The sequence below is a fragment of the Microtetraspora niveoalba genome (assembly GCF_001570405.1).
Taxonomy (GTDB): domain Bacteria; phylum Actinomycetota; class Actinomycetes; order Streptosporangiales; family Streptosporangiaceae; genus Microtetraspora; species Microtetraspora niveoalba.
In genome coordinates this window covers 111826-168490 of sequence record NZ_BBYM01000018.1, presented here as the reverse complement: position 1 = coordinate 168490, position 56665 = coordinate 111826, and the positions used below count along the sequence as shown (strand labels likewise).

The following is a 56665-nucleotide window of genomic DNA, read 5'->3' as shown; positions in this document are numbered from 1 at the left end:
GGGCGCGGTCGCCCTCGTTGCGGATCAGCCCCCCGCTCAACGGGCGGTGCCGGTACGGATAACGCTCCTCGGCCGGGTCGAACGGCGCGAGATAGGTCCGTACGCCGCCGCCGAAGACGCCGAGGCCGTCGCCCATGGCCCGATTGAACCCGTCCTGGGCGCGCATGTCGGCGAGCAGCCCCACGACGGCGACCCCGGCGGTCGCCTCGGCCAGGTAGCGGGCCCGCGCGCGGGCGGCCGCGGGGTCCCTCGCCTCGACCGAGACCACGACGACGGGCACCCGCCGGGCGCGCTCGGTCAGGGTGTGCGCGAACCGCCGGACCTCGTTCTCGTCGACGACGACCGGGCTGTCCTCCAGATGCACCGCGCCGTCGGTGATCCTCGCGGTCCGCAGGTAGACCGGGACGAATCCTGGGGCGTTCGCGGTGACCGGAGCGCCGGCGCCGTGCTGGTCGACGGTCACCACGACCCAGCCCGTCATGCCCGGCACCGACTCGGTGTACGTGACCCTCGTCCGCAGCAGGCCGCCGTCGCACGGCTCGTCGAGCGTGTACCGCCCGCAGTCGCCGCGCCGTTCCACGTTCAGGCGGACGCCGTCCGCCTCGTGCTCCGTCGCGGTCCACGAGGCGTCGAGAGCGGGAAGCCCCTTGCCCGCCAGCCACTCCGAAAGGGAACGGCGCAGCCGGATCGAGATCGGACGACTCGCGTCGCGTAAAAGGGCCTGGTAGAGCCGGGTCACGTTCGATGGCATAGCGAAGATCACGCTCACATATCGTCTGATGTGCGCCATGCGGTACGGCGGGGGATTCTTCCGGACCGTACGGGACGCGGGGGGAGTGGCGGGGGCCTCCGGCGGAGCCCGGGCGGGCGGCGTTCCGCGAGGGAGGAGACGTGCGTGCCATGAGGAACCGCAGCATAACCGGAGATGCTGAAACATATTCGGGCGAAGGCGTGCCGCACCCCTCCACCGGCGCTGCCGGTCGAGGCGTTTCCCCGGGCACGGCCGGTGCCGGCGGTTTGCGCGGGTAACGCCCGGGTAATGGACGGGCCCCATAAGAGCAGGTGACAGGAGTTCCCTGCCAGACGAAAGGGGCCGCCGGTGAGCTCTCCCCGCAACCAGCCCGCCACGATGCCGTCGGACGTCGACTCCAGGCTCTCGCTCTTCGACCGCTTCGCCACCGGAGCCTCCAGGTTCGTCTCCCGGGGCTGGTTCTTCGCCATGTGCGTGCTGCTGGTGCTGGTGTGGATGCCCTCGTACTTCGCCATCGGCGACCAGGACACCTGGCAGCTCATCATCAACACCGTCACCACGATCGTCACGTTCCTGCTGGTGGCGTTGCTGCAGAACACCCAGACCCGCGCGGACGACGCGATCCAGCACAAGCTGAACGCCGTCGCCGACGCTCTCGGCGACCTGATGACGCACGTCGCGCGGGACCGGGCGGGAGCCTCACTGGACGACGACGTACGCGAACTGCGCGCGGCGGTGGGGCTGGAGGACAAGGAGAGCGCCTGACCGCCGGGCGTCGCTTCCGTGAGCGCCTGACCGCCGGCGCGGCTCCCGTGAGCGTCTTGATCTCCGGGAGTGGCGCCGGCGAGCACCTCCATGCACACCCTTCGAAAACTTTCGGCGACTTTTCGCCTGTCGGACCAGATCACCACCGCTTAATCGGTTAATCGGCCGCTGAAAGTTTTGAAACAAGCTTGATACGTTTCGCGGGCTCGTCCAGCCTGAGGGCCAGGTGAGATCTCCGCCAGCCGCGGCCCGGCGCGGGCGACCGGCGCCGGGAGCCGCGGGAACGCGCGTTCGTCCCCATGTCCCCGATCGGTGTTCCAGTGGAGGAACAGGCATGATCGAAAGCGACATCCCCCTCGCCGGCAGGCGCCGCAGACGCCGCTCAGGCGTCCGGAGCTCGCTCCTCGCCGGCGTCGCCGTCGTCCTCGGCGCGGGCTTCCTCGTGGTCCTGTCACCCGCGGCGGACGCCGCGAGCACCCTCGGCGCGGCGGCCGCCGAGAAGGGCCGCTACTTCGGCGCCGCCGTCGCCGCGAACCACCTCGGCGAGTCCGCGTACGCCACGGTCCTGGACCGCGAGTTCAACGCAGTCACGCCCGAGAACGAGATGAAGTGGGACACCGTCGAGTCCTCGCGCGGCTCGTTCAACTTCGGCCCGGCCGACCGGATCGTCGACCACGCCCGGAGCAGGGGCATGAAGGTGCGCGGCCACACCCTCGTCTGGCACTCCCAGCTCCCCGGCTGGGTGAGCGGCCTCTCCTCCGCCGCCGACGTGCGCGGCGCGATGAACACCCACATCAACAGCGTGATGGCCCACTACGAGGGCAAGATCTACGCCTGGGACGTGGTGAACGAGGCGTACGAGGACGGCGGCAGCGGCGCCCGGCGCAACTCCGTCTTCCAGCAGAGGATCGGCAGCGGCTACATCGAGGAGGCGTTCCGGACCGCGCGGGCGGCCGACCCGAACGCCAAGCTCTGCTACAACGACTACAACACCGACGACATGAACGCCGCGAAGACGCAGGCGGTGTACAACATGGTCCGCGACTTCAGGTCCCGCGGCGTGCCGATCGACTGCGTCGGCTTCCAGTCGCACTTCAACGCCCAGTCGCCGGTGCCGTCCAACTATCAGCAGAACCTCCAGCGGTTCGCCGACCTCGGGGTGGACGTGCAGATCACCGAGCTGGACATCGAGGGTTCCGGCACGGCGCAGGCGAACGCCTACCGCTCGGTCGTGCAGGCGTGCCTGGCCGTGTCCCGCTGCACCGGCATCACCGTGTGGGGCATCCCGGACAAGTACTCCTGGCGCAGCGGCGGGACCCCGCTGCTCTTCGACGACAACTACAACAAGAAGCCGGCGTACGACGCGGTTCTCGCGGCGCTCGGAGGGGCCGGCGGCGGTCCTTCGCCGTCCCCCGGCGGCGACTGTCGGAGCGGGTACGTCGGGCTGACCTTCGACGACGGCCCGAACCCGGGCAACACCGCCAACCTGCTCAACGCGCTCAGGTCGAACGGCCTGCGGGCGACCATGTTCAACACCGGGCAGAACGCGCAGGCCAACCCGTCCCTGGTGAAGGCCCAGCAGGACGCCGGCATGTGGATCGGCAACCACAGCTACACGCATCCGCACCTGGTCACCATGGCGCAGTCCCAGATCCTCTCGGAGCTGCAGCGGACGCAGCAGGCCGTCCAGCAGGCGACCGGAGCCGCGCCGAAGTTGTTCCGCCCGCCGTACGGGGAGACCAACGCGACGCTCAGGTCGGTCGAGCAGCAGCTCGGGCTCACCGAGATCATCTGGGACGTCGACTCGCAGGACTGGAACGGCGCGAGCACGGCGCAGATCGTGCAGGCCGCCGGCACGCTGCAGAACGGCCAGATCATCCTCATGCACGACGCCTACGCGACCACGCTCGCCGCGATCCCGCAGATCGCCGCGAACCTGAGGAGCCGCGGCCTGTGTTCCGGCATGATCTCGCCGTCCACCGGCCGGGCCGTCGCCCCGGACGGCGGAGGCACCGGCCCGAGCGCGTCCCCGAGCACCCCGCCCGGCGGCGGTGGCTGCACGGCCGTGATCTCGCAGGGCCAGCAGTGGAGCGACCGCTTCAACCTCTCCGTCACGGTCTCCGGCACGAACGCGTGGATCGTCACGGTGACGGTGCGGAGCCCGCAGAAGATCATCGCCACCTGGAACGGCAACCCGACCTGGGACTCCAGCGGCAACGTGATGACGATGCGGCCGAACGGCAACGGCAACACCTTCGGCTTCACGATCATGCACCACGGCGACTGGACCTGGCCGTCCGTCTCCTGCCGGGCCGGCTGACGCCCAGGCGGCGTACGGAAGGCCGGTCACGGGATCGGCACGGTGCGGCGCGGCGGCCCCGGCGGTCGTCGCGCCGCATCACCGATGGGAGCACGCGCCCCGTGGGGGTCAGAGCGTGACGAGCATCTTGCCGATGTTCTCGCCCCTCAGCATGCCGAGGAAGGCGTCGGGCGCGTTGCGCAGGCCCCGCACGACCGTCTGGCGCTCGCGCAGCCGCCCGTCGCGCAGCCAGCCGCCGACCTCGTTGACCAGGTCGGGCATGCGGCGCGCGCTGTCGCCGACGATGAAGCCCTTCAGCGTCAGGCGCTTCGTGACGATCTTGAACATGTTGTGCGGTCCGGGCGGCGGCTCCGGCGCGTTGTACTGCGACACCGCGCCGCAGCAGGCCACCCGCCCGTGCTCGTTGAGGACCTCGATGGCCGCCTCCAGGTGGTCGCCGCCGACGTTGTCGAAGTAGACGTCGACGCCGTCCGGGGCCGCCACCCCGAGCTGCTCCGCGACCGGCCCGTCCTTGTAGTTGAAGGCCGCGTCGAACCCCAGCTCCTCCGTCAGGTAGCGGACCTTCTCCGCCGACCCGGCGCTGCCGATGACGCGGGGTGAGCCGCGCAGCCGGGCCATCTGCCCGACCAGGGAGCCGACCGCACCGGCCGCCGCGGAGACGAAGACGGTGTCGCGCGGGGTGAAGGCCGCCACGTCGAACAGCCCGACGTACGCGGTGAGCCCGACCATGCCGAGGACGCCCAGATACGAGCCGAGCGGCGCGACGTCCGGATCGACCACGCGGGCCGAGCCCGCGTCCACCAGGGCGTACTCGCGCCAGCCCAGGGAGTGGACCACCTTCTGCCCGGGCCGGAACCGGCCGGAGCCGTCCGCGACGACCTCGCCTACGGCCCCGCCCTCCAGCGCCCTGCCCACCTCGAACGGCGGGACGTAGGACCGGCCGGCGTTCATCCGGCCGCGCATGTACGGATCGACGCTCATCACCTCGTTGCGAACGAGGAGCTGCCCGGGGCCGGGACGCTTGATCGGGACCTCGGCGATCTCGAAGTTCTCCGGGGTCGGCCACCCCCGGGGCCGGGACGCGAGGCGCACTTCGAGCCCGCGCTCGGGCGGCGACTGCTGTGGCTGGTTCACGCTGACCGTCCATTCGTGCTGCCGGCTGACGCGCACCGGACGGCGGCCTGCGGGCCGGGGCCGTTCGCCTGGACGGCGCCGGCGCCCGCCCGCCGGAGCCCGGCGTCGCGGGGGAGCCGTCGCTCCACCCTGACTCCTGTTCCTCGGGCCCGCCCCGGCAAACCCGGGAGCGCGAACACGGGCCTGCGAACACGGGCCTGCGAACACGGGCCTGCGAACACCGCCTGCGAACACGGGCCTGCGAACACCGCCTGCGAACGCCCGGCGGCACGCGTGGGCCCCGTGAACGCGCCGCCCCGATTCCTGACTTGGGGCGCGCCCCTTGCGTTGTTCCCCGGACCTATCTATGCTCCGCCATTTAGTAGGACGTCCTAGTAATTTGGCGCTCGGTAGGAGTGTGTCCATGCATGTGCCGGTTCACCCCACGCGGTTCGTGACGGCGGCGGCCCTGTTCGACGGCCATGACGCGGCGATCAACATCATGCGGAGGATCCTGCAGTCCCAGGGCGCCGAGGTGATCCACCTGGGGCACAACCGGTCGGTCGAGGAGGTCGTCACCGCCGCCGTCCAGGAGGACGTCCAGGGCGTGGCGATCAGCTCCTACCAGGGCGGGCACGTCGAGTACTTCACGTACCTGGTGGACCTGCTGCGCGAGCGCGGCGCGGGCCACGTCAAGGTGTTCGGCGGAGGCGGCGGCGTGATCGTGCGCGAGGAGATCGAGCTGCTGCACGCGCGCGGCGTGGCCGGCGTCTTCTCGCCCGAGGACGGCCAGCGGCTGGGCCTGGCGGGGATGATCAACACGCTCGTCGCGGCGTGCGACGTCGATCTCGCCGCCGGCGACCCGCCCGACGTCGCCACGGTGACGACGGGGGACCACGGCGCGCTCGCGCGCGCGATCACCGTCGTCGAGGCCGGGCGCGCCGGCTCCGGCTGGCTCGGGGAGCTGCGCGCCGCCGCGTCCGCCCGAGAGATCCCCGTGCTCGGCATCACCGGCACCGGCGGATCGGGCAAGTCCTCGCTGACCGACGAACTGCTGCGCCGGATCAGGATCGACTACGAGGACAAGCTGCGGGTCGCGGTGATCGCCGTCGATCCCACCCGCAGGCGGGGCGGGGGAGCGCTCCTCGGCGACCGCATCCGGATGAACAGCCTGGCGGGGGGCTCCGTCTACTTCCGTTCCCTGGCCACCCGGGGTGCGCAGGAGGTGCCCGAGCACCTGGGAGACGTGATCACCGCCTGCCGGGCGGCCGGGCACGACCTGGTGATCGTGGAGACCCCCGGCATCGGCCAGGGCGACGCCGCGATCGTGCCGTACTCCGACGTGTCGCTGTACGTGATGACGCCGGAGTTCGGGGCCGCGTCGCAGCTCGAGAAGATCGACATGCTCGACTTCGCCGACGTGGTGGCGATCAACAAGTACGAGCGGCGCGGCGCGGAGGACGCGCTGCGCGACGTGCGCCGCCAGATGGTGCGCAACCGCGAGGCGTTCGGCGTCCCCCCGGAGGAGATGCCGGTGTTCGGCACGATCGCCTCCCGGTTCAACGACGAGGGGGTGACCGCGCTCTACCAGCGGCTGCGCGGCCTGCTCGGCGAGAAGGGTCTGCCCGCCTCGTCCGGGCTGCTCCCCGAGGTGCGGGGCAGCGTCTCGCGGGTCACCGAGGGCATCGTCCCGCCGTCCCGCGCCCGCTATCTGGCCGAGATCGCCGACACCGTCCGCGGGTACCACGCCCGCACCGACGCGCAGGCGGAGGCCGTGCGCCGCCATCAGGCGCTCGTCACCGCGCGCGAGGCGGTGGCGGCCGACGGCGCGGACACCGCCGACCTGGACCGGCTCGCCGCCCGTGCCGCGACCGCGGTCGACGACGGGAGCCGCGAGCTCCTCGACGGGTGGGCCGCGACGCGGGAGGCGTACGAGGCCGACGAACTCGTGGTGAAGGTCCGCGACCGGGAACTGCGCACGCCGCTGTGGCGGGAGACGTTGTCGGGCAGCCGCGTCCGGCGGGTGGCGCTGCCCCGGTACCGCGACCACGGCGACCTGCTGCGGTTCCTGCGTTCGGAGAACCTGCCGGGACGCTTCCCGTTCACAGCCGGGGTGTTCCCGTTCAAGCGCGACGACGAGGACCCGACCCGGATGTTCGCGGGGGAGGGCGACGCGTTCCGCACCAACCGGCGGTTCAAGCTCCTCTCGGAGGGGCAGCCCGCGACGCGGCTGTCCACCGCGTTCGACTCGGTCACGCTGTACGGCCACGACCCCGCCGAGCGTCCTGACATCTACGGAAAAGTCGGGACGTCGGGGGTGTCGATCGCGACGCTGGACGACATGAAGGCGCTCTACGACGGCTTCGACCTGTCCGCGCCGGACACCTCCGTCTCCATGACCATCAACGGCCCGGCCCCCACCATCCTCGCCTTCTTCCTCAACGCGGCCGTCGACCAGGCGCTCGGCCGGTTCCGCGACGCGCACGGCCGCGAGCCCTCCGCCGAGGAGGCGGCCGACCTGCGGGCCCGCACGCTGGCCACCGTACGGGGAACCGTGCAGGCCGACATCCTGAAGGAGGACCAGGGGCAGAACACCTGCATCTTCTCCACCGAGTTCTCCCTGCGGATGATGGCCGACATCCAGGAGTGGTTCATCGCCAACCGGGTGCGCAACTTCTACTCGGTGTCGATCTCGGGCTACCACATCGCCGAAGCCGGGGCCAACCCCATCACCCAGCTCGCCTTCACCCTCGCCAACGGCTTCACGTACGTCGAGGCGTACCTGGCGCGCGGCATGAGCGTCGACGACTTCGCCCCGCACCTGTCGTTCTTCTTCTCCAACGGGATGGACCCCGAGTACGCCGTGCTCGGCCGGGTCGCCCGCCGCATCTGGGCGGTCGCGATGCGCGAGCGGTACGGCGCGGGCGAGCGTGCGCAGAAGCTCAAGTACCACATCCAGACCTCGGGCCGTTCCCTGCACGCCCAGGAGATGGACTTCAACGACATCCGCACCACCCTGCAGGCGCTCATCGCGATCTACGACAACTGCAACAGCCTGCACACCAACGCCTACGACGAGGCCGTCACCACCCCCTCGCCCGAGTCCGTACGGCGGGCCATGGCGATCCAGCTCATCATCAACCGCGAGTGGGGCGTGGCCGTCAACGAGAACCCCAACCAGGGGGCGTTCCTCATCGAGGAGCTGACCGACCTGGTCGAGGAGGCGGTGCTGCGCGAGTTCGAGCGCATCTCCGACCGCGGCGGCGTCCTCGGCGCGATGGAGACCGGCTACCAGCGCGGCAGGATCCAGGACGAGTCGATGCTGTACGAGACCCGCAAGCACGACGGCTCGCTGCCCATCATCGGCGTGAACACCTTCAGGAACCCGGACGGCGCGGCCGACGAGCACCGGGAGCTGGAGCTGGCCCGCGGGACCGAGGAGGAGAAGCGGGCCCAGCTCGCCCGGCTGCGCGCCTTCCACGACGCCCACGCCGAGGAGGCGCCCGCGGCGCTCGCCCGGCTGCGGGAGGCCGCCATGTCGCGGGACAACGCCTTCGACGCCCTCATGGACGCCGCCCGCGTCTGCTCCCTCGGCCAGATCACCTCCGCCCTCTTCGAGATCGGAGGCCAGTACCGCCGCAACGTGTGACCGCGCCTCACGGGGCGGCGCCGTGGACGTCGGCGCGGCCCCACCGGCCGGGTACGCCGGAGACGGCGATGTCGCCGAGCGGACGTGGGAGGCGCGGCGCGGACGTCAGCCGCTCGCCGTCCGGTTCCATGTCGAGCAGCACGCGGACCAGCATGAGCGGGGTCCCGGCCGACCATGCCTGGGGGGAGCACGCCGTCGGGTACCGCACCGGGCACCCCGTGGCGTCCCGCGGATAGCCGGCGAAGGCCTCGGGGAGGCGGTGGTCGAAATAGGGGGCGGCCTGGAGCATGGCCAGGGCGATCCGGCCCGCCTCCTCGTGGTGGCCGTACCGCGCGAGCCCGGCGGCGATCAGCGCGTTGTCGTGCGGCCACACGGTGCCCACGTGATAGCCGATCGGGTTGTACGCGCCCTGGCCGGCGGCGAGGGTCCGCACCCCCCACCCGGAGAAGAGGCGGTCGCCGAGCAGGTGGCGGGCCACCGACGACGCGCGCTCCTCGGTCACGATCCCGCTGAACAGCAGGTGCCCGATGTTGGACGTCAGGGTCGGGACGGGGCGGTTGCCGCCGTCGAGCGCGAGCGCGTACCAGCCATCGTCGGGCAGCCAGTAGTCGCGGTCGAAGCGCTCCTTCAACCGCCCGGCCTCGGCCTCCAGGCGGTCGGCGAGGCCGGGGTCATCCCAGAACGCGCGGGCCAGCCGGGCCGCCCGCAGCCTGGCGTCGTACGCGTATCCCTGCAGCTCGCAGGTCGCGCGGGGCAGGCGGGCCAGGCGTCCGTCGGGATGCACGACGGAGTCCCAGGAGTCCTTCCAGCACTGGTTGGCCAGCCCGGAGCCCGGATTGCGGGTCCGGTAGTCGATGTAGCCGTCCCCGTCGCTGTCCGCGTAGTCGGCGATCCAGCCGAGCGCGGCGCGGGCGGCGGGTTCCAGGAGCCGTACGAAGCCGGCGTCGCCGCTCCAGCGCTCGTACTCGTCCAGGACGATCAGGAACAGCGTGGTGGTGTCGGCGGCGCCGTAGTAAGGGGACTGCGGGCGCAGGCCGCGGTGGGTCAGCTCGCCGTGGCGCAGCTCGTGCGGGATCTTCCCCGGGTCGGCGTCCCGGAAGTCGTCGCTGTCGGTCGCCTGCAGGTGCGCCAGGGCGAGCAGCGTGGTGCGGGCCAGCTCGGGGCAGTACGGGAGCGCCTGCAGGCTGGTGATCAGCGCGTCCCTGCCGAAGAGCGCCATGAACCAGGGGAGCCCGGCGGCCGGGAGCGAGCCGTGCACCGGCTCGCGGGGATAGAACCGCAGCGCGGCCAGGTCCAGCAGGCTCTGCCGGTAGATGTGCCGCAGGTCGTCCCACGACGCGGTGAGCCGGGGAGCGGCGGCGAGCCACTCGTCCAGTTCGGCCGCCATGTTCGGGCTCCCGCGCCGCTGCTTGAGCGGATGCCGTACCGTCCCGGTGCTCACGGTGACGTCGATCTCGGCCCGCCAGCTCTCCTGCGGGGCGAGGGTGACGGTGAAGCTGAGCATCCCCTCGCTGAACCGGGCCGACTTCGCGGAGATCGTGGTGGCGCGCCGGAACCCCTCGTGCTCGTACCGCAGGGTCGCGCGCCCGGCGCCGACCGCGGTCGTGGGGGTGGCGGCCTTGGGCAGGCCGTCCTTGACCTCGAAGATGTCGGCGAAGTCGGCGCCGAACAGCAGGGAGATCTCCAGGTGGGCCGCTCCGCCGGCGACGTTCGTGACCACGAGCTCCTCGCGCATCCCCGCGCCGACGAAGCGATGCCGCCGGATCGAGACCGAGGAGTCGCTGTACGGGGTGCCGGTCGGCCGGTACAGGAAGAACGCCACCTCGTCGTAGGCGATCCGGTGGTGGGACAGCTCGGCGAGGCGGCGGCCGTTGAGGCGCAGCTCCCACCGCGACAGGTGACGCGTGTCGCGGAAGAACAGACCGGTGACCTGCTCCCGCGTCTGGATGACGTCGCCGAGGTCGTCGCAGACGAGGAACGTGCTTCCGTCGAGGACGCTGATCATGACGTGCTTCCCGTGATGCGCTCGGGCGGATGGGCGGTCAGCGGCCGGATCGCGGCGGGTGGGCCGGATGGCCGGCGGCGTCGCCCTCCAGGGGACGGGCGAGGCCGGGGTGGGGCTCGTGACGGCGGAGCCAGTGCCGGGTGGCGCGGGTGGCGCGTTCGATGATGTCGGCCGTCTGCGCGAAGTCGACCGGCAGCACCTCGACCGGGCACAGCGGCGGCAGCACGTGCATCCGGGTGCGGGACGCGTTGTACCTGATGGAGGCGCTGATCCGCTGCTCGCTGAGCAGGTTGTACCCGTGCAGGGCCATGGCGATCGCGGTGGAGGGCGGAGCCGGGAGATGGCAGGAGAAGCCGGGCGCGAGCAGGTACACCTCGTCGGCGCCCGCGTCCACCGCGTGGTCCAGCGTGGTCTTGTCGGCGACGCCGCCGTCCATGAGCACCCGCCCCTCGGCGGTGACGGTGGGATAGAGGCCGGGGATGGCGGTGCTGGCGAGCAGGGCCCGCAGGGCCGGTCCGCGGGTGAGGACGACCGCGTGCCCGCTGCGCACCTCTGCGGTCAGGACCGACAGCGGGACGCGTGTCTCCTCCAGGCGCTCGACGGGGAGGATGCGCTCCAGGAACCGGCCCAGCGAGTGATTGTCGAACAGGTAGTTGCGGTGGCCGAACAGCGCCTCGGTGATCGTGAGCGGGTTGAGCGGGAAGGTGTAGTTCAACGCGCCGAGCGCCCGCAGGGCGCCGCGCAGCGGGTGGAAGGGCAGGTCGAGCGCCAGCGAGCGCAGCGTCTCGGCCGCGCTGAGCGGGTAGACGTCGTGACCGCTCACCGACAACCACAGGCCCGCGAGATCCTCCACGCCCGCGGCGTCGGGCCGGGCCGCGTAGTAGGCCCCGTTCAGGGCGCCGACGGACGCGCCGACCACCATGTCCGCGACGATCCCCTCGGCGGTGAGCGCGCGCAGCATGCCGACCTGGACGGCTCCGAGGCTGCCGCCTCCCCACAGGATGAACGCGGTCGTCATGCGTCTTCCCCTCCCCCCGTGCGGGCCGGCGCGGGCGCCGTCAGCGTCCCGGGTCGATGGCGTCGCGCTTGCGGTCGAGGTGCTCGGTGCCGGGCACCCGCGGGTAGCGCAGGTCGAAGGCGGGACGCTCCGACCTGATCGGCGGGAGGCTGACGAAGTTGTGCCGCGGCGGCGGGCACGACGTGGCCCACTCCAGGCTGTTGCCGAACCCCCACGGGTCGTCCACCTCGACCCGCCTGCCGTGCCGGGCCGTATGCCAGACGTTGTAGAGGAACGGCAGCGTCGACAGGCCGAGGAGGAAGGCGCCCACGGTGGAGACGACGTTCAGGTCGGTGAAGCCGTCCACGGGGGAGTAGTCGGCGTAGCGGCGCGGGAAGCCGATCACGCCGAGCCAGTGCTGGACGAGGAACGTCATGTGGAAGCCGACGAACAGCGTCCAGAAGTGGATCTTCCCGAGGCGCTCGTCGAGCATCTTGCCGGTGATCTTCGGCCACCAGAAGTAGAAGCCGGCGAACATCGCGAAGACCACGGTGCCGAAGACCACGTAGTGGAAGTGGGCCACCACGAAGTAGGTGTCGGTGACGTGGAAGTCCAGCGGCGGGGAGGCGAGGATGACGCCGGTCAGGCCGCCCAGGAGGAAGGTCACCAGGAAGCCGACGGAGAACAGCATCGGCGTCTCGAAGGTCAGGTGGCCCCGCCACATGGTGCCGGTCCAGTTGAAGAACTTGATGCCCGTCGGGATGGCGATCAGGAAGCTGAGCATCGAGAAGAACGGCAGCAACACCTGGCCGGTGGCGAACATGTGGTGCGCCCAGACGGTCATGGACAGCCCCATGATCGCCATGGTGGCGCCGACCATGCCGACGTAGCCGAACAGCGGCTTGCGGCTGAAGACCGGGATGACCTCGGTGATGATCCCGAAGAACGGCAGCGCGATCACGTAGACCTCGGGATGGCCGAAGAACCAGAACAGGTGCTGCCACATGATGGGACCGCCGGTCTCGGGGTGGAAGACGCGGCTGCCGGCCTTGCGGTCGATCTCCAGGACGACGAGGGCGGCGGCGAGCACGGGGAACGCGAGGATCACCAGGAGCGAGGTGAACATGACGTTCCACGTGAATATCGGCATCCGGAACATGGTCATGCCGGGGGCGCGCAGTCCGACGATCGTGGCGATGAAATTGACCGAGCCGAGGATGGTGCCGAGCCCGGACGTGGTCAGCCCCATCAGCCACATGTCGGCGCCGAGCGAGGGGCTGTACTGGGCGAGGGACAGCGGGGCGTACCCGGTCCATCCGTACGCGGCGGCGCCCTGGTTGGCGCCGAAACCGGCCAGCACGATGATGCCGCCGAACAGGAACAGCCAGTAGCTGATCGCGTTGAGGCGGGGGAACGCCACGTCGTGCGCGCCGATCTGGAGCGGCATGATCGCGTTGGCGAAGCCGGCGAACAGCGGCGTGGCGAACAGCAGCAGCATGATCGTGCCGTGGATCGTGAACAGCTCGTTGTAGACCTGGTTGCTCACGAACTGCAGACCGGGGGCGGCCAGCTCCGCCCGGATGATCATCGCCATCAGCCCGCCGGCGAGGAAGAACGCGAACGAGGTGACGAAATAGAGGTTGCCGATCACCTTGTGGTCGGTGGTGGTGAGCCAGGAGACGACGCGAGCGCCCGTCCGTGTGGCCGCCGTGGGCGTGGGGCGTTTCGCGTGAGTGGTCATGGCGTCTCCTGTCCCCCCTTGAGGAGCCTTCCTGCCCTCATGTACCCCTCTGCGAATTCTGATCCCGCTTCGCGAGCGAGCCCGCGAGCAGGATGCTCCCGTAGAGCATCAGCCCGATGCCCGACGCCTCCGGGACGACCCATATCCCGGTCCGGATCTCCTCCCCGAAGATCGTGATGCCGTACAGCACGCTCGCCACCGGGTCGCTGATGGTGAGCGCCGGCTGGGCGGCGATGAGGGTCCCGCTCCGGAGCGCGGCCTGCAGCAGGACGAAGGCGCACAGTCCGGTGGCGACCATCGCGTACGGCTGCCACGAGGTGGGCAGGGCGGACGCGTCCCGCTGGAAGAGCGTGGTGGTCTGCTTCATGAACGTCGCGGTGAAGGCGAAGCCGATGCCGGAGGCGGCTCCGAGCGCCGCCGCGCGCGCCGCGGAGACGAGGAACCGTGCCGCGACGACCAGCGCGACGAGCACGGCGACCGTCGTCACGCCGGCCGCCAGCTGGGCGGCGGCCCCGGCGGCCACGCCCTTCCCGCGCGGCGCGGCGGTGGTGAGGAACAGCGCGAGCCCCACTGTCAGCAGGCCCGTGGCCAGCCACGCCCGCCGGTCGAGGCCGCTCCTCGACACCACCGAGATCAGGACCATGGTGAAGGGCAGCTCGGTGACGAGGAGCGGCTGCACCAGGGCGAGCTGCCCGTTGGACAGGGCCGCCGCCTGGAGGACGAACCCGGCGATGAGCGCGCCGACGCCGGCCAGCCAGGCCGGGCGGTGGAGCAGGTCCCAGAACAGGCGCAGGCCCCCGCGCTCCGCCTCGTCCCCGGCGGCCCGCCGCTGCAGGACGGACGCCGCCGCGTTCGCGGCCGCCGCGAGCAGAGCGCAGACGACGGCGATCACGGGCCCTCCGCGCCGGCCCGCCCGCCCTGCCCGGAGTCCGCCTTGGACAGGAACGGAGATCTGCCGAGGATGACGATCCCCACGACCAGCGCGACCAGGCCGGCGACGCCGCCGGCCAGCGACCGGGGGTCGACGTGCAACCGCTCATCGAAGATCGTGACTCCCAGCACGATGCCGATGACCGGCTCGGCCGCCGTCGTGGCGGGCAGCGAGATCCGCAGCGGCGCGGCGTCGAACGCGCTCTGGTTCAGCAGGATGCCGATCACCGCCACGAGGGGGAGCGCGTACGGGGGCCAGGTGGTGGCGAGCGCGTGCGCCCCCCGCTCGAGCGTGAGCAGCGAGCCGCGGGTCAGCGCGTCCTGGAGCCCGTACAGCGTTCCGGCGGCGGCCGCCAGCAGCATCGCCCGCGTTTTCAGGCCGGTGCGCAGGGCCACCAGGACCATCCCGGTCGCGACCACGAGCACGGCCATCACCGAGATCCACGCCATCGAGAGGGGGTGCGGCACCTCGCCTCCATGCGGTCGCGCCGACGCCAGGAAGACCGCCACCCCGCCGCTGACCAGCACCGCCCCGAGCCACTCGCCGCGCCCCAGACGCTCCTGGTAGACGAGAGCCGCGACCGCGAGCGCGAAGATGAGGTTGGTCGCCAGCAGCGGCTCGACCTGGGCCACACCGGCCCGGCGCAGCGCCAGCGCGCCGAGCACCTGCCCGCCCGCCATGGCGCCGATGCCGAAGAGCCACAGCGGCTTGCGCATGAGGTGCAGCAGCAGGCTCACGTGCAGGATCTCGCCGAGCGGCTCGGCGTACGCGGCGTGCTGCTGGGCCACGAATCCCACCCCGAGAAGGGCCGCCGACATGAGGCCGAGCAGCACCGTGAGGATCATCCGGCGGCCGCGTCGTCAGCGGCGTCTTCCCCGTGCGGGGGCGGTCGTTCGCCCCAGCAGCAGCGGGGACGCCGCGGCGGCTCCCGCGGCGAGCAGCGAGGCGGCGGTGAGCGCCGTGCGGTGCCGCGACAACCACGTCTCGACGCTCTTCGCGTGCGACCGCGCGTCGAACCGGCCGTGCGCGCCGAAGTCGTGGCCGTCCTTGCCGTCCGCGGGCTCCCACAGGTTGGCCGGGCCCTCCGGGTCGTACGGCATGTCGGTCTGCTGGGAGGAGTAGCCGGTCCTGGCCAGGTAGCGGTCGATCAGGGCGGGCGCGATCTTGTCGGCCAGCAGGGTCGCGGCGGTCGAGCCGCCCACCCAGAACTCCTTGCGCCGTGGGTGGTCGGCGGCGAAGACCACGGCCCGGGCGGCCACCTCCGGCTGGTAGATGGGCGGGACCGGCTGCGGCCGGTGCGGCAGCCGGGACAGCACCCAGTCGAACTGCGGCGTGTTCAGGCCGGGCAACTGCACCATCGTCACGCGTACGGCGCTGCGCCGGTGCATCAGTTCGCAGCGCAGCGACTCGGTGAACCCCTTGATCGCGTGCTTCGCGCCGCAGTACGCCGACTGCAGCGGGATGGCCCGGTAGGCGAGGGCCGACCCCACCTGCACGATCGTGCCGTGGTTGCGCGGCAGCATCCGGTCGAGGGCGGCCTTCGTGCCGAAGGCGTACCCCAGGTAGGTGACCTCGGTGACCCGGCGGAACTCGTCCGGGGACACCTGGTTGAACGGGGCGAAGATCCCCGCGAAGGCGGCGTTCACCCACACGTCGATGGGGCCGAACTCCTCCTCGACCCGGCGTGCGGCGTCGTCCACCTCGCGGTGGTCGGCCACGTCGACGGGGACCACCAGGGCCTTCCCGCCGGCCGCCTCGATCTCCTCGGCGGCGGCGGCGAGGCCCGCCTCCCCGCGCGCGAGCAGCGCCACCGAGTCACCGCGGGCGCCGAACTCCCGGGCGGCCGCCCGGCCCACGCCCGCGCTCGCCCCCGTGACCACGATCACCCGCGACCTTCTCCGCTTCATGTGCGTCACCCCCTGGTCACGGCCGCTACCCCTTGCGGGCCGCCCCACACCGGCGGGCCCGCGCCCGGCGCGGTCTCCCGGACGGCGGAGGCCGCCCCGGCCATCCCCAGCCATGAGTGGATATTCCGGTCCTTTGCCGGTCCGCCGATATATGCGGACTTCGTCGCCATGCGCCCGCGGGTATCGGCCTGCGTACGGGCCGCGGGCCGGCCGCTCCGGGGGCGTGAAGTCGTGTAGTCGTGAAGGAGTCGCGTGATGGCGAGGACGACATCCGATCTGATCGTGGAGCGGCTGCTGGAGTGGGGGATCGACGCCTGCTTCGGCATCTGCGGGGACGCGGTCAACGGCTTCTTCGAGGCGCTGCGCCGCCACCCCGAGATGAGGTTCGTCCACGTGCGGCACGAGGAGTACGCCGCGATGGCGGCGGTCGGATACGCCAAGTTCACCGGCCGCCCGGCCGCCTGCGTGGCCACGTCCGGCCCCGGGGCGCTCCACCTCATGAACGGCCTGTACGACGGCAAGATCGACGGAGCGCCGGCCGGACGAGGATGACGTCCGCCGCGCCGCCGCCGTCCTCGACGCCTGCGACAGGGTCGCCGTACTGGCCGGGGCCGGAGCGCGGTTCGGCGCGGGCGAGGTGCTGGAACGGGTCGCCGAGAGGCTGGGCGCGCCGATCGCGAAGGCCGGGCTGGGCAAGGACGCCGTCCCCGACGACAGCCCGTACTGCACCGGCGGGATCGGGTTCATCGGCACCCGGGCGTCCCACTGGGCGATGGAGAACTGCGACGGCTTCCTCATCGTCGGGAGCAGCACGCCGTTCTACGACTTCTGGCCCGCGCCCGGGCAGGCGCGGGCGGTGCAGATCGACGTGGCCGGGGACCGGATCGGCGATCCAGCGGGACCTCAGCACGCCGCCGCCGTCCGGCGGAGCAGGGGTTCGGCGGCGGAGCGCAGTTCGTCGCTGAACGGAGTGGGCCGCAGTGTGGCCGGGTCCAGATTGACGTTGACGCGATAGCCCTCCGCGTGCGTCACCGCGCGGTCGGCCGAGAGCACGCGGAAGCCGTAGACGCCGCTGGTGCGGCCCATGCGTTCCATCCAGAAGTGCACCAGCGGCTCGCCCGCCCCCGCGATGGGCACGTGGTAGGTCACCTTGAACTCGCGCACCGCCAGGAACACGTCCGTGAACGCCGACCGGGCCGGGTCGGGCGCCCAGCCGAGGCGCTGCCAGTACGCGCCGATCGCCCGCTCGACCAGCAGGGCGTACCGGGAGTTGTGCAACAGGCCCATGGCGTCGAGATCGTCGAAATGCACCTGGACCGGCTCGTGCACGCCGTCTTCAGTCATGATCAATCCTCCGGGAGAAGCGTCGGGTCGGGGCAGAGGGCACGCAGGCGCTGCAGCACGGCGCGGCGGGCGTGGACGAGGGAGTCCGGGCCGCCGTGCAGCCGGGAGTGGACGACCACCATCTCGCCGAGCGCGTCGATCTCGTACGCGAGCTGGGCCGCGTCCACGCTCTCGGCCAGCTCACCCTGCGCCACGGCCTGCGCCACCTGCCGCCGGATGAACTCCTGCCACTCACGCATGGCGCGCGCGACGCGATCGTGCACCGGGCCGGGACGATCGTCGAACTCGGCCTGGACGGCGAAGAAGAAGCACCCGCCGGGGAGCACGCCCTCGCCGTAGAACCCCAGCCGCGCCTCGTGCAGCGCGAACAGCCGCCGCACCCCGGCCGGGGCCGCCATGGCGGGCGCGATCACCCGCTCGGCCCACTGGCGGGCGGCCCAGTCCACGGCGTCGAGCTGCAGTTGCTCTTTGTCACGCCAATGTGCGAAAAATCCGGACTTGCTGGTGCCGGTCGCCGCCGCCAGCCGCCCCAGGGAGAGTCCGTCCAGCCCTTCGACGGAGGCCAGGCCCACCGCCTGTTCGAGGATCGCCTCGCGGCTGCGCAACCCGCGCAGTCGCCGGCCGTCGTGCGTCATGAGCACAAACTACATTAACGACCGATCGTTTGTATATCTGGCCCCGAGCGCCGCGGCCCTGTTCATCCCGGCGGTCTTCCTGCTCAACGGGCCGTGGCGGCGCGAGGCCGCGCGCGCGATCGGAGAGGACGCCCCGGTCGCGGTGGCCGAGGCCGACTGACGCTCCGTCCGGCCCCGGCTCACCGCCGAGCGATCGCGGCGGCGGGGGAGAGCGGGACACACTTGCCCGGGCGCCTGCGAAAGGGGGCGCCATGGGGGTCGGGATCACCGGTGCGCCCGCGGTCTCCGCGGACGGACCCCTCTGGGGCCTGGTCCGCCGGACGCCGTCCAGTGCCTAGGCGGGGCCGCTTCATTACCGTTCGTAACGGTTTGATATCGTTTCGGTGAGGCCGTCGGCAGGCGGACCCTGCGACAGTCCCCCCGGACCGGCTCTGTAAGGGGATGACATGACGATGCCCGAGTTTCCGACGCCTATCCCGCCCGTCATCGAGGCGTGGATCCGCCAGTTGCTCGGGCTGACCGGCGCCAGGCCGCTCGCCAGCGCCCTGCCGTTCCCCGACGGCCGCGTCTCGTACGCGCCGCAGCCGCCCCAGGAGCAGCCGCAGCGATCCGACCCCTGAAGGAGACGCGCCTCCGGCCGTGCTCGCCCCCGGCGGCCCCGCCGCCGCGCCCGGACCCGTCCGACTCGCTCCCTCGGGGTGCGGCTTGCCGGGCCGCGCGCGGATCGGCCGGCCCCGCGGCCACGGGTCCTCCTGGGCGCGCGCGGTCAAGGGCGGCCCGGCGCGGGGAGCACCGCGAGCCTGGTCGTAATCTGCGGGCATGAAAGACACCGGGGCACTGACGCCCGCCGAAGCCTTTGAGACGCTGCTCGCCGGCAACGAACGGTTCGTCAACGGACATCCGCAGCATCCGAACCAGAACGCCGTCCGCCGCGCCGAGACGGCGCCCCTCCAGAATCCGTTCGCCGTGCTCTTCGGCTGTTCGGACTCCCGCCTGGCCGCCGAGATCATCTTTGATCGGGGTCTCGGGGACCTGTTCGTCGTCCGTACGGCGGGCCACGTGCTGGGGCCGGAGGTGCTGGGCAGCATCGAGTACGGCGTGAGCGTGCTGGGCTGCCCGCTGGTCGTCGTCCTCGGCCACGACTCGTGCGGCGCGGTCGCCGCGACGCGCGCGGCGCTTGAGGAGGGCCCGGCCCCCGGAGGGTACGTGCGCGACATCGTCGAGCGGGTGACCCCGAGCGTGCTCGCGGCCCGTGCCGCCGGGCTCAGCAGGCCCGACGACATCGTGGACGAGCACATCCGGAACACCGTCGACCTGCTGACCGACCGGTCCCGCGTCCTCGCCGAGGGTGTCGCGGCCGGACGGGTGGCCGTGGTGGGGCTGTCGTACCGGCTGGCCGAGGGCAGCGCACGGCTGGTCGCGGACCGCGGCCTCGGCGTCCCGGCCGCCGCGGCCGGCGCCGCGCAGGAGCCGGTGCGGGCCGCGGGAGGCGACTGACCGGCGGCTCCTCCCCCGCCGGCTCCGGGCCTTCGTACGGCGGAGGGAGGAGGTCAACGGAAGCCCGTGACTCGATGACGAGTTGCCATGCGCGAGGCCGGACACCGCACTCCGGAGATCACCGCCGTCAGGATGAGCCGCGAAGGCCGGCCCCTGAGCGGCGGCGTGGATGCATGTGGAGGAGCGGGGATGTCCGCAAGCCGTCGCGGCGTGGTGGTTTCCGGAGTGGCGAGCCTGGTGGCGGCCGTCGTGACCGTGCTGCCGGCGGAGGCGGGCACCTGCAACAGCTCGACCCCGTGTTCCACCACGGTCACCTTCACGGTGACCGCCCCCAACGGGCTGACGATCAGCGTGCCCGACGGGCCGGTCAGCGTCGGGAGCGGGGTCCCCGGAGGCCAGATCAGCGGCCACCTCGGTGCGGTCGAGGTGTCGGACCAGCGGGCCGCGCTCACGGCGACCTGGACCGCGTCGGTGATCGCGGCGGCGGGGTTCAAGACGGGCGGCGGCACCGCCGCGGAGACCGTTCCCACCACCGCGGTGCTGTACTGGTCGGGCGCGGCCACCTCGACCACCGGCCTCGGCACCTTCGTCCCCGGCCAGGCCGACGCCGCCGCGGCGCAGTCGCTGGACGTCTCGCGCACCGCGTTCAGCAAGACCACCGGTTCGGGCGTCAACACGGCCATCTGGAACCCGACCGTCGTCGTGAACGTGCCCGCCGCCGCGGTCGCGGGCGTGTACACGGGGACGATCAACCACTCCGTGGCCTGACCCGCCCCCGGCCGCGCCGGGCCCCGGGCCGCCTCTCCCGGCCGGTGAGCCGACGGACCGCGGGGCATCGGCGGCGTGGTGACGCCCGCCGGGATCGGCCGAACGCACCGGGCGGCCTCGCGCTCCTACGACGCCGGCGTCCGTTCCTCGGAGCGCGGCCCGCGGCCGTCGGGCCTCCCGGAAAGTCATAGAGCCGGCGCCTGTATCCTTGTTGCATCTTTCTTGTATCTATGTTGCGAGGGCGCGGGCGATGGCGGACACCGGGCACGAGGCGGGGCGCGCCCCGCTCGCGGCGGCGGAGCGGGCCTACGAGTTCACCAAAGAGCTGATCGTCAGCGGGCGGCTCTCCGGCGGTGAGCTGATCAGCGAGGGAGAGATCGCCGAACGGGTCGGCGTCAGCCGGACGCCGGTGCGTGAGGCGTTCCTGCGGCTCCAGGCCGAGGAACTGCTCCGGCTCTTCCCGAAGCGCGGAGCCGTCGTGGTGCCCCTCGCGCCCGGCGAGGGCGAGGACGTCCTGGAGGTGCGCGAGGCGCTGGAATGCCTGGCGATGCGCCGCCTCCTCCGGCTGGACGACGTGGCGCTCGGCCGGGTGGTCGAGCGGCTGCGGGAGATCGTTCGAGGGCAGACCGGCCCGGCCCAGCGCGTGGACACTCCGGCGTTCGCGCGCGCGGACCAGGCCTTCCACCTCGCGATCGTCGCCGCGTCGGGCAACGTCCTGGCCGAACGGTTCTACGCCTCTTTGGGCGACCGCCAGCTCAGGATGGCCGCGCAGGCCCTGCACCCGCGCCCCGAACGGCTGGCCGTGCTGGTGAACGAGCACGGCGCGCTGGTGGACGCCATCGCCGACCGTGACGTCGCGCGGTTCGAGGAGACGCTGCGCGCCCACCTCGACGCCACCCACCGCGCGTTCGAGGCGGCGCGGCGGCCATAGGGGACGAAGGCACATGGACAGGGTGACCGACGACCGGACGGACACCGCGACCGGCGGCGAGGCGAGGACGGGAGCGAGGCGGACCGCCGGGGACGATCGAAGCGGGAGCGCCGGTTCTGGGCGCGCACGGTCCGTGCGGCGTTGGTGGCTCGCGGCGGCGGCGATGTTCGGCTGCGGGTGGGGCGGCAACCAGTTCACCCCGCTGCTCCTGATGTACCGGCACACCGGCGGCTACTCGGAGGTGACCGTCGACGCCTTCCTCGCGGCGTACGTCGTGGGGCTGGTCCCGGGGCTGCTGGTGGCGGGTCCGCTGTCGGACCGCCACGGGCGCAAACCCTGGATGCTGGCCGGGACGGCGTTGTCGGCGCTGGCCAGCGCCGTCCTGGCGGTGGGGGTGGCCGGTGAGGCGTTCATCTACGCCGGGCGGCTGCTGGCCGGGGTCGGCGTCGGCATCGCGATGGCGGTCGGCACGAGCTGGATGAAGGAGCTGTCGCAGGGCCCGTTCGACCCGGAGGCGGACGCGGGGACGGGGGCCAGGCGCGCCTCGTTGTCGCTGACGGCGGGCTTCGGGCTCGGCGCGGGGGTGGCGGGCGTGCTGGCGCAGTGGGGGCCGTGGCCGATGGTGACGCCGTACGCGGCGCACATAGCGGTCGCCCTGCCCGCGCTGGCCGGCCTGGCGCGGGTCCCCGAGACGCGGCCGCGCGCATGCCGGGCGGAGGGGCGGGCAGAAGGGCGGATCGGGGCCCGGGCGGGGGGCCGCCGGAGCCTGCGCTCCGATCTGAGGGTGCCCTCCGCCGGGCACCGCCGGTTCCTGTGGGTGGTGGTGCCGATGGCGCCGTGGGTGTTCGGCGCGGCCGGCATCGCGTACGCGGTGACGCCGCAGCTCGTGGCCGACCGGGTGGGGCACTGGGGGCTGGCGTACGCCACGCTGCTGACCGTGCTCACGCTCGGCGCCGGAGTCCTGGTCCAGCCGCTGGCCAAGCGGCTGGGCGGCCGCTCCACCGCCTGGCCCGTCCTCACGGCGATGGCCCTCATGACGGCCGGCATGGCGGTGAGCGCCTCGAACGCCGCCGTGCGCTCGCCGTGGCTGGGCGCCGCGGGCGGGGTGCTGCTCGGCGCGGCGTACGGCATCGCCCTCGTCTCCGGCCTGCTGGAGGTCCAGCGCATCGCCACCGCCGAGGACCTGGCCGGGCTGACCGGCGTCTACTACGCCATCACCTACACCGGTTTCCTCGTGCCGGCGGCGCTGGCGGCGCTGTCCGCCGTGACCCCCTACACGGTGATGCTCGCGGTCGTCGCCCTCCTGGCGTCGGGCTGCCTCGCGGTGATCGCCGTGGGCCTGCGGCGCCACGGCTCCGCCGCGGAACCGGTCTGCGATCCGGTCTGACACGGCGTGCCCGGCCCTTTGCGGCCCTTCACCATGGTGTGGACATTCCGTGCACGCCTAGTGACGTTTGCGGTGTATTGGTGCTGAGTCTCCCGTTCTGCGGCAAGAGGTTGTCCTAAGGGTCATGCCGCGGCCCAAGGGGGTGATGAGGGTGCGCTCATGGCGCCGATGCTCCATCAGGACCCGCCTGACCGTGGTGGCGTGCGTCGTCATGACGCTGCTGTGCGCGATCGGAGCCGTGCTCGCCCTGCTGGCCGTACGCGGGCGGGAGCTGGAGTACCAGAAGGCCGCCATGGTGGCCTGGGCGATGGGCGTCGTCGAGCAGACCGTGATCGACGGCCCGCCCGCCACCCTGCCGGACGGCCCGGGCAAGGCGGCCCAGCTCTTCGACCCCCGGGGGACGCTGGTGGCGTCGTCCAAGAACATCGCGAGCAGGACGCCGATGGCGACGTTCACCCCCGAGTCCGCGACGTACCGGATCAAGGAACTGTGCGACCTGCGCGCCTTCCCCGGGCGGTGCATGCTCGTCATCGACGTCCCCATCCATCTGGCGAACGGGACCTGGCGGCTGTACGCCGCCGCCCCGCCTCCGCCGTGGTACGGCGTCCCGCTGCTGCCGGTCCTGCTGCTCGGCGGCACGCTCCTGGTGCTGGTGGTCACCGCGTTCGGCACGTACTGGACCGTGAGCAAGACCCTCGAACCCGTGCGCGCGATCGGCGCCAAGCTCGCCTGTATCACCGCCAGCGACCTCGGACACCGGATCCCGCTGCCGAAGTACCGGGACGAGCTGCGGGACCTGGCCGAGATCGCCAACCGGACCCTGGAACGGGCCCAATGCGCGGTCGAGCAGCAGCTCCGCTTCGCCTCCGACGCCTCCCACGACCTGCGCAGCCCCCTCACCGCGATGCGCACCCGCATCGAGGAGGCGCTCATGTACCCCGAGGAGACCGACTGGCAGAGCATGTCGACCGCGCTGCTGGACAGCGTGGAGCGACTCCAGGCCCTGGTCACCGACCTGCTGCAGATCTCCCGCCTGGACGCCGGCGTGTCCGGCGGGCACACCCGCGTCGACCTGACCGAACTGGTCGCCTCCGAGCTGGACCGGCGGCCCCGCCGCGTTTCGGTGCACCGCGACCTCGCCCCCCGCGTGGTGATCAACGCAGACCCGATCGGCCTGGCCCGCCTTCTGACCAACCTCCTGGACAACGCCGAACGTCACGCCGAGAGCGGGATCACCGTCGCGGTGCGCTGCGACTCCCATACGGCGGTGCTGGAGGTGTGCGACGACGGCGAGGGCGTGCCGCCCGAACAGCGGGAGGTCGTGTTCGAGCGGTTCGTCCGCCTGGCCGCGTCCCGGCACAGGGACCCCGGCGGCACGGGACTGGGCCTGGCGATCGCGCGGCAGATCGCCGAGCGCCACGGCGGCACCCTCACCATCGAGGACAGTCGCCGCGGCGCCCGCTTCGTCCTGCGCGTCCCCCGCCACGTACCCGTGCCGGAGCACGCCCTCGCCGGCGAGGACCGCGGCCCCCGCCAGGCCGCGGAGCGCTCCGCCGACCGCGGCGGGCCGTCCCGGTCAGCAGGGTGAGGAGGGCCGGGCGTCACCGCTCCGCCGGGCCCTCCTCCGGGCGGTCCGCTCTGGCCGCGAGCGCGGCCAGCGCCCGCTCGACGATCTGCCCGAGCGGGCGCGCGAACCCCACGGTGAGTCCGGGCTCGTCCTCCGCGAGCGGTTCGAGCGCGGCGTACTGCGAGGCCACCAGGGAGGCCGGCATGAAGTGCCCCTCCCGTCCGCCGACCCGGGCGGCGGCGAGCTCCGGCGGCCCGGCCAGGTGGAGGAACCACGCCCTCGGACCTCGCTCGCGCAGGATGTCCCGGTACGACCGCTTGAGGGCCGAGCAGGCGACCACGCCCCCTGCCGGGCCGCGCGCGGCGAGCCAGTCGCCGACCGCGCGCAGCCACGGCACGCGGTCGGCGTCGTCGAGCGGCACGCCCGCGCGCATCTTGGCCAGGTTGCCCTCGTCGTGGAACGCGTCGGCGTCGGCGTGGTCGGCGCCGAGCGCCTCGGCGAGGGCGCGCGCCACCGTCGACTTGCCCGAGCCCGACACGCCCATGACCACGACCAGGGGTGTTCCGAACCGTCCCGAAGCCACGCGACCCCCGATCCCGGCCCTGCGCTGAAAGTGAGACTCGCGGCGACAGCATACTTCGGGCGATACGGGTCACCCGGGGCCGCGCAGCCGGCCCCGGCGTCGTCAGGACGGCCCGAGGGTCGCCGTGACCATGGTCCGGAACCGCCTCACCATGCCCCGCACGTCGGGGGTCGCGAGGGTGAACCAGCCCATCAGCAGCGCCATGGCCATGTCGGACAGCTCGTGGACCAGAGGCTCCGGCGCGGCGAACCCGCCCTCGCTCAGCAGCCTGCCCATCATGCGGCTCGTGTGGTAGAACACCCGCGCCCGCAGCGCGGCCAGGACGCGCTCGACCTCGTGGTCGGCGCCCTCCTCCAGCATCACGAACATGACCAGCCGGTGGAAGTCGGGGTACCGCTCGACCAGTGAGATGAGCGCCTCGAAGTAGGCGTCGATCCGGTCCGCCGCCGGGCCGTCCAGGCGGTCGACCTCCGCGAGCGTGTCCCGGACGCGGCCAGCGCCGCGTTCGAGGACGGCGGTGAGGAGACCGGCCTTGCTCCCGAAGTGGTGGTAAAGCGACCCGGTCGGATAACCGGACCGCTCGCACAGCGCGGCGATCGACACGCCGTGGTACCCCCGGGCGCCCATGAGCCGCTCGCAGGCGTCCATGAGCGCGTCCCGCGCGGACGGAGTCCGTGCCGACCCGTCTCGCGTCGTTCCGTCCAGGGTGTGTCCCGCGCCGGTCGCGGGGCCGTCATGGGCCATCGTCCTCCTCAGGCAGGCGCGGACGCGTGCCGGCGGAGGGCCCGCCGGCCGGTCCGGGGCGACCCGGATCAGCCATGGCGACCGCCTCCCTCTCCGGCTTCACGGAGGATCACCTCGATGTGAACGATCGATCTGGAGTGAACGCGCCACGGCGTACCGCGTCAATGCCGCGAAGCGCGTGAAACGCCTGCGATTCCCCTCGACCGGCCTCGATCGGCTCGGCGGCGACCCGCCCGCGCCCGGGCCCCCGCGCGGCCGTGGCGCGTTCGGCGTGCGGTTCGAGCCGAAGTGGCGGCGGCCGTCCAGGCGGTGTTTTCGCCTGGAGGCGGGCATCCCCCCGAAGGCATCGGGGGGTATACCTGACTGCGCGGCGGCGGAAGGTGCTGCATGATCTTCCTTGTGAAGATGATGGCGATAACGGGTGGTCTGCTGATCGCCGCGACGTTTGTGACCGGGTGCGGCTTGCAGAACTTCGGGCGGGCGGCCAACCATGAGACGCTCGGCTACGAGGTGAAGGACAAGGTGGCCCGGGTGGTCCTGGTGGGCCACGCGGGTGACATCGAGATCGGCGAGGCGGACGCCGACGTCGTCGAGGTGGAGGAGACCCTCCGCTGGTCGTCCCGCAAGCCCGTCGCCGAGCACAAGGTGGAGGGCGATGCCCTTGTGCTGACCTACGAGTGCCCGCACGCCATGGACAACTGCTCGGTCGGCTACGTGGTCACGGTGCCCAAGGGCCTGCGGGTGGAGGTGGAAACCGGGTCGGGTGACGTCCGCCTGAAGGCGCTGAGCGGTCCGATCAAGGCCAAGGTGGGCTCCGGCGACCTGGACGGCGACGGGATGACGGGTTCGGAGCTCAGGCTCGAGGCCGGTTCGGGCGACGCGACGCTGAAGTACGCCTCCGCTCCCGACAACGTCGACGTGGTGGCCGGCTCCGGGGACGCGAAGATCATGCTTCCCGACGGGCCGTACAACGTGAACGCCGATACGAACTCGGGCGATACGACGGTCTCGGTGGCGACCGATCCTAAATCGCCGCACAAGGTCGTGATCCGCACCGGTTCCGGCGACGTCAGCCTTCTCCCCGCGTAAACTCCACCGCCGTCCGGCGCGATTCTTCCCCGCCTTTCTCCGGGAATGGCGGGGTTTCGTCATGTACGGGCGTATGCGAATGATCATGTCTCCGCCGGATCGGCCCTGGCGGCCGTTTCTCTTCCCGCGCCGCGGATGATCGCCTCGACGTGAACGATCGATCTAGAGTGAACGCTCCACGGTGGACCGTGTCAATGCCGCGAAGCGCGTAAAACGTCATGGCGATTTCCCTCAACCGGCTCGGTGGCGGGTTCGCGCCGCTCACCGGCCTGCCCTCTCTTGACCGAAAACCCTTCGGTTCGTGAGGGCTTCGTCCGTAAAACATTTAACTTTTCACGTTTATTGACACGTTTGTCAGATTCGAGTCAAACTTCGCTCGTCTCGTTCACCCCCCAGTGACGCATCTCCCCCAAACGCGTCACGAACAGAAGGAGCGTCGTGTGAAACGCATTGCCGCGTTCGCGCTCGTCACCACGGCCGCGGGACTACTCGTCGGCCTGTCTCCGACCACGGCGGCGGGCGCCAGTCCCGCCGCCGACCCGGCCCAGGCCGCCCGCGGCGCCGACCGCCTGGTCGACGCCAAGCCGCCCGCCCTGTACGCCTCGGCGAAGGACGCCTTCCAGCGCGACAAGGTCGTCGAGGGGCAGGGCGGCCTCAACTACGTCTCCTACACCCGCACCTACAGCGGTCTGCCGGTGTACGGGGGAGACTTCGTCGTGGTCACCGACGCCAAGGGCGGCGTGCTGAGCACGTCCGTCGCCCAGGAGAAGGTGCTCAACGTCGGCATCACCCCGAAGATCTCCGCCGAGAAGGCCGCCGAGGTCGCCCGCGCGCAGGTGACCGAGGCCACCGGCACCTCGACCCCCCGCCTGACCGTGATCGCCGAGGGCACGGGCCGGCTGGCGTACGAGGTCGTCGCGGAAGGGACGAACAACGGCCGCGAGAGCAAGATGCACGTCTTCGTCGACGCGTTGACCGGCGAGGTCGTGGAGAAGTCCGACGAGGTCGTCGACGGCCAGGGCAACAGCTACTACAACGGCAACCCGGTCACGATCGGCACCAAGGCGCCGAACCCGCCGACGACGACCACGTACTCGATGGAGGACCCGGGCCGGTCCGGCATCCGCTGCGGCGGCCAGAACGGCACGACGTACACCAAGAGCAGCGACTCCTGGGGCAGCGGCTCCGGCACCGACCTGGAGACCGCCTGCGTCGACGCGCTCTTCGCCGTCGGCAAGGAATGGGACATGCTGCGCGACTGGCTGGACCGCAACGGCATCAACGGCACCGGCGGCGGCTTCCCCGCCCGGGTGGGTCTCAACGACGTCAACGCGTACTGGAACGGCAGCTACACCAACTTCGGCCACTCCCAGGACAACAAGCGCCAGGCCACGCCGATCGACGTCGTGGCCCACGAGTTCGGCCACGCGATCTTCCAGACCACCCCCGGCGGCTCCACCGGCAGCAACGAGAAGGGCATACTCAACGAGTCCACCGGCGACATCTTCGGCGCCCTGACCGAGCACTACGCCAACGAGCCCGCCGGCCTCGACACCCCGGACTACACGGTGGGCGAGGGGGTCAACCTCGTCGGCAGCGGCCCGATCAGGTACATGCACAAGCCGTCCCTCATCTCCGGCAACCCCGACTGCTACTCGTCGTCCGTGCCTCCCATGGAGGTCCACGCCGGCGCGGGCATCCAGAACCACTGGTTCTACCTGCTGGCCGAGGGCTCGAACCCGACCAACGGCAACCCGGTCAGCCCGACCTGCAACAGCTCCACCGTCACGGGGATCGGCATCCAGAAGGCCGGCAAGGTCTTCATGGGCGCGCTGAACCGCAAGACCTCCACCTGGACGCACTCGCTGGTCCGCAAGGCGTCCCTCGAGGCCGCGATCCAGCTCTTCCCCGGATCCTGCGCCGAGTACAACGCGACCAAGGCGGCGTGGAACGCGGTGAACGTGCCGGCGGCCGCCAATGAGCCCACCACCTGCAACACCAGCGGGAACGACTTCTCCGTGACGCTCAACCCCGCCTCGGCGACGGTCCAGGCGGGCCAGCAGGCGACCGCCACGGTCGCGACGCAGACCACGTCGGGCACGGCGCAGGGGGTCACCCTCTCCGCCTCCGGCCTGCCGACCGGCGCGACCGCCTCGTTCAACCCGTCGTCGGTGACCTCGGGCAGCTCGTCGACCATGACGGTCTCGACGTCGGCGTCCACCCCGTCCGGCGCCTACCCGATCACCGTGACCGGCGCCGGCGGCTCGGCCACCCACACCGCCACCTTCACCCTGACCGTGGGCAGCGGCGGCGGTACCTGTAGCGGCAAGCAGCACACCGCCACCGGCACGCTCAGCTCGGGAAGCAACGCGTACCAGCCCGGCACGTCCGGCTTCCAGGTCACGACGTCCGGCACGCACACGGCCTGCCTGGACGGCCCGAACGGCACCGACTTCGACCTGTACCTGCAGAAGCGGAACAGCCTCGGCCTCTGGTCGACCGTGGCCAGCGGCACCTCGGCCGGCCCGGACGAGACCCTCACCTACAACGGCACCTCCGGCTACTACCGCTACCGCGTCTACGCGTACAGCGGCAGCGGCTCGTACACCCTGGGCTACGACGCTCCGTGATCCGGAGGTCGTGACTCTCGCGACACCCTCCAGCGGGCCCCGGCGGCACTGACGCCGGGGCCCGCCCCGCTGTCCGGGGTGCCGCGATCTGGACGGGCTCCGGCGGGCGGGTCCCGGAGAGGACCTTCACGCCGCGCTCAGCGGGTCAGATCTCCCCGACCACCCCGCATTCGTCCTTCTCCAGGGCCGGTGCGTGGTCGTCGTACGCGTCCGAGGTGGCGACGGCATCCATCCGGCCGACGTAGTCGGGGCGCAGGAATCCGTCGGGGGAATGGCACTCCGTCCCGGCCGACCACATGTCGACGCTGTCGCCGTCCCAGTGTCGCAGTGGGCCGTCCGGTTCGTTCCGCCAGTACTCGTGCCGGGCCTTGACGAAGGCCATCACCCGGGTCACCGGACCGTCCGCCCCTTTGGGGCGTACCGGATACACCGCCCGGAACGTGTAGTTCACCCACAGCTCCGGCCTGCCCTGGTCGTCCTTGCCCGCTTCGGCGGACATCCCGGACTTCACCTTGATCACGTCGCCGACGAGATCCACCGAGCCGGGCGCGAAGCTGGTCACCCAGCCGCGGGTGTCCTTGTCCCGGTCCTTGCTGTCCAGGTGCTTCAGGAAGTGCTTGCGCTGCCGGCGATCGAGCAGTGCGGTGAACGCCTCCGGCGCGCCGCCGAGCAATGTCTGCCGGTCGAGGTGGGCGGCGACCAGCAATCGCTTGCTGGTCCGGTACGCGTCCTCGACGTCGGAGGCCGGAAACCTCCCCACAGGAGCGGCCTCGGGGATCACGATGCCGTCGGCCCCGTCGGCGTAGCTTTCCGACGGCGACCCCTGGAAGGGCCGGCTGGGGTCGATCACCGCGGGGTCCGCCAGCACGTCCCGGACCGCGGGGTCCGTCAGCGCGTCCCGCACCGCCGCGCACCCGGAGAGCGCCGTCACGGCCAGACAGCCCGCTAAGAAGCCTCGTAGTACACCATGTTCAGACATGCCAGGAATTATTCAGGTTCGCGGCGTCATGGTGATCGGCCGTGCGTGGGCGTCCGCGGCCCGCCGGCTTCGGCGGCTTCGGTGGGTTCGTCAGCGGCGGAAAACGTTGTCGCGCAGCGCCATGACGTGGATCGTCCCACCGGCCCAGAGCCCGAACAGCCAGACGGCGGCCACGACGGACCAGCGCCAGTCGGCGGTCGGTACTCCGGCGAGCGTGGCGCGGAAGGTGAGCACGAGCGCCCACACGGCGCAGTGGACGGCCGCCGCGATCGCCTGCGCCCGGCTGCGCAGCCGGTACGCGGCGTGGGCCAGCAGGAACGGCACGGCCACGCCGAACGTCAGGAACGCCAGGGAGGCCCAGGCCAGGCTCAGCAGCAGCCGCCCGCCTCGCGGATCGCCGTGCTCTGGGTGGGCGGATCGACGGGGAGGCGCGGCAGACATGATCGGGATCATAGAGTGCGGGGCCCGACGCCCCGAGCCCGCCCCGGAGGCGCCGCCGTGGGCGAAGCCGGTCCAGCCGGGGCTTCGCCCACCGGGGCCGGTGCCGGTCCTGGTCCCGCTCTATGCCGGCATGTCGCGGGCCGGGCACCCCGAGCGCGGCGGTCCGCCTCAGGCCCCGGCAGTCCGCTCAGACCGCCCGCTTCAGACCGCCCGCTTCAGACCGCCCGCTTCAGACCGCCCGCTTCAGACCGCCCGCCTCAGGCCGCCCGGTCGTGGAACGCGAGCGAGGCGAACGCCTCGAGCTGGTCCAGGTAGTGGTCGAGTGACTCGTGCCGGACCGTCAGGTTGATCCGGGTTCCCCCCGCCTCCTCGGCGGTCCGGATCAGCTCGCCGACCTCGTCCGGCCGGCCGATGGGGTCGAGCCGCGTCCCGGGCGTGAAGAGGACGTCGAACCCCGGCGGGGCCTCGACCGAGTCGAGCATCTCCCGCATCCGGCGCGGCGACGGTCCCCGGAACGCCTGCGGCGCCGGGGCCCAGCCGTCGCCCAGCGTGACGGCGCGGCGCAGCGCGCGGGCGCTGTGGCCGCCGATCCACAACGGCACCCGGGCCTGCGCGGCGTGCGGCTCGATCACCATGTCCGTGAACGAGTAGTACGGCCCGTCGTACGACGCGACACGGGTGGACAGGGCGGCGCGCAGCGCGCGCAGGGCGTCGTCGGAGCGCGGGCCCCGGTCGTCGAAGGGCTTGCCCAGCAGGTCGAACTCCTCGCGCAGGTTCCCCACGCCGAGCCCGAGGACCAGACGGCCCCCGCTGAGATGGTCGAGGGTGCCGTACCGCTTGGCCAGTTCGAGCGGGTGGTGGAAGGGCAGGACCAGCACGTACGGCAGGAAGCGCAGCCGCTCGGTGCGCGCCGCGAGGAACGAGAACGTGGCGAGCGGGTCGTAGAAGCGCTCGCCGCGGGCGATGCCGCGCGGCACGGCCACGTGCTCGCCACAGGTCATGAAGTCGAACCCGAGCCGGTCGGCCGCCTCGGCGACCCGCACCAGCTCGGCGACCCCGGCGTGCCGCTCCCACTCGGGGCGGTCTCCGGCGAGGGCGACGACGGGAGAGCTGATGCCGACCTTCACGAGCCCGCCTTCCCGGACGAGACGCGCCGCTGGAGCAGGATGAGGGGGTCGTGCTCGTCCCGCCGCCCCGACGGGCCGTCGCCCTCCTTGGGCACGAACCGGCCGACCTCCGAGCGGGTCCACTCCCGGACCGCCCATCGCTCCGAGATGGCCCAGCGGCCGTCCCGGTACGTCATGTGGTCGACGAAGCGCACCCCGCTGGTGAAGTTCGCGCGCACGTCGTCGGCGGGCTCGCCCCAGTGCACGGAGGTGCCGTACGTCTCCGCGACCGCCTCGTCGCCGTGCAGCTCGACGAGGTGGTTTCCCAGGATGTGCATGGTGCCGCCGCGCCGGGCCCGGAGCTTGGGCTCGACCCAGGCGAGGTAGTCGTCCACGGACCCCTCGAAGCCGGTGTGGTGGTCGATCGCGTCCGGATGATACGCCGAGCGGACGAGGTCGAAGTCGAGGCGGTCGACGCCCCGGCAGTAGCGCAGGACGACCTCGTGGATCTCCCGGCGGTCCGACCACTCCGAACGTGTCACGGTCACCTCCGTGCGCGGCGGGCGCTCCCGGAGCCCGGCCTCCGCCGCGGTGGGGCGGCGCGGGCCCGGAGAGCTTCTTCCACGCGGAGGCTAGGCGGCCGGGCCGTACCCGCGCGCGCCGCCGTCCCGGTCACCGGAACCGCGCGTCGACCTCCTCGCCGGTCAGCCCGAAGTCCGACAGCGTGTACCGGTGCGCCGGTCGGCGCGGGCCCGAGCGGCTCTCGTCGTGCAGCCGCCCCATCGCCGCCCGCGCCCCGTCCGCGAGCGGCAGTCCGAAGTGGGTGTAGATCGCGTCGACCGTGCCGAGGGGGTCGCGCACGAAGTCGTCGTAGTGGACGTCGAAGAACCGCGCAGGGTCGTGCCGCGCGCGTTCGGCGCGGAAACGTTCGAGGCCGCGGCTCCACAGGGCGAGCTGGTCCCGCCCGATCACCGGCCCGGTGAACGCCTCCGACCAGCCCGCGCTCGCGTGCGCGGCGAGGCTGCACATGGACGCCATCGCCGTACGCGGGGAGCGGTGGGTCTGGATGACGAGCGCGTCCGGATACACCGCGAGGAGCGCGTCGAGGGCGAACAGGTGGCTGGGGTTCTTCAGCACCCAGCGCCGGCCGGTGTCGTGCAGCCCGATGAGCTGGAGGTTGCGCCGGTGCCGCCGGTAGGCCGGCGTCCAGTCCTGCGCGTCCAGCCAGGCCGAGTACGCCGGGACGTGGGCGAGGCACTCGAACGAGACCGACCGCATCGACTGGCGCAGCAGTTGCCAGCACTCCTCGACCGTGTCGGCCGACATGTAGTGGACGCCCATGAACTCGGGGTTCGCGACGTGGTGCCGCTCGTAGCCGGCCTGGATGGACCGGAAGACGGGGTCGTCCGCCCACGTCTCGCGCGCCGGGCGCGGCCGGGGCGCCTCGGCCAGCCACAGTTCGAGGCCCTGGTGCGCGGGGTCGGCGGTGAGCAGCCGGTGCAGCGCCGTGGTCCCGGTCCTGGGCAGGCCGGTGACGAAGATCGGCCGTTCGACGGGCACGTCCGCGTGCTCCGGGTGCCGCCGCCACGCCTCCTCCGACAGCAGCCGGGCGACCAGCGCGCCGCGCAGGAGCGCCCGCTGCGCCCTGGCGCCCGCCGGGGTGAGCGCCGCCTCCTCGGTGTAGGAGTCGAGCAACACTGCGAGGCCGTCGAGGTAGGCGTCCTCGCCGAAGTCGTCCAGGCCGGTGATCTTGCGGGCCGAGGCGTGCAGGTCCTCGACCGTGCCGACGCCGTCGCGTCTCGTCGTCATCGGGAGCCCTCCGGGGTCAGTGGTGCCACTCGCCGCAGTTGACGTCGAGGCACTGCCCGGTGACGGCCCGGGCGAGGGGGGACAGCAGGAACACCGCCGCGTCGGCCACCTCGTCGGGTTCCGGCAGGCGGAGCAGGTCGGTCGTGGCGGCGGTCTCGTCGTACACCTGCCGCGCGGTGACGCCGCGCTCGCGGGCGAGAAACTCGAAGTACCACTTCAGGTTGTCCGCCCAGATGTATCCGGGCGCGATGGAGTTGACCCGCACGCCCTGCGGCCCCAGCTCGGTCGCGAGGCTCTGCGCGAGGGAGAGCAGGGCGGTCTTCGCCATCTTGTACGCGCCGAACGTGCGCCGCGAGTGCCGCAGCACCGCCGAGTTGACCATCACGACGGAGCCGCCGCCCTCGGCGAGCGCGGGCGTGAGGATCCGGGTCAGCCGCAGCGCGGCGAGCACGTTCGTCTCGAAGCCCGCGCGCACCGCGTCCAGGTCCACTGTCGCGAGGTCGGCCAGGGGCGGGATCGCGAAGGCGTTGTTGACCAGGCCGTCCACCCGGCCGTACGCCTCCATCGCGGCGTCGGCCAGCCGCCCGCAGGACGCCTCGTCGGTGATGTCCGTCGGCACCGGGAGGGCGCGGCGGCCGAGCGCGGCGACCTCCGCGGCCACCTCGGACAGCCGCGACCCGGTGCGCGCCGCCAGCACCACGTCCGCCCCGGCCCCCGCGCACCGCAGGGCCAGCGCGCGGCCCAGGCCCGGCCCGACGCCGGAGACGACGACGGCCTTGCCCTCCAGCGGCAGCGGGTGGCCCGCCTCCTCGCGCGGCATCAGCCGAGCATCCGCTTGGCGACGGCGACCTGCCGCGCGGCGATGCGGTCCGCCCACTCGCGGGGGCTCACCCGCTGCCGGTCGTGGTGGGGCAGCCGCCGCGGCAGCTCGTCGAACGGCATGACCTCCACCTCGGGGCCGTCCTCCGGTTTGAGCTCGCGGGCGAGCCGTTGCCAGCGGATCTGCAGGTAGCCGCGCCGGTGGCCGGTGCGCTCGATCCAGTTGGCCAGGCCGGGGTCGCGCTCGCTGACCACGTAGCGGATCATGCCGTCGGGGTCGACCCGCGCCTGGTCGGAGGTGAGGCTCGTCTGGTGGTTGATGTAGTCGAGCGAGACGTACCACATGGTGCCGAGCTGGAACCCCTGGTACGGCGCGTCCGCGCGGGCGGCGGCGGGCACGGTGATCACCATGACCTGGTCGTCGTCGAGGTCGTAGTGGCCGACCGACGAGTACTGCGTGGCCAGGCCGCCGGGGGTGGGGCGCGGCTCCGTCATCGTGTTGACCGGCAGCGAGAGGTAGTGCCACTCGGGGAAGGCGAGGAACGTGCGCAGCCGCGAGAGCAGGATCCGCCCGGCGATGTCGTAGCGCCTGGCCGCCTTCTCCGCGGACGGGGGCGGGGGAGCCGAGCCGAGCGTGTCGGCGCGGTGGACGCGGATCTCGCCGGGCCGCTCGTTCTCCCAGTCGCCGAAGACCTCGCGTACGACGAGCATCGCCGAGCCGGGCCCGAGGGTGAAGCGGTTGGGCCCGGCCCCCTGCCCCGCCGGGCCGAACCGCAGCTCGTACGTCCCGTCCGGGGCGATCTCGATGGCGCGGTCGTCGAAGGCCGCGAGGCTGTCGGGCGACCGGGCGGGCGAGTAGTCGCCGTTGAGCACCTGGAAGCTGAGGTCGGCGGTGGTGCCGCGGCGGCCGGTGACGACGTACTCCGCGTCGTCCCGGATGTACGCGTGGAAGTAGAGGGTGTCCGGGTTGTCGAGGCCGAGCTTGGCGTGCGGCCCGGTGGAGGCGATGAAGAACGGGAAGTCGCGCTCGTAGGCCCACGCCAGGTGCAGCGAGGCCTTGATGCTCCCGGCGAGGTAGTCGAGGCCCTCGGCCAGGTCCTGTTCGGTGCGCGCGTGGGGCGCCGAACGGATGATCTGCTCGGCCTCGGCGATCGCCTGGGCGAATGACTGCGTGGCCACCGAACCCCCTCGGACCGCGGTACGGGATTCGTACCAAGCGATTGGTTGAGGATGAGAGTAGAACTCGTTCTAAGAGATGGTCAATGGCCCGGCGGCTGGCGGCGCCCACCTGTTCGCGCCGAACCGCAGGCTCGGCAGGTCGTCGAAGGAGACGGAGAACTCGTACGTCCGCTCGTGGCCGGTGCGGCTGACCCGCCACCGGCCGTCCGGGCAGCGCCGGTAAACGTCGGTGTAGTAGGCGGAGCCGTAGATCAGCAGGCGGTACTCGGTGGCGACGACGGTGTCCTGGAGGCACCAGCTCCCCGTGGCGCGGTCGCCGTCCACCTCGATCTCGGGGTGGCCGGCGAGGTGCGCCGTGATCATGCCGGGGCCCAGGTTGGCGCGCATGTAGCCGACGATGGCGTCCCGCCCCTCCAGGCGCAGCGGGTCGCGGAGCAGGGGTGTGTCGTACTCCGCCACGGCGTCCTCGGTGAAGACGTCGGCGAAGTCGTCCCAGAGCTTGAGGTCCAGGCAGCGCAGGTATCGGTACTTCACCTGGCGGATCTCTTCCAGCGTGATCGGATCCATGTGCGCCAGCATCCTCGACCGCTCCGCCCTTGGCAAGAACTTGTTCTATTTCGGTGCCCGGTGGGACCGGGTCTCCCGGGACGTCCGGCGGGCTTCCTAGGATGGGGGGCATGGGCGCGTCCCCGGTGACGCTGTTTCTCTGCGGCGACGTCATGCTCGGCCGCGGGGTGGACCAGATCCTGCCGCACCCCGGCGACCCCCGGCTGCGCGAGACGTACGTCGCCGACGCCCGCACGTACGTCGAACTGGCCGAGGCGGCGAACGGGCCGATCCCCGGCCCGGTCGGCTTCGCCTGGCCCTGGGGCGACGCCCTCGCACTGCTGGAGGAGGCCGCGCCCGCCGCGCGGCTGCTGAACCTGGAGACGAGCGTCACGCGGAGCGGCGACTTCGCCCCCGGCAAGGCCGTCCACTACCGGATGAACCCCGCCAACCTCCCCTGCCTGGCCGCGGCCAGGCCGGACGCGTGCGCGCTCGCCAACAACCACGTCCTGGACTTCGGCCGCGCCGGGCTCGCCGAGACCCTGGACGCGCTCTCCACCGCCGGGCTCACCGCCGCGGGGGCGGGACGGGACGCGGACGAGGCGCGCGCGCCGGCGGCCGTGCCGCTGCCGGGCGGCGGGCGGGTGTTGTTCTTCTCGTTCGGCACCCCCTCCAGCGGCGTGCCGGCGGACTGGGCGGCGACGGCGAACCGGTCCGGCGTCGACTTCGTGGACGACCTCTCGGAGGACGTCGCGGCCGGGATCGCCGAGCGGGTGCGCCGCGTGAAGCGGCCGGGGGACGTCGTCGTCGCGTCCATCCACTGGGGCTCCAACTGGGGGTACCGGGTCTTCGGGACGCAGGTCCGGTTCGCGCACGCGCTCGTGGACGGCGGCGTGGACCTCGTGCACGGCCACTCCTCGCACCACCCGCGCCCGATCGAGCTGCACCGGGGCAGGCTGGTGCTGTACGGCTGCGGCGACCTGATCGACGACTACGAGGGCATCACCGGATACGAGGAGTTCCGCGACGACCTGCGGCTGCTGTACTTCGCCACGCTCGACCCGGGGTCGGGACGGGCGATGGCGCTGCGCATCGCGCCGCTGCGGGCCCGGCAGATGCGGCTGTGCCGCGCCGAGCCCGACGACGCCGAGTGGATGCGCGGGACCCTCGACCGGGTCAGCCGCGGGTTCGGGGTGCGGGTGGAGCGCGAGCCGGACGGCATGCTCGCGGCGCGGGAGGCGTGAGCGTGCCCGGGTCGCCGGAGACCCTCGCCGAGGTACTGCGCGCCGAGGGCGTACGCGACGAGCGCCTGCTCGCCGCGGTGCGCGAGACGCCGCGCGCCGGGTTCGTCCCGGCCGAGGCGGCGCCGGAGGCGTACGACGACGTGCCGCTGCCGATCGGGCACGGCCAGGTGACGACCCAGCCCTCGCTGTCGGCGCGGATGATCGAGGGGCTGGGCCTGTCCGGCGGCGAGCACGTGCTGGAGGTGGGCACCGGCCTCGGCTTCCAGACCGCGCTGCTCGCGCGCCTCGCCGGTGACGTCGTGACCGTCGAGCTGCGGCCCGACCTCTCCGAGCGGGCCCGGCGCAACCTCGCCCGGCACGGCGTGGGCAACGTCGAGCTGTTCACGGGCGACGGCACCCGCGGCGTGCCCGAACGCGCGCCGTACGACGCGGTGCTCGTGTCGGCCGCCTATCCGCAGGTCCCCGCGCCGCTGGCCGAGCAGCTCCGGGCCGGCGGACGCCTGGTGCAGCCGATCGGCACGGGCGGGCTGGAGGAGGTCGTGCTGTTCGAGCGCGTCGCCTTCGGGCTGGAGCGCCGCCGGGTCCTGACCCTGGCCAGGTTCGTCCGCCTCCACGGCCGGTACGGCTACCCGCTCTGACGCCCGGCGGGACCGGTTCAGAGTAGGCGCACGCGACGGTGGGACGACAGGACCGTCGGGCTTTTCGATGCTGAGGACCGTATAGCCTCACGGCTCTTGGGGATGTGCCTCCTGATCGTCAGCATTCCTGGACACATGCATGCCAACGACCCAGGAGACATCAATGGGGACAGGCAATTCGCGACGCGTGCGGTCGGCCCTGGCCGCCTGCGCGCTGAGCGGGACGTTACTCGCCGGCGCCGCGCTCGGCCCCGGAACCGCGTACGCGACCGGATCCGCCGCCTCCGCGGCGTCGGCCCCGTCCGGGCAGGGGGAGACCACACTGCGGGTCAAGATGTCGGGGTCGGGCATTGACACCCTGAACCCGTTCCTCGCCTTCTTCGACGGCGCCTACGACGTCTTCGCCGCGATCTACCCGACGCTCAACTCCCTCGACGAGCAGGGCCGGCCGGGGCCGTACCTGGCCGAGTCGTGGACGCAGTCCGACGACAAGCTGACCTGGACCTTCACGATCCGGGACGGCCTGAAGTGGAGCGACGGCACGCCGCTCACGGCCGAGGACGCCGCCTGGACCCTCGACCTGATCATGAAGGACCCGGTCGCGGGCACCGCCAACGGCTCCCTCGTCAGCAACTTCGCGTCGGTCACCGCGCCCGACGCGACGACCCTTGTCATCAAGACCAAGGAGCCCCAGGCCAACGTCACCTACGTGAGCGTCCCGCGCAGCGGCATCCCGATCGTGCCCAAGCACGTCTGGGAACCCCTGGCCGGGAAGCTCAAGGACGTCAAGAACGACACCTTCCCGCTCGTCGGCTACGGCCCGTGGACGCTCACGGACCACAAGCCCGAGCAGTACGCGAAGTTCGACGCCAACAAGGACTTCGTCCTCGGCAGGCCCGGCTTCGACCACATGGTCCAGCAGAGCTTCAAGTCGGTGGACGCCGCGGTCGCCGCGCTGCGCAGCGGCCAGCTCGACTACATCAACGGCGTGAACCCGACCCAGTTCAAGGCGCTGCAGGCGGACAAGAGCCTGCTGACCATCCAGGAGGTCGGCAACGGCTGGACCGGTCTGGAGATCAATCACAACGCCCGCACCCGCACCGGCAAGAAGATCGGCACCGGCCACCCGGCGCTGGGCGACCCGGTGGTGCGCCACGCGATCGCGCTCGCCACCGACAGGAAGACCCTTGTCGACAAGGTGCGCGACGGCATGGCCGTGGTCGGCGCCGGCTACCTGCCCCCGGCCTGGCCGCAGTGGAGCTGGAAGCCGGCCGCCGGCGAGGAGACACCGTTCGACCTCGACCAGGCGAACAAGATCCTCGACGACGCCGGCTACACCAAGGGCGGCGACGGCGTACGCGTCGACCCCAAGAGCGGCAAGCCGCTGGAGCTGCGCCTCGGCATCCACGCCGACGACACGGACGACGCGGGCATCTCCAACTACCTCAAGGGCTGGCTGGAGACGATCGGCATCAAGCTCAAGATCCAGACCCTGAGCATGAGCGCGCTCAACAGCGACCTGGCCAAGGGCGACTGGGACCTGCTGATGGACGGCTGGACCACGGGCCCCGACCCGACCTTCCTGCTCGGCATCCAGACCTGCGCCGCGCTGCCCAAGGACGACGGAACCGCGGGCAACACCGACTCCTTCTTCTGCGACGAGAAGTACGACGAGCTGTTCAACAAGCAGCGCACCACGTTCGACCAGGACGAGCGGGCCAGGATCGTCGGCGAGATGCAGAGCATCCTCTACAAGGCCGACGTCAACCAGATGCACTTCAACGCCAACACCCTCGACGTGGTCCGTACCGACACCGTGACCGGCATGATCATCGGACAGCCGGACGCGCAGGGCATGTACCCGGCGCAGAGCTACTCGTTCTGGGGTTACCTCAAGGCCGCGCCGGCGACCGCCAAGGTGACCGCGGCCAAGGAGGAGAGCGGCGGCGGCGCGCTGTGGATCGGCGGCCTCGTCCTGCTCGTCATCGTCGTCGGCGGCGGGATCGCGCTCAAGCGCCGCTCGACCGCGGACGACCGTGAGTAGCCTCGCCGCCGCGGGCCCCGCCAAGGCCAAGGGGCAGGGGGCCGCGCGCTCCGGCTTCCTGCCCTACCTGGCAGGGAAGCTGGGCGCCGCCCTGGTGAGCTTCCTCGTCACCCTGGTCATCGGGTTCGTGATCTTCAGCCTGATGCCGGCCGACCCCGTCCGCACCCTGACCAGGGGCCGCCCCACGAGCGAGGCGCAGCTCACCCAGATCCGGCTCCAGCTCGGCCTGGACGACCCGATCTGGCGGCGGTTCCTCACCTTCGTCGGCGACACGCTCAGGGGCGAGCTGGGCTACTCCTGGCAGTTCCAGCAGTCCGTCTCGTCGCTGGTCGCCGACCGGCTCTGGCCGACCCTCCTGCTCATGGGCTCCGCCGCCGCCCTGTCGATCGCCCTGGGCCTGTGGCTCGGCATCCGCAGCGGATGGCGGCACGGCAGCCTCTTCGACCGGATCGCCTCCGGCGCGTCGATCACGCTGTGGTCGGTGCCCACGTTCTGGCTCGGCATGATCCTCCTGGTCGCCTTCAGCGTGGGCGTCGGCCCGATCCCGAGCCTGCTGCCCGCCGGCGGCATGAGCGACCCCTCGCTGCCGCAGGAAGGCTGGGCGCACATCGTCGACGTGGCCAAGCACCTGGTGCTGCCCTGCCTGACCATGGTCCTGGTGGTCTTCGCCCAGTACGTCACGGTCATGCGCTCCTCGATCATCGACGAGATGGGCAGCCCGTACCTGCTGACCGCGCGGGCCAAGGGCCTCACCGACGACGCCGTACGGCGCCGCCACGCGGTGCCGAACGCGCTGCTGCCCTCGGTCACGATGATCTTCATGCATCTCGGCATCCTGGTCAGCGGCGCGATCACGGTCGAGGCCGTCTACTCCTGGCCCGGGCTCGGCTACCTGACGTACGAGGCGCTCAGGATCCCCGACCTGCCCCTGCTCCAGGGCACCTTCATCGTCTTCAGCGCGAGTGTGATCATCATGAACCTCCTGGCGGACGTGGTCTACCGCTTCCTCGACCCGAGAGTGCGGGCCCAGTGAGACGACCCCACCGCATCCCCCGCGGGAGCGGCCGATGAGCGCCGCCACGCACACCCCCGCCGCGCTCGACGTCCCGCGCCACCACGCGTTCGGCCGGTTCTGCCGCGCGTACGCGAAACGGCCGGCCGGCCTGGCCGGGCTCGGGCTGCTCGTCGCCTTCGGCGTGCTCGCCCTGGCCGCGCCGCTGTTCATCGGCGACGACCAGCTCAACGTCATCAAGGTGGACGGCCCGCAGTTGTCGCCACCCGTCGACGGCTACCCGCTCGGCACCGACCAGGCGGGCCGCTCGGTCCTGCTCCTGGTCATCTGGGGCGCCCGCGAGTCGCTCAGCATCGGCCTCATCGCCACCGCGCTCACGGTCGTCCTGGGCAGCGCCGTCGGCCTGCTCGCCGGGCACTACCAGGGCTGGGTCGGCAAGGTCCTGATGCACGTGACCGACTGGTTCATCGCGCTGCCCAGCCTGCCGCTGGCCATCTCGCTGTCGGCGGTGCTCGGCCAGGGCGCGGCGTCGATCACGATCGCCATCGCCGTCACCTCCTGGACCGCGACCGCCCGGCTCGTCCGCGCCCAGACGCTCGCCGTCGAGGCGCGGCCGTTCATCGAACGGGCCAAGGTGCTGGGCGCCGGCAACACCCAGATCATGATCCGGCACGTGCTGCCCAACGTCATGCCGCTGATCCTCGTCTCCAGCACCCTCACCGTCGCGTCGGCGATCCTGTCGGAGGCCACCCTGACCTTCCTCGGGCTCGGCGACCCGACCGGCGTGACCTGGGGATCCATGCTCCAGGCGGCGCTGATGGGGGGCGCGGTGACGGCCGGCGCCTGGTGGTACCTGATGCCGCCCGGCATCGCGATCCTCGTCGTCGTGCTCGGCTTCACGCTCGTCGGCCGCGCCGTCGAGCACGTGCTCAACCCGCGGATGGTGACCCGATGACGGCCACGGACGACACCCGGTCCCCGGCCCCCTCCGGCGAGGGCGCGCCCCGGGAGGAAGCGCCCCCCGCCGCACCCATGCTCGACGTACGCGACCTGCGGGTGAGCTACCGGAACGGCGAGCGGACCGTGCCCGCCGTGCGAGGCGTCAGCTTCACCCTCGACCGGGGCCAGACCCTCGGCGTCGCCGGCGAGTCGGGCTCCGGCAAGTCCACGATGGCGCTCAGCCTGCTGCGGCTGCTGCCGTCCACCGCGAAGGTGACCGGCCAGGTGCTGTTCCAGGGCGAGGACCTGCTCACCGCGAAGTGGGCGCGGCTGCGGGCGGTGCGCTGGTCGGCCGCCTCGGTCGTGTTCCAGGGCGCCATGAGCGCGCTCAACCCGGTGCGCACCATCGGCGAGCAGATCTGCGAGCCCATCCTGCTGCACGACAAGGTCGGCCAGAAGGCCGCCCGCGCCCGCGCGGCCGAGCTGCTGGACGCGGTCGGCGTGCCGTCCCGGCGGCTCGGCTCCTACCCGCACGAGTTCTCCGGCGGACAGCGCCAGCGCATCATGATCGCGATGGCGCTGGCCTGCCGGCCCGATCTGATCATCGCCGACGAGCCGACCACCGCGCTCGACGTCATGGTCCAGGCGCAGGTGCTGAACCTGCTCGGCGACCTGGTGCGCGAGTCGGGCATCGGCGTCATCATGATCAGCCACGACCTGGCGGTGTTGTCGCACATGTGCGAGCGGCTCGCCGTCATGTACGCCGGCCGCGTCGCCGAGATCGGCCCGTCCCGGGGGCTCATCGACGAGCCGCGCCACCCGTACACGCGGGCGCTCGGCCGGGCGTTCCCCACCATCGGCGACCCCGCCTCCCGGCTCGCGCCCGCCGGGCTGCCCGGCGACCCGCCCACGCCGGCGGAGCTGGCCCGGCTCGACGAGGGGAGAGGCTGCGCGTTCGAGCCGCGCTGCTCCCGGGCCGTCGCCGCCTGCCGTACCGACACCGTGGAGCTGCGGCCGAGCGGCCCGGGACGCGAGGCCGCGTGCCTGCTCGCGCAGGAAGGGAGCGAGCCGTGAAGACCGTGCTCGAAGTCCGCGACCTCACCGTCACCTATCCGGCACGCCGGGGCGCCGCGCCCGCCCGCGCCGTGGACGGCGTCAACCTCCAGGTGCGGCAGGGCGAGATCGTCGCGCTCGTGGGGGAGTCGGGATGCGGCAAGTCCACCCTGGCCAGGGCCCTGGTCGGGCTGGTCAGGCCGACCGGCGGCCAGGTGGTCGGCGACGGGGAGCCCCTCGGCTACTCCGCCGCCGCGCTGAAGGCGTACCGCCGCCACACCCAGCTCGTGCTGCAGGACCCGGGCGGCGCGCTCAACCCCCGGCAGAGCGTCTTCGACGCCGTCGCCGAGGGCCCCCGGCTGCACGGCCTGACCGACCGGCTCGGCGAGCGGGTGCACACCGCCCTGGCCAAGGCCGGGCTGCGCCCGCCCGAGCAGTTCGCGGGCCGCTTCCCGCACGAGATGTCCGGAGGGCAGCAGCAGCGCGTCGTCATCGCCGGGGCGCTCGCCCTCGAACCGAAGGTGATCGTCGCCGACGAGCCGGTGGCCTCGCTCGACGCCTCGGTCAGGGGCGAGATCCTCAAGCTGATCCTGGAGCTGCGCGACTCGCTCGGCCTGTCCGCGCTGGTCGTCAGCCACGACCTCGGCCTGGCCTGGAACATCGCCGACCGGGTGGCCGTCATGTATCTCGGCAGGATCGTCGAGACCGGCACGGTCGAGGAGGTGCTGTTACGGCCCCGGCACCCGTACACTCGGGCGCTGCTGTCGGTGCTGCCGGACTCCGGCGAGCCGCCCGTGCTGCTCACCGGCGAGCCGCCGGACCCGACCTCCGTTCCGGGCGGCTGCCGCTTCCACCCCCGATGCCCCCTGCGGGCGGCCGAGCCGGATCCGCGCTGCGACGGCCTCGACCTGCCCGTCCTGACCGGCGACCCGTCCGCGTCCGCGCTCGCCGCCTGCCACCTCGTCCAGTGAAGGAGAAAACCGCGTGACCGACTTCCTCCACCCGCCAGCCCTGAAGCCCGGCGCCCGGGTCGCCGTCATCGCCGCGAGCAGCCCGCCCAACCAGGCCAACCTCGACCGCGGCCTCGCCGCCATGGAGCAGGTCGGACTCAAGCCCGAGGTGTTCGCCTCCACGCGCGCCGGCGGCACCGAGTACGACTACCTCGCGGGCGGCGACGCCCTGCGGGCCGCCGACCTGACCAGGGCGCTCGGCGACCCCGCCTTCGACGCGGTCTTCTGCGCCGGTGGCGGGTACGGCATGCAGCGCACCCTCGAACTGGTCGACTGGACCGCGATCGACCCGGCCCGGCCGAAGGTCGTCGTCGGCTACTCCGACGTGACCGCGCTGTTGGAGGCGATCGCGGTCAAGCTCGGCTGGGTGTCGCTGTTCGGCCCCATGGTCGCCTGCGACGGCTTCTACCAGGGCCCGGGGGAGTACGACTTCGACGAGCTGATGAAGCTGCTGTTCCACCCGGAGTCGGTGACCGAGCTGGTCTTCCCCGACGCCAGGACGGTCGTGCCCGGCGTCGCCGAGGGCCACACCCTGGGCGGCACCGCCACCCTGCTGGCCGCCTCGCTCGGCACCGACACCTCGCTGCCCGCGCGCGGGGCGATCCTCTTCCTGGAGGACGTGGACGAGGAGCTGTTCCGGATGGACCGCTACATCACGCAGCTCCGCCGGGCCACCTACAGCGACGGCGTGGCCGGCATCGTGCTCGGCACGTTCACCAACTGCGGCGAGCCGCGCGACGTCGACCGGATGCTCGCGGAGCGGCTGGGCGACCTCGGCGTGCCCGTGCTCGCCGGGGCGAACATCGGGCACGGGATCTCGATGCAGACCTACCCCATCGGCGTACGGGCGCGGCTCGACACCGAGGCGGGCGCGCTGCGCTTCCTGGAGCCGGTCCTCACGTCCTGACGTCCCGGGCACGCGGGCGGCGCGCGCGACGCCGCCCGCGCCGGATCAGGTGAGCGCGATCAGGTCCAGGTAGTCGTCGCTCCACAGGTCCTCGTCGGCGTCCGGCAGCAGCAGGACGCGCTGGGGACGCAGCGCCCGGACGGCGCCCTCGTCGTGGGTCACCATCACGATCGCGCCCGGATAGGTGCCGACCGCCGCCAGCACCTCGTCACGGGAGGCCGGGTCGAGGTTGTTGGTCGGCTCGTCCAGCAGCAGCACGTTCGCGCCGGAGTGGACCAGGGCCGCCAGGGCGAGGCGGGTCTTCTCGCCGCCGGACAGGACCCCAGCCGGTTTGTCCCCGTCGTCCCCGCTGAACAGGAACGCCCCGAGCACCCGGCGTACCTCGCCGTCGCTCAGATGCGGCGCGGCCGCCGCCAGGTTCTCCCGCACCGTACGCGCCGGATCGAGGGTGTCGTGCTCCTGCGCGAAATAGCCGAGGCGCAGCCCGTGGCCGCGCACCACCCGCCCGTCGTCGGGCGTCTCGTGCCCGGCGAGGATCCGCAGGAGCGTGGTCTTGCCCGCGCCGTTGAGCCCGAGGACCACCATGCGCGCCCCCCGGTCCACGGCCAGGTCCACGCCGCCGAGGACCGGCCGCCCGCCGTACGCCTTGGTCAGGCTGATCGCGCCGAGCGGCGTCCTGCCACACGGGGCGGGCTCGGGCAGCCGGATGCGCGCCGTCCTCTCCGCGTGCCGCACCGGCTCCAGCGCGGCCAGCATCCGGTCGGCGCGGCGCGTCATGTTCTTCGCCGCCGTGGCCGTCGCCACGTTCGCCCGCATCTTGTCCGCCTGCGCGCGCAGGGAGGCGGCCTTGCGCTCGGCGTTCGCCCGCTCGCGGGTGCGGCGGCGCTCGTCGGCGTCCCGCTGCGCGAGGTGGACGTCCCAGCCGGTGTTGTACACGTCGATCGCGGCCCGGTGCGGGTCGAGGTGGAAGACCCGGTTGACGACGTCGGCCAGCAGGCCGGTGTCGTGGCTGATCATCATCAGCCCGCCCCGGTGTTCGAGCAGGAAGGAACGCAGCCAGGCGACCGAGTCGGCGTCCAGGTGGTTGGTCGGCTCGTCGAGCAGCAGCGTCCCGTGGCCGGCGAACAGGATCCGGGCCAGCTCCACCCGCCGCCGCTGGCCGCCGGAGAGGGTGCCGATCGGCCGTTCCGTCACCCCCGCGGGCAGGCCGAGGCCGGCCGCGACCCGGGCCGCCTCGGCCTCGGCCGCGTACCCGCCTCCGGCCTGGAACTCGGCCTCCGCCCGGGAGTAGGCGTTCATCGCCCGCTCCTGGGCGGCCGGGCTCGCCGCCTCGGCCATCGCGGTCTCGGCGGCCCGCAGGGCGCGTACGGCCCGGTCGAGGCCGCGGGCGGACAGGATGCGGTCGGCGACCGTGGACGAGGGGTCGGCCGCGCGCGGGTCCTGCGGCAGGTAGCCCACCGTGCCGGTGCGGACGACGGTCCCCGCGGCCGGCCGCGCCTGCCCGGCCAGGGTGTTCATCAGGGTGGTCTTGCCCGCGCCGTTGCGGCCGACCAGGCCGACGCGGTCGCCGGGGGCGATGTGGAAGGAGATGTCGGACAGCAGGAGACGGGCGCCGACACGTAGGTCGACACCGCGAACGGTGATCATGGGATGACGCTCCGGAACGGCTCAAGGACACACGGGTGGCGTGGAAGCGGGTCCTCGAGCTAAGAGGTGCGGGGCGTCGACATGCCGTACAGGGTAGCCGCCCCCCGCCGGCCGCCGCACGGCATTAAACGGGCGCCGCACCGCGTCAACGGGGGATCGCATCGGTGGGGGCGGACACGGCGCCGATCGGGCCGGCGCCGCATCCACCGGGAGCCGCGCGTCCCCAGGAGGAACGGCGCGGCGCTCGGCCGCCGGGTGGGCCGTGTCCCGTGTCCCGGGGTCAGGGACGGTCGCGGGTCAGGCGCCCGTCGCTCATCGTGAGGACGGTGTCCACCATGCCGAGCGTGGCCAGGTCGTGGGTGACCATCACGGTCGCCAGCGAGTTGTCCTTGGTCAGCTTGGCGAGCAGGGAGACGACCTGCTCGCCGCGCCGGTGGTCGAGCGCGCTGGTCGGCTCGTCCACGAGCAGCACCTCGGGCTCGTTCATCAGCGCGCGGGCGATGTTGACCCGCTGCCGCTCGCCGCCGGAGAGCTGGTGCGGACGTTTGTGCTCCTTGTCCGCCAGGTCCACGGCCACGAGCAGCTCGCGGGCGCGTACGGCGGCCTCGCCGACCGGGCGGCCGGAGATGTGCGCCATGACGAGGAGCTGTTCGAGGGCGGTGAGCGAGGCGATCAGGTTGGACTGCTGGAACACGATCCCGATGTGGTCGCGGCGGACCCGCGTCCTGGCGGCCTGGCCGGCCCCGGACACGTCGTGCCCGGCCACCGACACCTGTCCGGAGGCGGGGGTGATGAGCGTGGCGGCGACCGCGAGCAGGCTGGACTTGCCCGATCCGGACGGGCCCACCACGGCGGTGAACTCTCCCGGGGCGACGGTGAGGTCCACGTGGTCGAGCGCGGTCAGGGTCCGGTCGCCGTCGGGGTAGGTGAGGACGACGTCGTCGAGTCGGAGGGTCACCGGGAGGCTCCAAGGGCGGTCAGCGGGTCGACGGAAGTGATCTTGCGGATGGCCAGCGCGGCGCCCGCGGCGCCGAGCAGGATCATCACGGCGACGGGGACGGCGGTGGTCGCGAAGGAGAGGACGAACGGCACGGCGTCCTCGGCGAGCGCGCCCGCGCCCGCTCCGAGCGCGCCGCCGACCCCCGCGCCGAGCAGCAGCACCACGACGGCCTGGGCGAGCGCGTCGCGCAGCAGGTAACCCGTGCTCGCGCCGAGGGCCTTCAGGACGGCGACGTCGCCGCGCCGCTGGATCGTCCACACGGTGAAGAACGCGCCGATGACCAGCGCGGAGATCGCGAACAGGAACCCCCGCATGAGCTGGAGCGAGCCGTTCTCGGAGGAGAAGGAGCCGATGGCGGCGGGCGCGTCGGAGAGCGGCACGGTGACGGTGCCCGACCGGCGGTCGGCGGCGGCGAGGGCGGCGTCGCCCGCGCCGCGCAGGGCGAGCACGGTGGCGACCGTGTCCGCGTCGCCCTGCCGGGCGATCCACTGCCAGTCGCCGATGCTCATCCATGCGACGGGGGTGTGGCTGTAGGAGGCGGCCGGGCCGACGCCCGCGACGGTGAGGTCACGGCCGAAGATCCGCACCTTGGCTCCGGTGGTCAGGCCGCTGTCCTCGGCCAGCGCGGCCGAGAGCACGATCCGGCCGGTGTCCACGGCGCCGGCGGACCCGCCGCCCGCCGCGCGGGCCAGATCGCCGCCGGGTTCGACCCCGAACAGCGCGGCCGCCGTGCTCCTGGAACCGCTCGTGCTCCTGGAACCGCTCGTGCTCTCCGCCTCGCTCGTGCTTGCGGTGTCGCCCGCGCTGGTGGCCGCGCCCGCGCTCTCGGGGCCGCCGGCGGTCGTGGCGGCGTCCGCCGTCTCGGGACCCTCGGTGCCGTCGTCCGCGTCCGGACCGGAGGTGATCCGGCCCATGGTGACGCCGAGCGGCTCGACGGAGGAGATCCCCTTCACCTCCTTCCACTCCCGCCAGGTCCGCTCGCTGATCCGGCTGTCGGAGAAGGAGGGCTTGGCGGCCGCGCCGTCCGGGCCCTCGGCGGCGGAGAAGACGATGTGGTCGCTCGGCAGGCCGCTGACCGCGGAGATGTTCTCCCGGGCGAGACCGGCGGTCAGCCCGGAGAGCATGGTCACCAGCAGCGTGATGAGCAGGACGACCGCCCCCATGAGGGCGAATCGTCCTTTCGCGAAACGTAGGTCCCTGAGCGCCACGAACACAGCGCGTCCCCCGTCGGTCGTCGAGTGGATCGGTCGTGATCCAGCATCCGGCGGCCGCTGTTTCCCGCGCTTCGTCCGGACGGTCCGGCCTCGGCCTTCCTTCGATCCGGGGAGGAATCCACCTTTCGGACGATGGCGCGCCGAGCGTCGCTCGGGCCGGTCGCTCAGGCGGGACGCGGGTCTCGTTGATCAGCGTGCGACGGAATCAGGAGAGACCGGCTCCGACGAGGCTGCCGATGCCGAAGGTGGCCGCGGCGGCGAGGCCGCCCAATGCGAGTTGGCGCAGCGCGCCCCGCCACCAGGGGCGGGCCGTCAGCCGGGCGACGACCGCGCCGGCTCCGAGCAGGCCGAGCATGCTGATCACCCCGGCCACGGCGAGCCCGGTCGCGCCGAGCATGAACGGCAGCACCGGGATCACCGCGCCCAGGGCGAACGCCGTGAACGAGGAGAGCGCGGCGACGTAGGGCGAGGGCAGGTCGTCCGGGTCGACGCCCAGCTCCTCGCGGACGTGCACGCGCCAGGCCAGTTCGGGCCGGGCGGTGAGCTGCCGGGCGACCCGCTCGGCCGTGTCCGTGTCCAGTCCCCGCGTCTCGTACAGCGCGACGAGCTCCGCCAGCTCGCCCTCGGGGTCGCGCTCCAGCTCGGCCTTCTCGATGTCGATCTCCGCCCGCATCAGCTCGGCCTGCGAGGCGACCGAGGTGTACTCGCCCGCGGCCATGGAGCACGCGCCCGCCGCCAGCCCGGCCAGGCCGGTCACGACCACGATCGTGTTCGGGGCGCCGCCGCCCACCACACCGCTGATGAGGGCGAAATTGGAGACCAGCCCGTCCATCGCGCCGAACACGGCCGGCCGCAGCCAGCCTCCGGTCACGTCGCGATGGTGCCGGTGCTTCTCGACGGGGGGCAGGGCCACGTCCACGCTCATATGCATCCTTTCCGCCTGCCGTGACCAGCGAGGACAGGTCGGGAAATCGGGGGGTTCGCACGGTCTTGTTTTACGACACTATGTCGTGAAACAGTGTTCCGCAAGGCATCGGGGGCTCGATCGGGGTCGTTTCGGATCACTCAGGGAGGCACCGTGCCCCGCAACCGCTCACCGCTCATCCGGCTCGGGACGGCGCTCGCCGTCCCCTTCGCGCTCGCGGTTCCCGCCGCGCTCGCCATACTCGCCGTCCCGCCGCCCGGCGCGGCCGCCGCCGTCCCGGACGGGCCGGAGCTGACCGCGAGCCGCAGCGCCGACCTCACGTCCGGCGCCGAGATCACGGTCACCGGATCGGGGTTCACGCCGAAGACCATCCTGTTCGTCGCCCTCTGCGACACCGCGCAACCTCCGGGGAAGGCGTGCGACACGGGGAACTTCGCCCGGGTCACCACCGACGCCGACGGCGGGCTGGAGACCACGATGACGCCGGAGGCCGTCTTCGGCTCCACCGACTGCACCGCGACAACCTGCGCTCTCATGACGAACGACCCCGCCAACCCCCGGGACACCGCCAACTTCGCGCGGCTGGCCGTCACGTTCGCCGCACCCGCCACGCCGGCGCCGGGTTCGGCCCCGCCCGCCACACCCGCGCAGGGCCCGGCGGCGTCCGCCGTCCCCTCCGCCGGGGCGGCCGCGCCGGACGAGGCCGGCGGTCTCTCCGCGGGCCTCGTCGCGGTCATCGCCGTCGTCCTCCTCGTGCTCGGGGTGGCCGCGCTCCTCGCCGTACGACGCCGCGCCAGGCGGCACTCCTGACCCGTCGGCGCCCGGCCCGTTTCTCGGGCCCGTTTCCTCGGCCCGTCTCCCCGGCCCGCGGGCCGGGGAAACGGGGGCGGGCGAGATCCCGGGGCGCCCGCACACGACGCCGGCGGGCGGGCGGTCATCCCCGCTTCCCTCCGCCGGCCGGGCGCAGCCGGGGCGTGCCCAGCCTGCTGATCCGCATCCGCGCGGGATCCAGCGGGCTCACGCCCGCGCGCTGCCCGACGATCATCTTGGGATAGACCGGAGGGAACATCACCGCGTCCTCGGCCAGCGTGGCGTTCACCTCGCGGAGCAGCCGGTCGCGCTCGTCCTGGTCGGCGGTCGTCCACACCCGGTCGAGCGCGGTGTCCACGGCCCGGTTCTCGTACCCGCAGGCCAGGACGCTCCGGGACTGGGCGGGAGAGAGGGCGAGATAGTTCGCGTCACCGCTGGTGAAGCCGCTGGAGAAGCGGTTCATGATCATCTGGTACGCGCCGGAGATCCAGCGCTGCGCCCAGGGGCCGCCCTGGAGGACCTCCAGCTTCACGGAGATGCCCGCCCGCGCCCACCCCTGGGCCAGGATCTGCGCGATGTCCTCCATGACCTGCCCGGCGCTGACCGTCAGGGTGAAGGCGGGGTCCGCGACGCCGCGCAGGAGTTCGCGGGCCCGCGCCGGGTCCGGCCTGGCGGGAAAGACCCGCAGGTCCGGGTCGTATCCCCGTTCGGCCGGGCCGATGGGCCCCTGGCCGAGGGCGGCGGCGCCGCCGAACACCTTGTCGTTCACCCCCTGGCGGTCGGCCGCGTAGGCCACCGCGCGGCGGAAGTCCACGTCGTCGAACGGCGGGTCCCCCGCCTTGACGTAGGTGAGGATGTCGATCGGCGCGTCCACCCGGTGGACGGTCACCTCGGGCCGGTCCGCGAGCAGCGGCAGGGCCGCGACGGGCAGCTCGACGGCGAGGTCGACGGTGCCCGCGCGCAGGCTCACCGCCCGGGTCGAGCCGTCCGGGATGATCTGGAACTCCATCCGCGCGTACGCCGGGGGTGGGCCGTGATATCCCGGGTGGGCCGTCATGCCGTAGCCCAGCCCGGCCGAGACCCGCTCCAGCCGGTACGGCCCGGTGCCCATCATGGTGTCCTTGCGGTCGGCGAAGGCGCGATGCGTGATCGGCAGGTTGGTCAGGTGCGACCGGAGCAGGCCGTACGGGCGCTTGAGCCTGATCTCGACCGTGTACGGGTCGACCGCGCGGGCGCCGGAGTAGTAGCCGAGGAAGTAGACGACCCACTCGCTGCCGCCGGCGAACGCGGCGACGTGGTCGAGCGAGGCCGCCACGTGCTCGGCGGTGAAGGCGTCGCCGTTGTGGAACGTCACGCCGCGCTTGAGCGGTACGGTCCAGGTGAGCCCGTCGGCGGAGACGGCCGGCTCGTCCGCGGCGAGTAGCGGCACCGACCGCAGCCGCTCGTCGTAGTCGTACAGCGTCTCCATCACCGGCTCGGCGATCCAGCGGGTGACCTCGCTGCCGGAGTCGAGCGGGTTGAGGTTGCCGGGGCCGGCGGCGACGCCGATCCTGAGCGTCTCGCCGCCGCCCGCCCGGGAGCCGGTCGAGCAGGCGGCGAGCAGCGGCACGGCCGGAAGCAGCCCGAGGAACCGACGCCGGGACCAGGAAAGGGAAGGGGTCATCGTTTCTCCACGTGGGTCGCGCCGCGTCCGCCGAGAGTGTCGGACAGGGCGTCGCCGATCAGGTTGAAGCCGAGGATCCCGGCGAGCATGACCGCGCCGGGCAGGACGGAGTACCACCAGACGCCCGCGGGCAGATAGCCGGTGCCGCCGCCGGTCAGGTTGCCGAGCGTGGCCTGCGGGAGCTGCACGCCCAGCCCCAGGAAGCCCAGCCCGCCCTCGGCGAAGACGGCCAGCGCCATCGCGAGGAACGCCTGGACGACCACGGCGGGCGCGATGTTCGGCAGCACCTCGCCGAAGAGGATCCGCATCCGGGGCACGCCCACCACCCGCAGCGCGGCCACGTACTCCTGGCCGGTCTCCGCCATGGTTTCGGCGCGCGCCACCCGCGCGAAGTAGGGGACGAACGCCGCTCCGAGCAGCAGCACGACCTTGGCCGTCATGGTGACCGGGATCGGCCCCAGGTGCGCGGTCTCCGTGCCGCTGAGCCCGATGACGAACATCGCCAGCACGAACATCGGCAGCGCCTGGACGATCTCCAGCACCCGCATGATCAGGTCGTCGAGGAACCGGCCGCCGTGATGGCCCGCGAGAACGCCGAGCGGCAGGGCGGCCAGCAGGCCCAGCGCCACGGCGGCCAGGCTCACCGTCAGCGACACCCGGGTGCCCGCCGCCGTACGGGCGAGCAGGTCGCGGCCGAGCTGGTCGGTGCCGAACGGGTGCGCGGCGCTCGGGGCGGCGAGCACGTCCGGCCCGGCGGCGTTCGGATCGCCCGCCAGCAGCGGCCCGAGCACCGCGAGCAGGCAGAACAGCGCCGCGCAGGCGGCGCCGAACCAGGTCAGGCCGTCGCGCGGGAGGAACCGGGCACGGCGGCGGGCACGGCCGGGGGCTCGGTGAGGGGCGGGGAGCGCGGCGCTCATCGGGCCCGCCCCCCGTTCAGCACCGTCTCCCGTACGCGCGGGTCGATCGCGAGCTGGGCGAGGTCCACCAGCAGGTTGGTGAGGAGGTAGAGGACGGCCACGGCCAGGCAGCAGCCCGCGGCGACCGGATAGTCCTGGCGGCGGAAGGAGTCGACCATCAACTGGCCGAGGCCCGGCACGCCGAACACGTTCTCCACCAGGATCGCGCCGCTGACCAGCATGCCGAGCATCAGCCCCATGACGGTCACCAGGGGGATCGCGGCGTTGCGCAGCGCCACCCTGGCCAGCAGCCTGTGGCGCGGCATGCCCATCGCCGCGGCGAACGCGACGTAGTCGCGGTCGAGCACCTCGAGGACCGACCCGCGGAACGTGCGGGCCACGACGGCGAACGCCGGCAGGCCGAGCACGAACGCGGGCAGGACCAGGCCGCGGACGTGCAGGACCGCGTCCTCCGACAGGGGGACGAACCCGCCGGCCGGCAGCACCCCGGTGACGTAGACGCCGAAGACCAGCACGCACACGAGGCCCAGCCAGAAGCTCGGCACCGAGAGCGCGACCACGCTCGTGACGCGTACGAGGCCGTCGAGGGGGGAGCCGTGCCGGAGCGCGGCGAGCGCTCCCGCGACGACGCCGAGCGCCATCCAGACCGCTCCGGCGACCAGGCCCAGCTCCAGGGAGACGGGCAGCCGCTGGGCGAGGAGCTCCACGACCGGCTGGCCGGAGAACACGGACGCCCCGAGGTCCCCGCCGGCGAGCTGCCGCAGGTAGCGGACGTACTGCGCGGGAATGGACGCGTCGAGGCCGAGCCGCGCGGCGACTGCGGCCCTGCCCTCCTCGCTGTAGCTGAATCCGAGCAGGGTGTAGAGCGGGCTGCCCGGCGACAACCGGAGGAGGACGAACACCAGCGAGATCACCGCGAGGACGGTGGCCACCAGTGAGATCAGACGCCGGAGGAGATACGAGACGATGGCGAACCACCTCTCTCAGTGTTCCGCTGTCCGGAATGCTGGATACGTGCCCGGAATGGTAGGCCGCGGTTTCCGCCCCGTGAAGGGTTTTTATGACAGATCGTCATCATCCGAACGATGGATTGCCGTCCGGAGTGTCGCGTGCGTCGGGCCGGTGCTTGCGGGCGTGCGCCGCCGTTCATGACGATGTGTCGTAAAAGTCTTGACCCTCATCGGCGTTGCTGACACTCTGTCGTTAAAAGGCATCCCGACGCAATGGAGTCCTGGCATGACTGCAACCGAGACCTTCGCCGAGCGGCTCAAGAAGGCGACCTGGCGCGACCACGAGGAGGCGGAGCAGACCGCGTTCCTTGAGGCGCTGATGGCCGGGCGCGTCTCCCGGGAGGGGTACGCCGAGATGGTGGCCCAGCACTACTTCGCCTACGTGGCGCTCGAGGAGGCGGGGCGGGCCCTCGCCGGCGACCCGGTGGCCGGTCCGTTCGTGACGCCGGAGCTGGAGCGGGTGCCCGCCTTGGAAGCCGACCTGGAGGAGCTGTACGGGGAGAACTGGCGCGACGAGATCACCCCGTCCAAGCCCACGTTGACCTACGTCGCCCGGATCAACCAGATCGCCGAGTGGCCGGGCGGGTTCATCGCCCACCACTACACCCGCTATCTCGGCGACCTCTCCGGCGGCCAGGTGATCCGCAAGGTCGCCGAGCGCGCGTACCGGTTCGGCGACGCGGCGGGCGCGCGGTTCTACCTCTTTTCCGGCATCCCGGACCTCAAGGCGTTCAAGGCCGCCTACCGCGACCGGCTCGACGCGCTCGCCCCGGACGAGGTCGAGGCCAGGCGGATCGTCTCCGAGACCGTGCTCGCCTACCAGCTCAACACCGAGGTCATCGTCGAGATCGGCAAGCGGCTGCCCGAGTACCTGGTGGCATGAGTTTCCCCTTGCCGGCCCGCCCGCTGCGGGCCGCGCGCCTGCTCGGCCCCGATCCGGAGCGGCCGCCGTCCCCCGGCCCCTCGGCCGCCGAGATCATCGAGATCGCCGCGGCCGCCGGTGTGCGGGGGCGCGGCGGCGCCGGTTTCCCGCTGGCCGTCAAGCTGCGCTCGGTCGCCGCGGCCGCGGAGCCCGTCCGGTACGTGATCGCCAACGGCGAGGAGGGCGAGCCCGCCTCCGCCAAGGACCGCTTCCTGCTGCGCGAGCGTCCCGGCCTCGTCCTGCGCGGCCTGACCCTGGCCGCGCGGGCCGTCGGGGCCGCCCGCGCGTACGTGTACGTCAGCGACGCCCGCGCCGCCCACCGCCTCGACGAGGCCCGCGACGGTGACACCGTCGAGATCGTGCGGGCGCCCGCCGCGTACGTGGCGGGGGAGGAGACGGCGGTCGTGCGCGCGGTCGGCGGCGGACCCGCGCTGCCCGCCGCGAAGCCGCCCCGCCCCTGGCAGGCGGGGCTGCGTGGCGCGCCCACCCTGGTCAGCAACGCTGAGACGCTCGCCCAGCTCGCGCTCGCGGTGCGGCTCGGGCCGGACGCCTACCGGGCGTACGGCACGCCCGAGTCGCCGGGCACCTTCCTGGCGACGCTGTCCGGCGCGGGCACGCCCGCCGCCCTCTACGAGGTCCCGTACGGCGTGCCGCTGCGCGAGCTCGTCACCGCCCACCGGGGGACCGCCGACGGCGTGACGGGCGTGCTCGCCGGCGGCTTCGCGGGCGGGCTGCTGCCTCCCGCGGCCCTCGGCCTGCCGCTCACCCACGCCGCGTTCGCCGAGGCCGGCGGCACACTGGGCTGCGGCGCGTTCGTCCTGCTGGCCGGGGACTGCCCGGTCGGCGCGGCCGCCGACGTCGCGGCCTTCTTCGACCGGGAGAACGCCCGGCAGTGCGGGTCGTGCGTCAAAGGCACGGCCGGTGTGGCCGACGTGCTCGCCCGGCTGGCCGCCGGCGCCGCCACGCCGGGCGACGTGGAGCAGCTCGAACGGTGGGGGGAGGCGCTGGCAGGGCGGGGCGACTGCGCCACGCCCGACGCCGTGTCGGTCCTGGTCGGGTCGCTCTTCCGGCACCACCGCGACACCGTCCGCGCGCACGTCGAGGGGGCGTGCGCGCGGTGTGCCGGCTTCCCTGTCACCGCGGACACGAGGTTCCGCGTCTCTCTGGAGGAACGATGAAGGTCGTGATCGACGCCGCCGCGTGCGACGGCAAGGGTTACTGCAAGCGCTTCGCCCCCGAGGTGTTCGCGCTGGACGAGTGGGGCTACGGCAGGGTCCTGGTGGACGAGGTCACGCCGGAGGCCGAGGCCAACACCCGCGCGGCCGTCGAAGCGTGCCCGCTGCAGGCGATCAGGACGGTGTGACGGGAGCCGCGGGACCGGCATGACGAAGGCCGCCCTCCTTCGGGGGGCGGCCGTTCGGGGTTCCGCGCGGTCAGGAGACGCCGAACTCCTCGCCCAGCTCGACCGTGATCGCCG

At 72.6% G+C, this 56665-nt stretch carries 53 protein-coding genes and 1 pseudogene (2 of these 54 running past the window's edge); 26 read left to right on the top strand and 28 right to left on the bottom strand.

Annotated features, from left to right (window positions below):
• A protein-coding gene (locus AWQ70_RS18970) for a hypothetical protein (RefSeq protein ID WP_067177840.1) crosses the window boundary here: on the bottom strand, positions 1-751 show its beginning. The gene continues 1277 nt to the left of window position 1, outside the view; only the first 751 of its 2028 coding nucleotides appear in the window; the start codon lies at positions 749-751; its stop codon lies off the left edge, out of view.
• 348 nt (positions 752-1099) lie between these two features.
• On the opposite strand from AWQ70_RS18970, the gene AWQ70_RS18965 reads away from it, so the two are divergent.
• Together AWQ70_RS18965 and AWQ70_RS42255 are read left to right on the top strand one after the other, a co-directional pair.
• A complete protein-coding gene (locus tag AWQ70_RS18965; RefSeq protein WP_245647036.1) occupies positions 1100-1516 on the top strand; it encodes a low affinity iron permease family protein in 417 nt (138 codons plus the stop codon).
• Between the two features lie 334 nt (positions 1517-1850).
• Positions 1851-3836: an endo-1,4-beta-xylanase gene (locus AWQ70_RS42255; RefSeq protein WP_067177838.1), complete on the top strand. Its 1986-nt coding sequence runs from the start codon at positions 1851-1853 to the stop codon at positions 3834-3836.
• 108 nt (positions 3837-3944) lie between these two features.
• Here the strand turns inward: AWQ70_RS42255 and AWQ70_RS18955 are convergent, their stop codons facing one another.
• Positions 3945-4970: an NADP-dependent oxidoreductase gene (locus AWQ70_RS18955; RefSeq protein ID WP_067178067.1), complete on the bottom strand. Its 1026-nt coding sequence runs from the start codon at positions 4968-4970 to the stop codon at positions 3945-3947.
• Positions 4971-5373: 403 nt separating this feature from the next.
• Between AWQ70_RS18955 and icmF the strand changes: the two genes are divergently transcribed.
• Positions 5374-8598, top strand: a complete 3225-nt coding sequence (gene icmF / locus AWQ70_RS18950) for a fused isobutyryl-CoA mutase/GTPase IcmF (RefSeq protein WP_067177836.1) — start codon at positions 5374-5376, stop codon at positions 8596-8598.
• A gap of 7 nt (positions 8599-8605) precedes the next feature.
• Here icmF and AWQ70_RS18945 read toward each other — a convergent pair whose 3' ends face one another.
• From AWQ70_RS18945 to AWQ70_RS18920, 6 genes are read right to left on the bottom strand one after another with little or no spacing between them, the layout of a single operon-like run.
• A complete protein-coding gene (locus AWQ70_RS18945; RefSeq protein ID WP_067177834.1) occupies positions 8606-10603 on the bottom strand; it encodes an amylo-alpha-1,6-glucosidase in 1998 nt (665 codons plus the stop codon).
• Positions 10604-10640: 37 nt separating this feature from the next.
• On the bottom strand, positions 10641-11621 hold the full coding sequence (locus AWQ70_RS18940) for a patatin-like phospholipase family protein (RefSeq protein ID WP_067177831.1): 981 nt from the start codon (positions 11619-11621) through the stop codon (positions 10641-10643).
• A gap of 40 nt (positions 11622-11661) precedes the next feature.
• Positions 11662-13341, bottom strand: coding sequence for an aa3-type cytochrome oxidase subunit I (gene ctaD, locus AWQ70_RS18935; RefSeq protein ID WP_067177829.1), 1680 nt, complete (start codon positions 13339-13341; stop codon positions 11662-11664).
• Positions 13342-13378: 37 nt separating this feature from the next.
• Positions 13379-14233: a DMT family transporter gene (locus AWQ70_RS18930; RefSeq protein WP_067177827.1), complete on the bottom strand. Its 855-nt coding sequence runs from the start codon at positions 14231-14233 to the stop codon at positions 13379-13381.
• Entirely contained in the window at positions 14230-15117 is an 888-nt protein-coding gene (locus AWQ70_RS18925) for a DMT family transporter (RefSeq protein WP_067177825.1), read from the bottom strand. Before AWQ70_RS18925 ends, AWQ70_RS18930 begins: the two co-directional genes overlap by 4 nt.
• Positions 15118-15132: 15 nt before the next feature.
• Complete coding sequence (locus tag AWQ70_RS18920; protein WP_067177823.1) at positions 15133-16179, bottom strand: SDR family oxidoreductase; 1047 nt, start codon at positions 16177-16179, stop codon at positions 15133-15135.
• A gap of 255 nt (positions 16180-16434) precedes the next feature.
• On the opposite strand from AWQ70_RS18920, the gene AWQ70_RS40570 reads away from it, so the two are divergent.
• On the top strand, positions 16435-16731 hold the full coding sequence (locus tag AWQ70_RS40570; RefSeq protein ID WP_067177820.1) for a thiamine pyrophosphate-binding protein: 297 nt from the start codon (positions 16435-16437) through the stop codon (positions 16729-16731).
• Positions 16732-16744: 13 nt separating this feature from the next.
• Positions 16745-17194: pseudogene (locus AWQ70_RS42400) on the top strand (hypothetical protein); the annotation flags it as partial.
• Here the strand turns inward: AWQ70_RS42400 and AWQ70_RS18910 are convergent.
• Positions 17083-17523: an acyl-CoA thioesterase gene (locus AWQ70_RS18910; protein WP_067177818.1), complete on the bottom strand. Its 441-nt coding sequence runs from the start codon at positions 17521-17523 to the stop codon at positions 17083-17085. The pseudogene AWQ70_RS42400 and the gene AWQ70_RS18910 sit on opposite strands and share 112 nt — an antisense overlap.
• Positions 17524-17525: 2 nt before the next feature.
• Positions 17526-18158 (bottom strand): TetR/AcrR family transcriptional regulator, encoded by a 633-nt coding sequence (locus AWQ70_RS18905; RefSeq protein WP_067177816.1) that lies wholly within the window; start codon positions 18156-18158, stop codon positions 17526-17528.
• On the opposite strand from AWQ70_RS18905, the gene AWQ70_RS39040 reads away from it, so the two are divergent.
• The 7 genes from AWQ70_RS39040 to AWQ70_RS18880 all read left to right on the top strand — a co-directional run bounded on the left by AWQ70_RS39040 (position 18157) and on the right by AWQ70_RS18880 (position 24329).
• Positions 18157-18318, top strand: coding sequence for a hypothetical protein (locus AWQ70_RS39040; protein ID WP_157530171.1), 162 nt, complete (start codon positions 18157-18159; stop codon positions 18316-18318). The genes AWQ70_RS18905 and AWQ70_RS39040 overlap by 2 nt on opposite strands.
• A gap of 286 nt (positions 18319-18604) precedes the next feature.
• Positions 18605-18778, top strand: coding sequence for a hypothetical protein (locus AWQ70_RS39035; RefSeq protein ID WP_157530170.1), 174 nt, complete (start codon positions 18605-18607; stop codon positions 18776-18778).
• A 199-nt stretch (positions 18779-18977) separates the two neighbouring features.
• Positions 18978-19655, top strand: coding sequence for a carbonic anhydrase (locus AWQ70_RS18900; protein WP_067177814.1), 678 nt, complete (start codon positions 18978-18980; stop codon positions 19653-19655).
• Positions 19656-19844: 189 nt separating this feature from the next.
• A complete protein-coding gene (locus AWQ70_RS18895; RefSeq protein WP_067177812.1) occupies positions 19845-20423 on the top strand; it encodes a hypothetical protein in 579 nt (192 codons plus the stop codon).
• 250 nt (positions 20424-20673) lie between these two features.
• Entirely contained in the window at positions 20674-21354 is a 681-nt protein-coding gene (locus AWQ70_RS18890) for a GntR family transcriptional regulator (RefSeq protein WP_067177810.1), read from the top strand.
• Between the two features lie 133 nt (positions 21355-21487).
• On the top strand, positions 21488-22741 hold the full coding sequence (locus AWQ70_RS18885; RefSeq protein WP_067178066.1) for an MFS transporter: 1254 nt from the start codon (positions 21488-21490) through the stop codon (positions 22739-22741).
• 124 nt (positions 22742-22865) lie between these two features.
• Entirely contained in the window at positions 22866-24329 is a 1464-nt protein-coding gene (locus AWQ70_RS18880; protein WP_245647035.1) for a sensor histidine kinase, read from the top strand.
• A gap of 13 nt (positions 24330-24342) precedes the next feature.
• Here AWQ70_RS18880 and AWQ70_RS18875 read toward each other — a convergent pair whose 3' ends face one another.
• Positions 24343-24891 (bottom strand): gluconokinase, encoded by a 549-nt coding sequence (locus tag AWQ70_RS18875; RefSeq protein WP_245647034.1) that lies wholly within the window; start codon positions 24889-24891, stop codon positions 24343-24345.
• Between the two features lie 102 nt (positions 24892-24993).
• Positions 24994-25635 (bottom strand): TetR/AcrR family transcriptional regulator, encoded by a 642-nt coding sequence (locus AWQ70_RS18870; protein ID WP_067177806.1) that lies wholly within the window; start codon positions 25633-25635, stop codon positions 24994-24996.
• A gap of 387 nt (positions 25636-26022) precedes the next feature.
• Between AWQ70_RS18870 and AWQ70_RS18865 the strand changes: the two genes are divergently transcribed.
• Both AWQ70_RS18865 and AWQ70_RS18860 read left to right on the top strand, forming a co-directional pair.
• The gene (locus AWQ70_RS18865; protein ID WP_245647033.1) at positions 26023-26724 is read left to right on the top strand and encodes a DUF4097 family beta strand repeat-containing protein; all 702 of its coding nucleotides are present in this window, start codon (positions 26023-26025) and stop codon (positions 26722-26724) included.
• A gap of 440 nt (positions 26725-27164) precedes the next feature.
• Positions 27165-29354, top strand: coding sequence for a M4 family metallopeptidase (locus AWQ70_RS18860; RefSeq protein ID WP_067177804.1), 2190 nt, complete (start codon positions 27165-27167; stop codon positions 29352-29354).
• 145 nt (positions 29355-29499) lie between these two features.
• Here AWQ70_RS18860 and AWQ70_RS18855 read toward each other — a convergent pair whose 3' ends face one another.
• From AWQ70_RS18855 to AWQ70_RS18820, 8 genes are all read right to left on the bottom strand, one after another.
• The gene (locus AWQ70_RS18855; RefSeq protein ID WP_067177802.1) at positions 29500-30285 is read right to left on the bottom strand and encodes a hypothetical protein; all 786 of its coding nucleotides are present in this window, start codon (positions 30283-30285) and stop codon (positions 29500-29502) included.
• Between the two features lie 138 nt (positions 30286-30423).
• A complete protein-coding gene (locus AWQ70_RS18850; RefSeq protein WP_067177800.1) occupies positions 30424-30774 on the bottom strand; it encodes a hypothetical protein in 351 nt (116 codons plus the stop codon).
• A gap of 257 nt (positions 30775-31031) precedes the next feature.
• Positions 31032-31901 carry an LLM class F420-dependent oxidoreductase gene (locus tag AWQ70_RS18845; RefSeq protein ID WP_067177798.1) on the bottom strand — a complete coding sequence of 290 codons (870 nt, stop codon included), beginning with the start codon at positions 31899-31901 and terminating at the stop codon, positions 31032-31034.
• Positions 31898-32422, bottom strand: a complete 525-nt coding sequence (locus AWQ70_RS18840; RefSeq protein WP_245647032.1) for a nuclear transport factor 2 family protein — start codon at positions 32420-32422, stop codon at positions 31898-31900. The genes AWQ70_RS18845 and AWQ70_RS18840 overlap by 4 nt, the downstream gene beginning before the upstream one ends.
• 130 nt (positions 32423-32552) lie before the next feature.
• Complete coding sequence (locus AWQ70_RS18835) at positions 32553-33689, bottom strand: sulfotransferase family protein (protein WP_067177794.1); 1137 nt, start codon at positions 33687-33689, stop codon at positions 32553-32555.
• A 16-nt stretch (positions 33690-33705) separates the two neighbouring features.
• Positions 33706-34509, bottom strand: coding sequence for an SDR family oxidoreductase (locus AWQ70_RS18830; RefSeq protein WP_067177792.1), 804 nt, complete (start codon positions 34507-34509; stop codon positions 33706-33708).
• The gene (locus tag AWQ70_RS18825; protein ID WP_067177790.1) at positions 34509-35687 is read right to left on the bottom strand and encodes a hypothetical protein; all 1179 of its coding nucleotides are present in this window, start codon (positions 35685-35687) and stop codon (positions 34509-34511) included. Before AWQ70_RS18825 ends, AWQ70_RS18830 begins: the two co-directional genes overlap by 1 nt.
• A 69-nt stretch (positions 35688-35756) precedes the next feature.
• Positions 35757-36254, bottom strand: a complete 498-nt coding sequence (locus AWQ70_RS18820; protein WP_067177787.1) for a nuclear transport factor 2 family protein — start codon at positions 36252-36254, stop codon at positions 35757-35759.
• Between the two features lie 110 nt (positions 36255-36364).
• Here AWQ70_RS18820 and AWQ70_RS18815 point away from each other — a divergent pair, with 110 nt between their 5' ends.
• The 8 genes from AWQ70_RS18815 to AWQ70_RS18780 all read left to right on the top strand — a co-directional run bounded on the left by AWQ70_RS18815 (position 36365) and on the right by AWQ70_RS18780 (position 45080).
• Positions 36365-37477 carry a CapA family protein gene (locus tag AWQ70_RS18815; RefSeq protein WP_067177784.1) on the top strand — a complete coding sequence of 371 codons (1113 nt, stop codon included), beginning with the start codon at positions 36365-36367 and terminating at the stop codon, positions 37475-37477.
• Positions 37474-38115: a protein-L-isoaspartate(D-aspartate) O-methyltransferase gene (locus AWQ70_RS18810; RefSeq protein ID WP_157530169.1), complete on the top strand. Its 642-nt coding sequence runs from the start codon at positions 37474-37476 to the stop codon at positions 38113-38115. Before AWQ70_RS18815 ends, AWQ70_RS18810 begins: the two co-directional genes overlap by 4 nt.
• Positions 38116-38278: 163 nt before the next feature.
• Positions 38279-40159, top strand: coding sequence for an ABC transporter substrate-binding protein (locus AWQ70_RS18805; protein WP_084517370.1), 1881 nt, complete (start codon positions 38279-38281; stop codon positions 40157-40159).
• Positions 40152-41192: an ABC transporter permease gene (locus tag AWQ70_RS18800; RefSeq protein ID WP_067177779.1), complete on the top strand. Its 1041-nt coding sequence runs from the start codon at positions 40152-40154 to the stop codon at positions 41190-41192. The genes AWQ70_RS18805 and AWQ70_RS18800 overlap by 8 nt, the downstream gene beginning before the upstream one ends.
• A gap of 34 nt (positions 41193-41226) precedes the next feature.
• Positions 41227-42126, top strand: a complete 900-nt coding sequence (locus AWQ70_RS18795; RefSeq protein ID WP_067177777.1) for an ABC transporter permease — start codon at positions 41227-41229, stop codon at positions 42124-42126.
• A 77-nt stretch (positions 42127-42203) separates the two neighbouring features.
• Positions 42204-43184, top strand: coding sequence for an ABC transporter ATP-binding protein (locus tag AWQ70_RS18790; RefSeq protein WP_245647042.1), 981 nt, complete (start codon positions 42204-42206; stop codon positions 43182-43184).
• Positions 43181-44134 (top strand): ABC transporter ATP-binding protein, encoded by a 954-nt coding sequence (locus tag AWQ70_RS18785; RefSeq protein WP_157530168.1) that lies wholly within the window; start codon positions 43181-43183, stop codon positions 44132-44134. The genes AWQ70_RS18790 and AWQ70_RS18785 overlap by 4 nt, the downstream gene beginning before the upstream one ends.
• A 13-nt stretch (positions 44135-44147) precedes the next feature.
• Positions 44148-45080, top strand: a complete 933-nt coding sequence (locus tag AWQ70_RS18780) for a S66 peptidase family protein (RefSeq protein ID WP_067177771.1) — start codon at positions 44148-44150, stop codon at positions 45078-45080.
• Between the two features lie 45 nt (positions 45081-45125).
• On the opposite strand, the gene AWQ70_RS18775 is transcribed toward AWQ70_RS18780, so the two are convergent.
• From AWQ70_RS18775 to AWQ70_RS18760, 4 genes are all read right to left on the bottom strand, one after another.
• Positions 45126-46727: an ABC-F family ATP-binding cassette domain-containing protein gene (locus tag AWQ70_RS18775; protein WP_067177769.1), complete on the bottom strand. Its 1602-nt coding sequence runs from the start codon at positions 46725-46727 to the stop codon at positions 45126-45128.
• A gap of 280 nt (positions 46728-47007) precedes the next feature.
• Complete coding sequence (locus AWQ70_RS18770; protein ID WP_067177767.1) at positions 47008-47685, bottom strand: ABC transporter ATP-binding protein; 678 nt, start codon at positions 47683-47685, stop codon at positions 47008-47010.
• Positions 47682-48890, bottom strand: coding sequence for an FtsX-like permease family protein (locus AWQ70_RS18765; protein ID WP_084517368.1), 1209 nt, complete (start codon positions 48888-48890; stop codon positions 47682-47684). The genes AWQ70_RS18770 and AWQ70_RS18765 overlap by 4 nt, the downstream gene beginning before the upstream one ends.
• 256 nt (positions 48891-49146) lie before the next feature.
• Positions 49147-49866, bottom strand: a complete 720-nt coding sequence (locus AWQ70_RS18760) for a VIT1/CCC1 transporter family protein (protein ID WP_067177763.1) — start codon at positions 49864-49866, stop codon at positions 49147-49149.
• 153 nt (positions 49867-50019) lie between these two features.
• On the opposite strand from AWQ70_RS18760, the gene AWQ70_RS18755 reads away from it, so the two are divergent.
• On the top strand, positions 50020-50676 hold the full coding sequence (locus AWQ70_RS18755) for a neocarzinostatin apoprotein domain-containing protein (RefSeq protein ID WP_067177761.1): 657 nt from the start codon (positions 50020-50022) through the stop codon (positions 50674-50676).
• Between the two features lie 124 nt (positions 50677-50800).
• On the opposite strand, the gene AWQ70_RS18750 is transcribed toward AWQ70_RS18755, so the two are convergent.
• Genes AWQ70_RS18750 through AWQ70_RS18740 form a run of 3 tightly spaced genes read right to left on the bottom strand, consistent with a single transcriptional unit; the run spans position 50801 to position 54224 of the window.
• On the bottom strand, positions 50801-52339 hold the full coding sequence (locus AWQ70_RS18750; RefSeq protein ID WP_067177759.1) for an ABC transporter substrate-binding protein: 1539 nt from the start codon (positions 52337-52339) through the stop codon (positions 50801-50803).
• A complete protein-coding gene (locus tag AWQ70_RS18745) occupies positions 52336-53256 on the bottom strand; it encodes an ABC transporter permease (RefSeq protein WP_067177757.1) in 921 nt (306 codons plus the stop codon). The genes AWQ70_RS18750 and AWQ70_RS18745 overlap by 4 nt, the downstream gene beginning before the upstream one ends.
• Positions 53253-54224, bottom strand: coding sequence for an ABC transporter permease (locus AWQ70_RS18740; protein WP_067177755.1), 972 nt, complete (start codon positions 54222-54224; stop codon positions 53253-53255). Before AWQ70_RS18740 ends, AWQ70_RS18745 begins: the two co-directional genes overlap by 4 nt.
• Positions 54225-54492: 268 nt before the next feature.
• Here AWQ70_RS18740 and AWQ70_RS18735 point away from each other — a divergent pair, with 268 nt between their 5' ends.
• Genes AWQ70_RS18735 through AWQ70_RS18725 form a run of 3 tightly spaced genes read left to right on the top strand, consistent with a single transcriptional unit; the run spans position 54493 to position 56551 of the window.
• The gene (locus AWQ70_RS18735) at positions 54493-55149 is read left to right on the top strand and encodes a biliverdin-producing heme oxygenase (protein WP_067177753.1); all 657 of its coding nucleotides are present in this window, start codon (positions 54493-54495) and stop codon (positions 55147-55149) included.
• A complete protein-coding gene (locus tag AWQ70_RS18730; protein WP_067177751.1) occupies positions 55146-56366 on the top strand; it encodes an NADH-ubiquinone oxidoreductase-F iron-sulfur binding region domain-containing protein in 1221 nt (406 codons plus the stop codon). The genes AWQ70_RS18735 and AWQ70_RS18730 overlap by 4 nt, the downstream gene beginning before the upstream one ends.
• Positions 56363-56551: a ferredoxin gene (locus AWQ70_RS18725; RefSeq protein ID WP_067177749.1), complete on the top strand. Its 189-nt coding sequence runs from the start codon at positions 56363-56365 to the stop codon at positions 56549-56551. The genes AWQ70_RS18730 and AWQ70_RS18725 overlap by 4 nt, the downstream gene beginning before the upstream one ends.
• A gap of 70 nt (positions 56552-56621) precedes the next feature.
• On the opposite strand, the gene AWQ70_RS18720 is transcribed toward AWQ70_RS18725, so the two are convergent.
• A protein-coding gene (locus AWQ70_RS18720; RefSeq protein WP_067177747.1) for a biliverdin-producing heme oxygenase crosses the window boundary here: on the bottom strand, positions 56622-56665 show its 3' end. 622 nt of this gene lie beyond the right edge of the window; only the last 44 of its 666 coding nucleotides appear in the window; the start codon falls outside the window, past its right edge; it ends in the stop codon at positions 56622-56624.

Bases quoted from the DNA above. Each gene is read 5' to 3' on its own strand.
- AWQ70_RS42255 (WP_067177838.1), top strand. From the start codon at position 1,851: ATGATCGAAAGCGACATCCCCCTCGCCGGCAGGCGCCGCAGACGCCGC.
- icmF (WP_067177836.1), top strand. From the start codon at position 5,374: ATGCATGTGCCGGTTCACCCCACGCGGTTCGTGACGGCGGCGGCCCTG.
- AWQ70_RS18945 (WP_067177834.1), bottom strand. From the start codon at position 10,603: ATGATCAGCGTCCTCGACGGAAGCACGTTCCTCGTCTGCGACGACCTC.
- AWQ70_RS18940 (WP_067177831.1), bottom strand. From the start codon at position 11,621: ATGACGACCGCGTTCATCCTGTGGGGAGGCGGCAGCCTCGGAGCCGTC.
- ctaD (WP_067177829.1), bottom strand. From the start codon at position 13,341: ATGACCACTCACGCGAAACGCCCCACGCCCACGGCGGCCACACGGACG.
- AWQ70_RS18925 (WP_067177825.1), bottom strand. From the start codon at position 15,117: ATGATCCTCACGGTGCTGCTCGGCCTCATGTCGGCGGCCCTTCTCGGG.
- AWQ70_RS18920 (WP_067177823.1), bottom strand. From the start codon at position 16,179: ATGAAGCGGAGAAGGTCGCGGGTGATCGTGGTCACGGGGGCGAGCGCG.
- AWQ70_RS40570 (WP_067177820.1), top strand. From the start codon at position 16,435: ATGGCGAGGACGACATCCGATCTGATCGTGGAGCGGCTGCTGGAGTGG.
- AWQ70_RS18910 (WP_067177818.1), bottom strand. From the start codon at position 17,523: ATGACTGAAGACGGCGTGCACGAGCCGGTCCAGGTGCATTTCGACGAT.
- AWQ70_RS39040 (WP_157530171.1), top strand. From the start codon at position 18,157: ATGAGCACAAACTACATTAACGACCGATCGTTTGTATATCTGGCCCCG.
- AWQ70_RS18905 (WP_067177816.1), bottom strand. From the start codon at position 18,158: ATGACGCACGACGGCCGGCGACTGCGCGGGTTGCGCAGCCGCGAGGCG.
- AWQ70_RS39035 (WP_157530170.1), top strand. From the start codon at position 18,605: ATGACGATGCCCGAGTTTCCGACGCCTATCCCGCCCGTCATCGAGGCG.
- AWQ70_RS18900 (WP_067177814.1), top strand. From the start codon at position 18,978: ATGAAAGACACCGGGGCACTGACGCCCGCCGAAGCCTTTGAGACGCTG.
- AWQ70_RS18895 (WP_067177812.1), top strand. From the start codon at position 19,845: ATGTCCGCAAGCCGTCGCGGCGTGGTGGTTTCCGGAGTGGCGAGCCTG.
- AWQ70_RS18890 (WP_067177810.1), top strand. From the start codon at position 20,674: ATGGCGGACACCGGGCACGAGGCGGGGCGCGCCCCGCTCGCGGCGGCG.
- AWQ70_RS18880 (WP_245647035.1), top strand. From the start codon at position 22,866: ATGCCGCGGCCCAAGGGGGTGATGAGGGTGCGCTCATGGCGCCGATGC.
- AWQ70_RS18870 (WP_067177806.1), bottom strand. From the start codon at position 25,635: ATGGCCCATGACGGCCCCGCGACCGGCGCGGGACACACCCTGGACGGA.
- AWQ70_RS18865 (WP_245647033.1), top strand. From the start codon at position 26,023: ATGATCTTCCTTGTGAAGATGATGGCGATAACGGGTGGTCTGCTGATC.
- AWQ70_RS18850 (WP_067177800.1), bottom strand. From the start codon at position 30,774: ATGTCTGCCGCGCCTCCCCGTCGATCCGCCCACCCAGAGCACGGCGAT.
- AWQ70_RS18835 (WP_067177794.1), bottom strand. From the start codon at position 33,689: ATGACGACGAGACGCGACGGCGTCGGCACGGTCGAGGACCTGCACGCC.
- AWQ70_RS18830 (WP_067177792.1), bottom strand. From the start codon at position 34,509: ATGCCGCGCGAGGAGGCGGGCCACCCGCTGCCGCTGGAGGGCAAGGCC.
- AWQ70_RS18820 (WP_067177787.1), bottom strand. From the start codon at position 36,254: ATGGATCCGATCACGCTGGAAGAGATCCGCCAGGTGAAGTACCGATAC.
- AWQ70_RS18815 (WP_067177784.1), top strand. From the start codon at position 36,365: ATGGGCGCGTCCCCGGTGACGCTGTTTCTCTGCGGCGACGTCATGCTC.
- AWQ70_RS18805 (WP_084517370.1), top strand. From the start codon at position 38,279: ATGGGGACAGGCAATTCGCGACGCGTGCGGTCGGCCCTGGCCGCCTGC.
- AWQ70_RS18795 (WP_067177777.1), top strand. From the start codon at position 41,227: ATGAGCGCCGCCACGCACACCCCCGCCGCGCTCGACGTCCCGCGCCAC.
- AWQ70_RS18790 (WP_245647042.1), top strand. From the start codon at position 42,204: ATGCTCGACGTACGCGACCTGCGGGTGAGCTACCGGAACGGCGAGCGG.
- AWQ70_RS18775 (WP_067177769.1), bottom strand. From the start codon at position 46,727: ATGATCACCGTTCGCGGTGTCGACCTACGTGTCGGCGCCCGTCTCCTG.
- AWQ70_RS18765 (WP_084517368.1), bottom strand. From the start codon at position 48,890: ATGGGGGCGGTCGTCCTGCTCATCACGCTGCTGGTGACCATGCTCTCC.
- AWQ70_RS18760 (WP_067177763.1), bottom strand. From the start codon at position 49,866: ATGAGCGTGGACGTGGCCCTGCCCCCCGTCGAGAAGCACCGGCACCAT.
- AWQ70_RS18750 (WP_067177759.1), bottom strand. From the start codon at position 52,339: ATGACCCCTTCCCTTTCCTGGTCCCGGCGTCGGTTCCTCGGGCTGCTT.
- AWQ70_RS18745 (WP_067177757.1), bottom strand. From the start codon at position 53,256: ATGAGCGCCGCGCTCCCCGCCCCTCACCGAGCCCCCGGCCGTGCCCGC.
- AWQ70_RS18735 (WP_067177753.1), top strand. From the start codon at position 54,493: ATGACTGCAACCGAGACCTTCGCCGAGCGGCTCAAGAAGGCGACCTGG.
- AWQ70_RS18730 (WP_067177751.1), top strand. From the start codon at position 55,146: ATGAGTTTCCCCTTGCCGGCCCGCCCGCTGCGGGCCGCGCGCCTGCTC.
- AWQ70_RS18725 (WP_067177749.1), top strand. From the start codon at position 56,363: ATGAAGGTCGTGATCGACGCCGCCGCGTGCGACGGCAAGGGTTACTGC.